We start from the raw sequence: 56,665 nt of genomic DNA on the forward strand, positions 1-56,665 counted from the left end.
CGCAGGTTCAAATCCTGTCCCCGCAACCAAATGGTCCCGTGGTGTAGTGGTTAACATGCCTGCCTGTCACGCAGGAGATCGCCGGTTCGACCCCGGTCGGGACCGCCATTTATGTTGGCTCGGTAGCTCAGTCGGTAGAGCAGAGGACTGAAAATCCTCGTGTCGGCGGTTCGATTCCGTCCCGAGCCACCATTTTTTTTATGCCGACTTAGCTCAATTGGTAGAGCAACTGACTTGTAATCAGTAGGTTGGGGGTTCAAGTCCTCTAGTCGGCATCCCTTAGGGGCATAGTTTAAAGGTAGAACTGAGGTCTCCAAAACCTCCAGTGTGGGTTCGATTCCTACTGCCCCTGTAAGTATATGGGCCTATAGCTCAGCTGGTTAGAGCGCACGCCTGATAAGCGTGAGGTCGATGGTTCGAGTCCATTTAGGCCCACCATATATATTATTCCGCAGTAGCTCAGTGGTAGAGCTATCGGCTGTTAACCGATCGGTCGTAGGTTCGAGTCCTACCTGCGGAGCCATGGCCCGTTGGTCAAGTGGTTAAGACACCGCCCTTTCACGGCGGTAACACGGGTTCGAATCCCGTACGGGTCATAAAAAAAAGAGTCAGCAATATGCTGACTCTTTTTTATTTTGTGGAATCCTCCTTTATCAACTGATTTTCCTGAAATAAATAAAGGGATTTAGGAAAAGCTATGGTATGTATAAAAAGGAGGAAACAAAAATGACACGAGTGAGAGACTTTATGAGTACTCATGTTGTACATTGTACACCGCTAGACAATGTATATGAGGCTGCTGTAAAGATGAAAGAAGAATCGATTGGATTGATTCCAGTTGTTGAAAATGAGCAAGTTGTTGGGCTTGTTACGGACCGAGATTTAGTTGTTCGTGGGATTGCTGAGAAACATCCTGGATCTAATAAAATTACAAATGTAATGACAACAAACATTGTTTCAGTTTCTCCAGATGATACTATTGAAAAAGCTACAGAGTTAATGGCACAGTATCAAATTAGACGATTACCAGTAGTTGAGAGTGGTCAACTTGTTGGGATGCTAGCACTAGGTGATTTAGCTATAAGAGAATCGGCAGATGATCAAGCTGGATTTGCTTTAAGTGAAATCTCGGAGCATACGGAATGAAGAGAGACTTTCATTAGTGAGATAAGTTATGTATAAAAATCAGATGCATTATTCTAGTATATGGATTAAACTAATATGTTAGCGTGATGTATCTGAGACATTATATAATATAAGTATACAGTTAGTAATTTCGACAGTTTTTTAAAATTTGTCATTCCTAATTTTAAATAAGAGAAAAAATGATATACTGATAGATATAAGTATTATGAAAGATTTTGAATATAACAATATTCATTGTTAATGATGTAATAATGAATTAATATTTCCTATGTAGACAAAAGGGAAGGGGAATTATATGAGGGCTGTACAGCGCGATCCAAATTGGAATTTGGTTACAGATACATATATAGAACCAAATAATTTCGCTGAATTATTTTCTTTGCTTGTACCTTGTCATCCAAAAGGTGAAGGGAAAGAACGAACTATATTAGCGTGGAAAGAAAAAGAATTTTATAAAGAAGAAAATTTAGCGGCATTTATCGTATATGGAATGAATAAAGTAAAGAATTTACCGCAGTTTCATAAAGATGAAATTCCAACTCTAGTACGTATTCTTCGCTTATGCCAAGAGATTGGTTGGTATGAAGAAGCAAATACTTTTATGATAACTCAAGGACTAGCTGAGTTTGTTCACACTTCATTGGAATATGAAACGTGGGATCTTTTGACGCAAGCGGTCGCTTTAAACTATTTAATTATTAAATATCGTATTGGTGAATTGACTGATGAGGATGTAGAAATTTGGGATCGAGTCAAATTTAATGAGAAATGTATAACAGATTGTAAGCATCTATTATCTCATAAAGAAGTATTGGAATTTACATTCTTTTATATGTGTAAAAGAGCTAAATTACTATCAAAAGAGCAATTAAATAGTGATATGATGAGTCTAGCGATGTATTGTAATACGTTTGTGTATGACTTATACACACATGACTTATTACGAAAATATCGTAAGTGCACAGACTTCCTATCATATTATGGACCTAGTCAAGCGGTGTTAGCTTGTCAAAGAGCTGTACTTTCTCAAATTTCAGATCGATTAGATCCATTGAAAACTACTCATGTAGATGATTATTTATATGTAATGAAAGAAATGATGGAGCATATGACGATAGGAATAATGGATCGATATGATCATTTTATCGGGAAGTTATTATCATATGTGCCATTTTTCGAAATGATTCAAGTTCCACAACATGCATATTATTGTGAAGAATTACTGTATATTTGTAAGGGCATTGCATATAAAGAAGAAATATTACGCAATTATATATTTATACAATTACATGATTGTTTGCCATCATTCTTTAAACTATTTCTTAAAAATAAGCGTTATGCAACGATTCATGACATTTTGTTCTATTGGTGTGATGATGAACAAAGGATGAGCTTAGAGAAAAAGTATAACCTTAGCTTTATTTATGAAAAATATGCTTGTGGATAAAGAGCATTTTCTATATAAAAAATTTATATAAATTAAAAAGGATCTCAAGTTTATGTGAGATCCTTTTTTTATTAATAAAGCAAGGAGAACGCAATTAAGACGAGCAACAACATTCCATAAAGGAGAAATTGTGCCGTATTGCTTCCTTGTATACCAAAAAAAGTATTTGTTTTTTTATATAAATTTAATATATATTTTAGCGGATTATCTTTGAAAGATTGGTACACAGTGTCTCCTCTTTCTAAGCTTCTTGTTCGTGTCTTTTATTATTAGGGACATTGATGTATCTAGCTATGAATAATAAAATAGCCATAAAGAATACAGGAAATACGGTAGATAAATAAAAACCATTACTAATAATATTGGTTATTAGGGCACTTAATAGAAAGATGGCATTATAAATATGGGCAATTTTTTGTTTTAGTTGCACTTGAAAAGATTCCATCATAATTTCTAAAGCGACAAAAGCAATGATAATAGATAAAAATACAGTGTTTGTATTGTAAATGATTAAACAACAGATTAAACCTAAAAAGGCTAAGTATTCAATTAAGAGAGGTATATTGATATTGCGTGGCATACAATTTACCTAACTAAATATGGCAGTGGGTTTACTGCATTTGTTTTTTCAAAATTCCATTCTCCATTGTGTAATTCAAAATGAAGATGTTGCCCGTATGAATGACCTGTGTTTCCCATATGACCTACTAATTGTCCAGCTTGTACTTGATCACCAGCTTGTACAGTGCGATCTTTCATGTGTGCATAGACTGTTGTATATAATTTCCCGTTTATTTGATGGGCGATGAACACAACATTGCCATAGCTAGCTGAATAATATGATTTCACCACTTTACCTGCAGCCGCCGCCTGGATAGAGACATTACCTTGAGCTGCAATATCTATACCATAATGCATTTGTTCCCAGCGAATATCAAAGGTTGAGCTAATTCTTCCTTGAGTAGGAAATTTGAAAACAGCTGGAATGGAAGTAGGTTGAGCTGTTTGAGCTTGTGATTGTGTTTGATTTTGCATCACATAATGTTTGGCCACGTATCCGTATCCTGTGCCAAAACGAATTTTATACCAAGTTCCCACAGTTTCCACTACTTGTATTTGTGTACCATTTTGTAATGAACCTAGTAGTGCACTACTTGTACTAGCGTTGCTACGTACATTAAGTTTAGGTGTTGCAACTGTGTATTTCGTATTATTTTGAACTGTGATGCCTTTTACTAAAGGCTGTGAACCATTAGACACGAACGCTTTTTGTACGTAACCTGTTTTTCCATTATGTAAAATTTTATACCACTCGCCTTGTTCTTCTTGAATGGTAACGAATTTCCCATTTGGTAATACATCTAAAATTGAAGATTCTAAATTAGGTTCAGAACGAACGTTTAATGCATTGGCATTAACGATATATTGATTATTAGATTGAAGTTTGTTTTTTAGTAGAATAGCATCTTTTTGCACGTAACCAACTTTATTATTAACAGATACTTTATACCAGCCATTAGTTGTTTCAAGTATGTTTACTTTCGTATTAAAGCGAATTGTATCAATTGATGAGCTATTTGCGTTATCTTTTGTATGTAAGGCTACTTGATCGACTTTGACATATCCAGTTTTCACATTAGATAATTGTTCAGCGTTGGCTGTTTGTACATTTGTTTCTCCCATAGAAGGAAGTAAAGAGGCAATTGCGATAGTAGTTGCTGTTAAAGCAGTAGCTTTCATATTCATATAATAGAGACCTCCTCTAGTTGTATAGTTGTAATTTTATTATAGTATAAAGATATAATATAGTGGGTGTATTCACATAAATGTAATATGAAATCAATATAAAAATAAATTTTTTAAGGATAATGATTCCTTTTTATCCAATTAATTAGGATAATAATTTCTAAGATAGAATATAAGTATTATATAGTTTCGTTATTTTATTGACAATTAGGAAAATTAAAATAGTTGATGATGTCTTATTACGATGTTATACTGACAGTGTTAATTTCATAGTTTGCTAGGAGAGCTGGTGTTGCCAGCTGAGAGTAGGCCGTAAGCCTTTGATCCTTTTCATTACCTGATCTAGATTATGCTAGCGTAGGGAAGCAATTCGGACACTAATAATGAGTCCCCGTTTCTTTGCGTATAGAAACGGGGCTTTTTTATTTGAAAATTTCATATTGAAACCACTAGGGGTGCTTGTTGTGCTGAGAGAGGAATAATCCTTAACCCTTATAACACCTGATCTAGGTAATACTAGCGAAGGGAAGTGGAGCAACGAATAAATTATAATTTTATTTGCTGTAACCACTTCTTATTTAGAAGTGGTTTTTTATTTACATACACATACCGGAAGGGGATAGGGAAATGAAATTTTGCGATAGATTATTAGAAACTGTACAACCAGTTTGGGAGATGAGTCATAATCATCCGTTTGTAGTAGGTATGGGGGATGGCACGTTAGAAAAAGATAAGTTTCAGTATTACATTATTCAAGATTATTTATATTTGTTAGATTATGCAAAGCTATATGCGATTGGTGTTGTAAAGGCAACGAATCCACAAGTAATGGGGAAATTCGCTGAACAAATTGATGGAATATTAAATGGAGAAATGACGATCCATAAACAGTATGCAAAAAGACTTGGAATTTCTATAGAGGAGATAGAGTCAGCAAAACCATCTGCTAAAAATTTAGCTTATACAAATTACATGATGTCTGTATCTCAAAATGGCACACTTGCGGAATTAATAGCGGCACTTCTTCCATGTATGTGGAGCTATTGGGAAATTGGAAAGCGTTTAAATGATATTCCTGGAGCAAGAAATCATGAGTTCTTTGGTGAGTGGATTCAAGGATATAGTTCTGAAGAATACGGTAATCTTTGTATTTGGTTAATAGATTTATTAAATGAAATGGCAGTTGGAAAGTCTGAAAAAGAGCTAGATCGATTAGAGGAGGTTTTCCTATATTCCAGTCGATTTGAATATTTATTCTGGGATATGTCCTATCGTAAGGAGATGTGGGGATTTGAGGAGCAAGAACATACTACAGTTTCATAATGTTTCTTTTCATTATGATGAGAAACCAATCATCAATGAATTAAATGCTTCTATACAAGATAAAGAGTTTGTAAGTATTATCGGACCAAGTGGATGCGGGAAAAGTACTTTATTTCGCCTTATTACAGGTTTAGAAGAAGCGAGTACTGGACAGATAGAGCTGACGGAAACAAAGAGCCATCCTGTAGGGTATATGCCCCAAAAAGATATGCTCCTGCCATGGAGAACAATTATTGAGAATGCTGCTCTGCCGCTAGAGTGCCAAGGTGTACAGAAGAAAGAAGCACAAATAAAGGCAAAGGAACTGTTACATAAATTTGGCTTGCAAGGGTATGAGGCAAAATATCCGAAAGATTTATCTGGAGGTATGAGGCAACGCGTATCTTTCATTCGAACTTTATTAACAGGTGGGGAGATACTGTTGTTAGATGAACCGTTTAGCGCGTTGGACGCTTTAACGAAGGCATCTTTGCAAGAATGGCTGTTTGAACAATGGAAAGAGTGGGAAAAAACAATTTTATTTATCACTCACGATGTGGAAGAAGCGTTGTTTCTTTCTAATCGAATTTTAGTAGTAGAGCAGCAACCGATAACTACTTTAACCGAGAGGGTTGTACCACTTGATCGTAATCGAACGAGAAAAGATTTATATAAGCCTGAAGTGCTAGCGCTTAAAGATGAGCTTCTTAGTATGTTACAAAGGCAGGTATTCGTATGATGAAACGATTGAAGGAGCTATTACCTGCCCTTACACTTTCTAGCATTTTACTTGCCTTTTGGGAAGTAGGCGCAAGAATCGTAGATGAAATGTACATTTTACCGTCACCGTCTGCAATTGTAATGAAGATATGGAAACTAAAAGATATATTATTCACGGTTCATTTGCCGGCAACATTATACGTCGTTTTAATAGGGGTAGCTATTTCTATCGTACTTGGAGTAGGACTAGCGATGTTAATGAATGCGAGTAATTGGATGGAGAGAGCATTTTATCCATTATTAGTTGCTTCACAAACGATTCCGATTACAGCGCTTGCTCCGCTTTTCGTTTTATGGTTTGGATATACGATTTGGAGTAAGGTTGTTGTTACGGTTTTAATTACGTTTTTCCCAATTGCGGTCAATACGTATGATGGACTACGCAGCACAAAAAAAGAATGGGAAGAGCTTTTAGTTACGTACGGGGCAACGAAAAAAGATGTTTTTCTTAAATTAAAGTTACCATCTGCTCTTCCTTATTTTTTCTCAGCTTTAAAAATTGCAGTTCCACTTAGTGTAATTGGGGCAGCAATTGGTGAATGGCTCGGTGCACAAGCTGGGCTAGGGTATTTCAGTAAAAGAATGATGACGCAGTTAGACGGAGCAGGTGTATTTGCACCCATTGTATTGTTATCATTATTAGCTATTTTCTTCGTCATACTTATTTCGGTATTAGAAAAGAAATTCATTAGTTGGAGGAAGCATTCATGAAATTTTTAAAACGCATCTTTGTGTTTACATTACTAGTTGTAATGATTGCTGGATGTTCTAGTAATTCAGCATCAGATAAGAGTAAAAAAGAAAAAGAAATAACGGTCATGCTTGATTGGTACCCAAATGCGGTACATAGCTTTATTTATGCGGCAATTGAAAAAGGCTACTTTAAAGAAGAAGGAGTAAAGGTGAATATTAAATTCCCTTCCAATCCGACTGACCCATTAACTTTAGCAGCTGCGGGAAAAGTAACAGTGGGCTTATATTATCAGCCTGATGTTGTCATGGCAAAAGCAAATGAACAAATTCCAGTGAAATCAATTGGGGCTGTCGTACGTTCACCATTAAATCATGTTGTATCGCTGAAGTCAGCAGGCATTCAATCGCCAAAAGATTTAGAGGGGAAAACAGTTGGGTATTCTGGAACACCTTTAAGTGAGATGTATTTAAAAACGATGGTAAAAGAAGCTGGTGGTAATCCAGATACAGTGAAAGTAGTCGATGTTGGCTTTGATTTAGTACCGGCACTCATTACGAAAAAAGTAGATGCGGTAACAGGGGCATACATTAACCATGAAGTACCTGTTATGCGTCATGAAGGTCATGAACCAGCATACTTTAATCCAGCAGATTACGGTGTACCGAATTATCATGAGCTTGTATTTGTAACAGGTGATAAAACGTTGAAAAAAGATAAAGAAGCGTTACAAGCCTTCTTACGTGGTACGAAAAAAGGCTATGATTTTATGAAGAAAAATCCAGATGAAGCATTAAATATTTTATTAAATCATCAAGAAAAAGAAAACTTCCCACTTGTACCAGAAGTTGAAAAAGAAAGTATGAAAATTTTATTAGAGAAGATGGAAACGAAAGATGAGCCATTTTTATCGGATTCAAAAGAATCATGGGAGAAACAAAATAAATGGCTGAAGGATAAAGGAATGACGAAAGAAATCGTTCCGGCCGATGAATTATTCGAAAACATTTTAAAGTAGGCGAATGAATATGAAAAATGAGCTTCATGTAATCTCAAATGGTCAAATGTCATTCGAAGAGTTAGTGAATGTAGCGATGCAAATTGAAAGTGAGATTGATTATTTGCATATTCGTGAGCGTGAGAAAAGTACGAAGGAATTGTATGAAGGTGTGGAAAGCCTTTTGAAGAAAGGTTTTCCGGCATCAAAAATAGTGATAAATGATCGAATTGATATTGCTATTTTATTAAATATTCCACGCGTACAGCTAGGATATCGAAGCGCAAATGTAAGGTCAGTGAAAGCGAAGTTTTCTTATTTGCATGTCGGTTATTCTGTACATTCTTTAGAAGAGGCGATCGACGCATTTAAGAATGGAGCGGATTCACTCGTCTATGGTCATGTATTTCCGACAGATTGTAAAAAAGGTGTGCCAGCGAGAGGGCTTGAAGAGGTTTCAGACATTGCAAAGTGTTTATCCATACCGATTACAGCAATTGGCGGAATTACCACAGAAAACACCGGGGATGTTCTTACTAACGGCGCCAGTGGTATTGCTGTTATGTCTGGAATTATAAGTAGTAGTAACCCGTGTAGCAAAGCGAAATCTTATAAGGAATCAATAAGAAAGTGGGCGGAAAAACATGTGTAAGAAGTATGATGTAGCGATAATTGGCGGTGGTGTAATTGGTAGTTCAGTTGCACATTTTCTAGCAGAAAGAGGACATAAAGTAGCGATTATAGAGAAGCAAAGAATTGCATTTGAAGCCTCGAAAGCAGCCGCTGGTTTACTTGGGGTTCAGGCAGAATGGGATGCATATGACCCGCTATTTGAACTTGCAAGAGAAAGCCGTGCTATATTTCCACAACTTGCAGAAGTTTTACGTGAAAAAACAGGCATCGATATTGGGTATGAAGAGAAAGGCATTTATCGCATTGCTCAAAATGAAGAGGAGAAGGAAAGAATTCTTCACATTATGGATTGGCAGCAGAAAACGGGTGAAGATTCTTATTTTCTAACGGGAGATCGTTTACGAGAGAAAGAACCATTTCTTTCTGAGTCAATTATAGGTGCTGTATATTATCCGAAAGATGGTCATGTTATTGCACCAGAGCTTACAAAAGCATTCGCACATTCTGCATCATTTTCGGGTGCTGATATATATGAACAGACAGAAGTTTTTGATATTCGTATTGAAAATAATAAAGTGACTGGGATTGTGACGAACGAAGGGATTATCACATGCGAAAAAGTTGTTATTGCGGGTGGTTCATGGAGCACGAAGTTACTGCGTCATTTTCACCACGAATGGGGTACATATCCAGTTAAAGGAGAAGTAGTAGCGGTAAGAAGTAGAAAACAACTTTTAAAGGCGCCTATTTTCCAAGAAAGATTTTACATTGCACCAAAGCGCGGCGGACGTTACGTAATTGGAGCAACGATGAAGCCTCATACGTTTAATAAAACTGTGCAACCGGAAAGTATTACTTCTATATTAGAGCGCGCGTATACGATATTACCAGCTTTAAAAGAAGCAGAGTGGGAAAGCACATGGGCAGGGTTAAGACCACAATCGAATCACGAAGCTCCTTATATGGGAGAGCATGAAGAAATAAAAGGTTTATATGCTTGTACTGGGCATTATCGAAACGGTATTTTATTAAGTCCTGTTTCTGGTCAGTATATGGCGGATTTAATAGAAGGAAAGCAGGAGAATCACTTGCTAGATTCATTGCTTTCTAAAACAGTTTAGAAAGGGGCTGGAAGTTTGAATTTGAAAATTAATGGTAATCAAATTGAAGTGCCAGAGAGTGTAAAAACAGTAGCTGAGCTACTTACACATTTAGAGTTAGAAAACAGAATTGTTGTAGTAGAGCGTAATAAAGATATTTTACAAAAAGATGATCATACAGATACATCTGTTTTTGATGGAGACCAAATTGAGATTGTAACTTTCGTAGGAGGCGGTTGATTATGTTAAACATTGGACCATTTTCATTTCATTCTAGACTTTTATTAGGAACAGGAAAATTCCCTGATTTTGATGTGCAGCAAAAGGCAATTGATGTATCTGAGGCGGAGGTTTTAACGTTCGCAGTACGTCGTATGGATATATTTGATGCAAAGCAGCCTAATTTATTAGAGAAACTTGATGTGAAAAAATATAAGTTATTACCGAATACAGCTGGAGCAAAAAATGCCGAAGAAGCGGTTCGTATTGCAAAATTAGCAAAAGCTTCGGGGCTTTGCGACATGATCAAAGTAGAAGTTATTGGTGATGATAGAACGTTATTACCTGATCCAGTAGAAACGTTAAAGGCATCTGAAATGCTACTAGAAGAAGGATTTATCGTTCTTCCGTATACATCTGATGATGTTGTATTAGCACGTAAATTACAAGAACTAGGTGTGCATGCAATTATGCCAGGAGCATCACCAATCGGTTCAGGGCTTGGTATTGTAAATCCGTTAAATTTAAGCTTCATTATTGAACAAGCGACGGTGCCAGTTATCGTTGATGCTGGTATCGGTAGCCCGGCTGATGCGGCATTTGCGATGGAATTAGGGGCGGATGGTGTGTTATTAAATACGGCTGTGTCGGGAGCAAAAGATCCTATTAAAATGGCACAGGCAATGAAATTAAGTATTGAGGCAGGACGTTTAGGATTTGAAGCAGGTCGTATTGCACGTAAACGTTGTGCAACAGCAAGTAGTCCTTTAGAAGGAATGAGCGTAGTTGAATAATCGATATTCTCGCCAAGAATTATTTTCTCCAATTGGAGAAGAAGGGCAACGAAAGATAACAGAAAAGCATGTGCTCATTATCGGTGCGGGTGCATTAGGTAGTGCAAATGCAGAGATGTTTGTAAGAGCTGGTGTTGGCACAGTAACGATTGTTGACCGGGATTATGTCGATTGGAGTAATTTACAAAGGCAGCAATTGTATGCAGAGAGTGATGTGGAAAATAATCTTCCGAAGGCTGTAGCGGCAAAAAAACGCCTAGAAGAGATCAATCGTGAAGTAAGAGTAGAAGCTCTCGTTCAAGATGTAACAGCTGAGGAATTAGAAGAACTTGTTACAAACGTTCATGTAATTATTGATGCAACTGATAATTTTGAAACACGTTTTATTGTAAATGATATAGCGCAAAAGTATTCTATTCCATGGATTTACGGAGCATGTGTAGGGAGTTACGGTCTTTCTTACACAATTCTTCCCAGTAAAACGCCATGTTTATCTTGTTTATTACAATCGATTCCGCTTGGCGGAGCGACATGCGATACAGCGGGTATTATATCTCCTGCTGTATCTCTCGTCGTTTCTCATCAAGTTACGGAAGCTCTTAAATTGTTAGTGGAAGATTACGAATCGCTTAGAGATGGACTTGTGTCGTTTGATGTATGGAAGAATGAATATTCATGTATGAATGTGCAAAAGCTTCGTAAGCATAATTGTCCTTCGTGTGGAGAGAATGCGATATACCCGTATTTAAATAAAGAAAACACATCGAAAACAGCAGTTTTATGTGGGAGAAATACAGTTCAAATTAGACCACCTCATAAAGAAGAAATGGATTTTGAACGATACAAAGAGCTGCTGAATGATCGTGTGAATGATTTAAATGTAAATCCATATTTATTATCATTTTCTGTGGAAGAAAAGAGATTAGTTGCTTTCAAAGATGGACGTGTACTTGTACATGGAACGAAAGATATAAGCGAAGCAAAAACGATTTATCATCGCTATTTTGGATAGAAAAGGATGAGTGGGATGAAAGTAAATAAAGCTTTAACAATTGCAGGATCTGATAGCGGCGGCGGTGCCGGTATTCAAGCAGATTTAAAAACATTCCAAGAGCTTGGGGTGTACGGGATGACAGCTATTACGGCAATTACTGCTCAAAACACGCTTGGCGTTCAAGGGGTATATCCAGTTCCGTTAGAAGGTATTACGGAACAGTTGAATTCAATTGGTACGGATTTAACACCAGATGCTGTGAAACTAGGAATGTTATTTAGCAGCGAAATTATTCAAAGTGTAGCAGAACATATTAAGAAGTTTGGCTGGAATAATATTGTACTAGACCCTGTTATGATTGCTAAGGGCGGCGCATCATTATTACAACAAGAAGCAGTACAAGCATTAAAAGAATATTTATTACCAGTAGCAACGGTTGTAACACCGAATGTTCCTGAAGCAGAAGTGTTAACTGGGATGGAGATTTATAATGTTGAAGATAGTAAGGAAGCTGCGAAAGTACTGCATGAATTAGGTGCAAAATACGTGCTTATGAAGGGTGGACATGCAGAATATCAAGGTAGTGAAGTAATTGACTTACTCTTTGATGGGGAAACGTTTATCGAATTTAGAAGTGAACGAATTCCATCAAAGCAAACGCACGGAAGCGGGTGCACATTTGCTTCAGCTGTTACAGCAGGACTTGCGAAAGGATACTCGATTGAAGGGGCAGTTCAAGAAGCAAAACGATTTATTAGTATAGCAATTGAAGAGCCATTGAATATTGGGAGTGGTCATGGCCCGACGAATCATTTTGCGTATAAGATGAATAATACACGTGTATAAAGACATGAAAAGCCAGTTTGTTAACTGGCTTTTTTTCTGTTTACTTTTTCAAAATAGAGGAGTAATATATCAGCCAGAATACATTTTTTGTAATACGCTGAGTCCAAATATAAGGAGCGGAGGAACCAATTTGTGCAGTGTCACTAGGGGTGAATCTTTCAATTTTGAAAGTAGGGCTACTCTCAAAGTCCGAATCCGACAGCTAACTTCGTAAGCGTCTTGAGAGAGGACGGTGCCATGATGGATACATCACTTCATCGATCTGATTAGTATAGGGGAATATCAATCTATGTTTGATTTCTTTTATACTAAGGAGGATGAGGTACATGGAACTAACACTTATTTGTGTTGGAGAAGAAAGCAAGGTAAATAGTTTAAGAGATTTAGTAGCATTTCAACATGAGTTAATTATTTTTACAGCAAATGAAGAGATAGCGGCTGAAGTTAGGGATTGTGGATTTGATTGGACGTATAGTTGTAGCAAGGAGCAGGATTTTACTAGTATTTGTGAGTGTATTAAGAAGGTAATCTTACTAGGGGATGAGCTCCAAATCGTTAGCTTCTTCACAGAACACATTCGCATTTCTTTTCAAGCACCTATTACTGTTGTTACGAGGAATAAACGATATCCAGCGAGGCTCTATGAAATAATGGGAGCTACATTTGTCGTGTTTACGAATTGTGATAATATTTCTTTCTTATTTTTTGAATAGGGCGGGGGAAAAGAAAATGAAAGTGTTGTTATTAGGAGATATAGCGAATCGTTGGGCGGTATCGGTAGAGCGAGTTCAAGAATTGGTGGTGCTCGATCCTATTTTTCCAAGGCCCTATATCATATTGCCATCGAAAGATGCTTTATATTTAAAAACAGATGTTATCGAATATGAGCAGCTACATGCAGAATTGTCACAAGTTTATATTCGCGGGAGAAATTTACGTGCTTTTTTACGAGGGGAATAAATAGTGATTGAAAAAAGAGCGAATGCGAAGTGCAACAAGCTATGCACTTCATGTCATTCGCTCTTTTTATTTCGTATTTAAAAGATCATTGCTATGAAAAAGAAAGAAAAGACGAGAAAACAGATGAAAGAATATTAATAATACTCAATGTAAGCGTTTAAATAGATGGATATTTTCTTATTTTCAGTAATTTGCCTCTTTACAAGTTAAATATAGAGGAGTATATTTACTCTCATAAATCATTCATAAAATTTCCAAAAAAACCTAAAATCGCTGAGTTCCAGAAATGGAGCGGGGGAACCAATTTTGTGCATCGTCACTTGGGGTGAATCTTTCAGTTTTGAAAGTAGGGCTACTCTTTAGGCCCGAATCCGACAGCTAACCTCGTAAGCGTTTAGAGAGGAGGTTTACTTTGTGTTGTTCATTTCGAACACTAAGTAGAGCTTAGTGTTCTTTTTTTGATTAATTGATGGTAAATTTTTACAGAAAGAGAGGGGTAGCTATGTTAGATGTTGTAATGATCGGGATTTTTGTTGTATTAGTCGCATCGATGGCAAGTCTTGCAAGTTGGTCAGATAAAGTTGTGAAAGAAGGGAAGCAATCATGACGATTGCCTTATCGGTTATTGTTGCAGCAATTACGGTGTACTTAGTGTATGCATTATTAAATCCGGAAAAGTTTTAATTAGGGGGAGTCATTCATTATGATCTGGGTCGCAGTTGTTATTACAATACTGTTGTTTATTCTTGTGGCAAAGCCAACGGGAATTTATTTAGAGAAAGCCTTTCAAGGGAGTAAAAAGCTAGATAAAGTATTCGGGCCTTTTGAAAAACTTATTTTTAAAATTACGGGTGTAAAAGAATACAATCAAACGTGGAAACAGTACGCACTATCATTAGTTTTATTAAATGGATTTATGATTGTTGTCGTATATTTCATTTTCAGGCTACAAGGAGTATTGCCATTAAATCCAGCACACATTGAAGGAATGGAGCCTACACTCGCTTTTAATACAGCGATTAGTTTTATGGCTGATACAAACTTACAGCATTATAGCGGTGAAAATGGTTTATCTTATTTATCACAATTAATCGGAATTACATTTTTAATGTTTGCAGCACCGGCAACGACGTTAGCACTTGTAATGGCGTTTATAAGAGGGCTCGCTGGAAAAGAACTTGGTAACTTCTTCGTTGATTTTACGAGAGCTTTAACGAGAGTATTTCTTCCTATTGCATTTATTGCGGCACTAATCTTTGTCGCACTTGGTGTACCACAAACGTTAGACGGTGCCGTTACGGCACAAACGATTGATGGGGCAAAGCAAAGTATATTACGCGGGCCTGTTGCATCATTCGTTTCCATTAAGGAACTTGGAAATAATGGCGGTGGATTTTTCGGAGCAAACTCTACACATCCTTTCGAAAATCCAGGACAAATGAGTAATATTTTGCAAATGATGCTTATGATGTTATTGCCAACAGCACTTCCGTTTACGTACGGACGAATGGTAGGAAATAAAAAACAAGGTCGCATCCTTTTCGTTTCACTATTCATGGTGTTTTTACTAGGGTTTATAACGATTACGACATCTGAATTACATGGGAATCCAGCGTTAAATGGAATGGGTATCGAGCATGTACAAGGAAGTACAGAAGGAAAAGAGGTACGATTTGGAACGGTATTTTCTTCACTATACGCAACGGTAACGACAGCTGCTGAAACAGGAGCCGTTAATACGATGCATGATACGTTAACACCAATTGGCGGGTTAGTACCACTCGTAAATATGATGTTAAATACAGTATACGGCGGTGTTGGAGCTGGCTTTGTGAACATTATTATGTATGCGATTATCGCAGTCTTTATATCTGGATTGATGGTTGGACGGACACCGGAGTTTTTAGGTAAGAAAATTGAAGGTAAGGAAATGAAATTAATTGCGGTAACAATACTATTTCACCCACTGCTTATTTTAGGATTTTCAGCATTAGCTCTTTCAACAAGTTTAGGAACGGATGCTATTTCTCATTCCGGTTTCCACGGTTTGACGCAAGTGGTATATGAATATACATCGTCAGCTGCGAATAACGGATCTGGATTTGAAGGATTAGCGGATAATACACCGTTTTGGAATATTACAACTGGTTTAGTTATGTTTTTAGGCCGCTATTTTAGTTTAATTACGATGCTAGCTGTTGCAGCTTCATTGAAAGAGAAGACAGTTGTGCCAGAAACAGTCGGAACGTTCCGTACGGATAATAGTTTATTTGGCGGCATTTTCATCGGAACAATTGTAATTGTCGGTGCATTAACATTCTTCCCAATGTTAGTACTTGGCCCAATTGCAGAATTTCTTACATTGAAGTAATGGAGGGTAAATGATGAGACCGGTAGTAGTAAAAGAAAAAAGAGTAAATGAGTCACAAATACATGCTGTAGAAGATGAAGTTAGACAAGCGAAAACGATGGATCGTGATATCGTGAAACATGCGATGAAACAATCTTTTGCGAAATTGAATCCGAAAGTCATGATAAAGAATCCGATTATGTTTGTTGTAGAAATTGGATTTATCATTACGTTCATTTTATCTTTTCTTCCAAGTCATTCTAGTAGTGTACCAGGATGGTTTAATATAACAGTTTCTCTCATTCTCTTATTCACAGTTTTATTTGCTAACTTTGCAGAAGCGTTAGCGGAAGGACGTGGGAAAGCGCAAGCCGATTCTTTAAAACAATCGAAGAAAGATGTGTTTGCAAATGTTGTAAAAGAAAATGGAGACATTGTTCAAGTTTCAGCAACTGATCTGAGAAAAGGTGACGTTGTTATTGTAAAACAAGGAGAAATGATTCCAAGTGATGGAGAAGTCATAAAAGGGTTAGCGTCTGTTGATGAATCTGCGATTACAGGGGAATCAGCTCCTGTTATAAAAGAAGCGGGCGGTGATTTTTGTTCCGTAACAGGTGGAACGATGGTCGTCAGTGATGAGATTACAATTGTCATTACGAGTAATCCTGGTGAATCATTTATTGATAAAATGATTTCGTTAGTAGAAGGAGCTGCTCGTCAAAAAACGCCGAATGAGATTGCTTTAAATACAGTATTAACGAGTTTAACGCTTATTTTCTTAATCGTTGTTGTGACGTTACCGATTTTTACGAACTATTTAGGATTTCAAATTGATACAGCTGTACTTGTTGCATTGTTAGTTTGTTTAATTCCAACGACAATCGGTGGATTATTATCAGCGATTGGTATTGCTGGGATGGACCGGGTGACAAAGTTTAACGTTTTAGCAATGTCAGGGAAAGCAGTAGAAGCTGCGGGTGATATTAATACAATTATTTTAGATAAAACAGGTACGATTACTTTCGGGAACCGGATGGCACATACACTGCTTCCTGTAGGGAATGAAACGATTGAGCAGGTAGGAAAATGGGCTGCGATTAGTTCAGTTTTAGATGAAACACCAGAAGGCCGATCTGTTATCGAATATGTAAAAACGAAATCTCTATCATATGATAGAGCACTTGCAGAGCAAGGTGAATTTGTTCCATTTAAAGCAGAAACGAGAATGAGTGGTGTCGATTTACAAGACGGAACGAAAGTGAGAAAAGGTGCTGTCGGTGCCGTTATTGAGTGGGTTAGGTCACAAGGTGGAACGATTCCGAAAGATGTAAATCAAAAAGCGGATTTCATTTCAAAAGAGGGCGGAACACCCCTTGTCGTTGCAGTGGATAGTCGTATTTACGGTTTAATTTATTTAAAGGATACAGTAAAACCAGGTATGCGTGAACGTTTTGAACAATTGCGCCAAATGGGGATTAAAACGGTTATGTGTACAGGAGATAACCCGCTAACAGCAGCAACGATTGCAAAAGAAGCAGGGGTAGACGAATTCGTTGCTGAGTGTAAACCAGAAGATAAAATTGCAGTTATTAAAGCAGAACAAGATAAAGGGAAACTTGTAGCGATGACGGGTGATGGTACAAATGATGCTCCGGCATTAGCGCAGGCCGATGTTGGATTAGCGATGAATAGTGGGACGACAGCTGCGAAAGAAGCAGCAAATATGATTGATTTAGATTCGAACCCGACAAAAATTATTGAGGTTGTAGGAATCGGTAAGCAATTGTTAATGACGCGTGGTGCGTTAACGACGTTTAGTATTGCGAATGATATCGCGAAATATTTCGCCATCATTCCAGCGATGTTTACACTTGCGATTCCGCAAATGGAAGCATTGAACATTATGAGATTAACATCACCACTGTCAGCGATTTTATCAGCATTAATATTTAATGCAGTTATTATTCCATTACTCATTCCATTGGCGATGAAAGGTATCGCATATAAACCGATGAGTTCGAATGCACTACTTGGCCGAAACCTACTTATTTATGGGCTTGGCGGGGTTATTGTACCGTTCATTGGAATTAAAGTAATTGATATAATTGTCGGCTTGTTTATATAGGGAAGAGGGGAAAAAGATGGCGAAGAAACAAAGTATACTATCACCAATCATCCGTATTACGTTTACATTTTTAGTGTTGTGCGGCCTTATATACCCGCTTATTGTTACTGGTATTGCACAAGCAGTAATGAAGGATAATGCGGATGGAAGTCTAATATATAATGATAAAAATGAAGTGATTGGTTCTAAATTAATTGGTCAAAATTTCACAGATCCACGTTATTTTCAGGGACGTGTTTCTAGTATTGAATATAAAGCAGAAGCATCTGGGTCTAATAACTATGCACCGTCTAATCCAGATTTGGTGAAACGAGTAGAGAAAAGTATTGAAGAGTGGAAGAAACAAAACCGGGCTGTTCCAGTTACAGAAGTGCCGATTGATTTAGTGACGAATTCAGGTTCAGGGCTAGATCCTGACATTAGTCCGAAGGCGGCTTTCGTACAGGTAGAGCGCATTTCAAAATTAACGAGAATCCCGAAAGAAATGCTAGATCAGTTGATTAAAGATCAAACAGAAGGTGCAGCACTTGGTTTATTTGGAGAAGATCGCGTGAACGTTTTAAAGTTAAATTTGGAATTACAGAAACTACTGAAATAGTAACAACGCTACCTCAATCTAACGGATTGAGGTAGCGTTGTTTCGAAAGAAAGGTTGTGAGTGTTTTGTATGCGGATGACTATAAACCCACTTTTCAAAGGCGAACACCAGAAGAGTATTTAGAATATATTCGTCAGCAAAACCGTGGGAAGTTAAAGCTATATGTAGGAGCGGCTCCAGGAGTAGGGAAAAGTTATAAAATGCTCTTTGATGCTAGAGAGATGAAAAAGGATGGTACGGATATTGTAATTGGTTTAATTGAAACGCACGGAAGAAAAGAGACAGAAGAAGCAATTGCTGATTTAGAAAAAGTTCCTTTAAAAGAAATAGAGTATAAAGGGAAAGTATTTTATGAACTAGACGTGGAAGGAATTATAAAACGTGCACCGCAAATCGTTGTTGTGGATGAACTCGCGCATAGTAATATTCCTGGATCTAAAAATAAGAAACGTTATATGGATGTACAGGAATTGCTAGATGCCGGTATATCCGTTTTATCAGCTTTTAATATTCAACATTTAGAAAGCGTTCATGATATTGTAGCTCAAATTACAAATGTCAAAGTGCGAGAACGTATTCCAGATTTTATTTTACAAAAAGCAAATGAAATTCAGCTCGTTGATGCAACGCCGGAAGTATTAAGGAAGAGATTAATAGACGGGAAAATATATAAAGAAGAAAAAATAGAGCAAAGCTTACAAAATTTCTTCACGCTTAATAATTTAGGGGCACTAAGAGAATTATCTCTTCGGGAAGTTGCCGATGATATGGACGAGAAAATTAGCCAAACCGTTAGGGAACCGATTGGCGTGAAAGAAAAAATTCTCGTTTGTGTACAATACAGCTCAACGGCGGAGAAATTAATAAGACGAGGATGGCGCATGGCTGATCGGTTAAACGCTGAATTGTATGTATTAAATGTTGAAAGGGAAAAGATAGATTCCCTTTCAGCGGGGAAAAAGCAAACAATTGAAGAGTGGAAGTTGCTAACGAATCAATTTGATGCGAGTTTTGTTTTAGAAGAGGCAAAAGGAAGAAAGCCAGCGGATGTTATTATTGAAGTCGCGAAAAGACTACAAGTAACACAAATTTTACTAGGGCAATCGGCAAGAACACGTTGGGAAGAAATACGAAAAGGTTCAATTGTAAATGAGATTATGAGGCAAACAAGGTATATTGATATTCATATCGTTGCGGATCAAAGAGCTTAAAATAGAGACCATTTGTAGGTCTCTATTTTGTTTTTTGCACAACATGAAAACGTAGCATTTTCATCGCATATAAGATTATGAGTAGAAACATAATTGCACCTAGGAAGAAAATCCAAAAGTAACTTTGATTAAATAAAAGCAATCCACCTACAAGTGGCCCTGTACCCATACCGAGATAGCGAATAAAGTTGTACATACCGATAGCAGTTGCGCGTTCTTGTACGAATTCTTCCGTTAATAAAGTAGTGTGAGTTGGCATAGAAATCCCCATACTAAAACCGTACAAAGATGTAACGATAATGATGAATGGGATATTGATGTTATATGTGAAAGAGAATAAAGTGACACATATAATATTGAAGAAACTAGTAATGAATAAAGCTTGTTTTGTTGTGAGGCGCTTTTGCAAAAGCTTGAAGCAATAACTTCCTAACATAATAGAAAGGGACATCGGTACAAATATAAGACCAATTTTACTTGCAGTTAAGTGAAATGAATTTGTTAAAATGCTTGGTAAAAAAACGAGGAAACAAAAGTAAATACAAAATTGAATAAAGCCAATAAGAGTAATGGAAAATCCAGTTTTGTTTTTTAAGATAAACCAGTAATCTTTTTTTGAGTGCGGTTGCTTAATTACAGTTGGTTTTGTTTCTGGAAGTAGTGAAATGTTTATAATTAATAAGAGAATGGCAAGTATAGATAAAAAGAGAAATACGGATACGTGGCCATTTATACTACCGAGATAACCACCAATGAGAGGGCCAATCGCAGGTGCGAGAGCAAGTAACATTTGATAAAGGCTCATTGCTTCTCCTCGTTCTTTTCCTTCAAATAAATCGCCAATAATCGTTGCTGCAACTATAGGTATAGCAGCTATTCCTATAGCTTGAACAGCTCTAAAAAATAGAAATAAATAAACGTTCGGCGAAAAAGCACATCCGATTGAACCGATTGTACTAATGATTAAACTAGGAATAAGGACAGATTTTCTTCCTTTTGTATCAATTAAAGGCCCATATATGAGCTGCATAATCGCAAGAACAAATGTGAAAAGGGAGACTGTTAAATTTACAAGATAAAGAGAAGTGTGAAAAGAACCTTGAATCATGGGCAAGATAGGTGTGTAAATATTTTGAGCAAAGGAACCGAGTAAGGCACTAATACAGACAACATATAAAATGAAATGTAGTTTAGATTTTTTCATTATGTTAACCTCCTTATTTTTAGTTTCCTTGGAAACTAAATTTATTTTAACATGATTTTCTCACTTGTAAATATGAAAAAATCATTTTAAAATGGTATATAGTTAAATTGTTTCTTTGGAAACTTAGGGGGCGAACGGATTGGAACGTACAATGAAACAAATGGAAATACTTTCGGACATTCGTACACTTTTGCATAAAAAAGAAGAACATTTGAAAGGGCAAAATGAGAAGTTTCTTCGTGAGACGGGTATAAGTGGTATGTCTTTATCTGAATTACATGTTATCGAGTGTATCGGGAAAAATGGCTTGATGAATGTAACTACTATTACGACAGAAATGGGAATGACGAAGGGCGCAATCTCTAAAATTTGTACAAAGTTGTTTCAAAAGAAATTCGTTGAGAAGATGCAAATGTTAGATAATCAAAAAGAAATTTTCTTCCGCTTAACGGAAAGCGGAAATGAAATATATAAAGCTCATGATAAATTGCATAAACAAGCTGAAGAAAAGTGGCTGCTACTGTTAGATGGATATACGAAAGAAGAGCAAGATTTTATTCAAAGATTTATAAAGGATGTCTCCAAACATTTGGAAATATAATTGGAAGAAAAAACTCCTTTATTTCAAGCCTTTTGAATATAATTTCTAAAAGAACTCATATATAATAGAAACAGATACTTAACATAGTGAATAATTAAAGAGTCAATATATAAAGAGGAGAGAATAACATGCTTGAAAATACGGGATTAGTATTAGAAGGCGGCGGTATGCGTGGTGTATATACAGGCGGGATATTGGAATATTTTATGGAACAAGATTTATATTTTCCATATGTAATCGGTGTATCAGCTGGTGCTTGTCATGCAGCGTCGTATCTTTCCAGACAAAGAAATAGAAATAAAACAGTAAATATTGATTATGCATCACATCCGCAATATTTATCGTATAAAAACTTATGGAGAAAACGCCAGTTATTCGATATGGAGTTCATTTTTCATGAAATTCCAGAAAAGCATGTGCCGTTTGATTTTGAAACATACTTTAATAGTCCAGAGCGTTTCCTTGTAGGAACAACAGATTGTGAAACAGGACAGTCGGTTTATTTTGAAAAAGAAGGAACAAATGATGATGCACTAAATTTATTACAAGCATCTAGTTCATTACCTTTCATTGCACCTGTAGTAAATTACCGTGGTAAGCAGTTATTAGATGGAGGAATTTCTGATCCGATTCCAGTTCGTAAAGCACAAGAAGATGGATTTAAAAAATCAGTCGTTATTTTAACGAGAAATCATGGTTATGCTAAGAAAAAATCAAAGTTTGGATGGATTGCAGGAAAAGCTTATAAAAAATATCCGAACCTTGTTAACACGATGTTGAATCGTTATGAAGTGTATAATGAAACACTTCACTACATTGAAAAAGAAGAGCAAGCTGGGAACTTATTTGTTATTCGTCCAGAAGTACAACTTCAAGTAGATCGTATGGAAAAAGATACGGCAAAACTACAAAATTTATATGAGCAAGGCTATGAAGATGTAAAAAGACAGTTTGCAGATTTACAGTCGTTTTTACAAAAATAATGATTAGGCTGTGGAGAAGAGTTTCTCCGCAGCCTTTTTATATTGCTACTTATACGTTACTTTTTAAAAATGTATTAATGTTTAAGTGTTTAAAGAGTTTGTAAAACATCGGGTTTCTTATTGAGGAGAATTTATTTGAAGGATATTATGATGATGTAGCGCTACTAAACTATTAAATTTATGAGGTGATTGTTAATGAAAGGAAAAGTTTTTTCAATTACGACTTTAGTAATATTAGCAACATCAATCTCAACAAGTGCATTCTATCCAACTCTAAGCGGTCACAAAAGCGGTAACCTACTATCTTACAGAGCTCAAACTACTACGAATCAAAATGCATCTCGTTGTTCAGTAGCAATTTCTTTTATTAAATCAAATGGAAATAATTCATATATTGAAAGCGCTTCGGACAAATTAGGATCCCATGAATCTGGAAGATCATTAAACGCAACTGTGAGTAATGGTGCATATAACGCCTTTGGTGCAAAAGGACTATACTCTGAGCATTATGCTAATGAGAATAATGACTATCAAGAAGATACACACAAAGGTACTTTTGATAGTAATGGTAACTTACGATTACAGTGGTAAAAAGCATTAAACAGTTGTCTTTATAAATATTTGGATAAGGAGAAGGGGATGTTTATCATCTCCTTCTTATCTAAAAGGAGCAGAGACATGTATTTAGCTTTTAAAAATATAAAAAACAACAAACTGTTTTCAGTCATTCTTCTTATGGCATTTTTTATTTCTTTTCTTTCTATATCAGTAGCCGCGCTTTTAACAGAATCTAAACGGAACTTTATATCTGCTTTTCAAATTGGTTTTCCAGAGAAGAATCAAATTTTAACTGTTCCGATAGCGAATGCAACTGAATTGGAAGAGATAATTCCTTTCATACAAGATACTTTTGTTAAAAGTGATATTTACGTAGAGCATTTAAAAGCATTAAATAGTTCAGGGGCAACAAAGATCATAGCTGTGAACCTAAAAGATGATTATTATTGGAAGCCATATATTTCTGAAGGACAATATTTTTATCGTGAAAATGTAAACGATATGGTGGTTGGCGATCAAACGAATGTAGAGGAGTTATATGAATTTGATGATACATATAAAAAAATAGGAACTATATCTAGAAAAGACAGTGACGTCGGTGTAGCGGGCATATATGTTCCACTTCAAAACTTACCTACTATATCTAAAAAGGGTATTATCGCGAGTAAACAATTACAATTAACAGTTGTTAATCCTACAGCATCTATTCATAACGAAATAAAAAAGTTTATGGATAGGAGTAAAGAACTGCTTTCGGGAGATGTTCAAATACTGAATGAACGAGATCTTCAGGAACTACATGTGACACATATAGATCCAGCAAATAAGTATTATTATAAATTCATTCTTGTTGCAATTGTTTCTGGCATTTCTGCGGTTTTATTTTGGATTTATAAAAAAGAAAGGGAGATTTCATTAAAAAAAGCAGTAGGTGCTTCTAATATATCTATTTACTGCGAACTATATATTCAAATTTTGTTTATTTCTCTAGCAGCGATGTTCTTAGTTTTTATTACGTTAGAAATATTTTCGGGAACAATTCATACTTATTTTCAGACATACTTAGTAAAACCGTTAACACTATATGTATTGATATGTAATGTTGTTTTTATAATTTTTCTTACAATTTTTGTTACTGTAATTCCAATCAAGCACATTATAAATATATATCCCGGAAAACATTTAAGAACGTAGGAGGTCTTCATGTTTTTTATATTTGATTCTATACGGTCTGTGAAAAAACGGTTTTTACCAAGTTTGATTATAGTAATCTCTTTAATTGTTGCATTTTCTTCAGCTATAGAATTTATTAGTAATCTGTCGGGATATCAAAAAATGATGACAGTAGCAAATAATTTATCGACTCATAAAAATTTCTATGAACTTTATGCGACGCAAGATATAACATTATTTAGCGAAGAAAAAGCGAAAGATGATTATCAACAATTCATTCAAGGGTTATCTAATATGATACCAATAACAAATACAACAAATTATTTGTTCCGTAACTATTCACTTAGTTTAAAAAAAGAAAATGGAACGATAAAGACTCTTATTGTTGATAAAGATATTAATAAATACTTTCATATACGAATTTCACAAGGAAGATATTTTGAAGAATTGGAATTTCATAAATCAGTATTTGATAGTAGACCTGTTATATTAGGGGCTAATTATAAAGGAAAGGTATCTATTGGTGATATCATACCATCTGGAAAAATGAAGTTAAAAGTAATTGGCTTTTTAGAAAAAAATTCAGCATTTACATATCCCCGGAGCGGTGAAATATTGGATAATCGTATTACATTATTAGATGACATGGCGATTTTACCAATTGGAACAGAAGAAATAGAGTTCTATAGTGTAGAACTTTTATACAATGGGTTAATTATAGAAACAAATGAGAAGATAAATATAAATGAATTTCAAAAGAAAGTATTAAAGGTAACAGAAGGTAAGGGGTATTCGTATTATGTTACAAATCCGGATAAATTGTTAGAAAATGAAAAGCAGGGCATTGATAATATGTCATATCCCTTATTATTAAGCGGTACAGTCTTATCTTTTTCATTTCTATCTATTTTATTAACATCAATGGCTACGCTTTATATGGAACGTAAAAATATTTCTATTAAATCAGCATTAGGAGCAAGTACTTTTCAACTATGTCTTCCGTTTGTTATTGAGTATATGTTGTTATTCATTTTATCTATATGTATAGGAATTATGTATTTCCAATGGGAGAATAGCGGAGTAATTGAAATTCAGAAAGGGCTAGAAAATAGTGTAGTATCTTTCTTTGGAACGTTAAAAGTCTCTATAGAATCATTGATTGTTATAGGTGCTCTATCAATTGTAATGATCCTCGTTATATATGCAATCATTTATTTCAATGTACTAAAAATAAAAAATACATATATGAAAGAGGTGTTATAGATGATTTAGCTCGCAAATGTGGCTAAGGGATACGGAAAGAGTAATTTTAGTGCTTTAAAAGATATTAACCTTACAATAGAAAAAGGCGAAATGATAGCCATTATGGGGCCATCTGGCTCAGGGAAATCAACCTTGCTTAACATTATTGGCTTAATTGATAGCCCCTCTACTGGAAAGTATTTTTTAGATGGCATGGATACGAGTACATTAAAGGCAAACTATCATAAGTATAGAAATAAGGAAGTTGGATTTGTGTTTCAGAACTTTTCGCTATTAGATGATTATACAATTATTGAAAATGTAATGCTCCCGCTTATATATAGAAAAATTTCTCATAAGAAACGTATACAAATATCAACAGAAATGCTGGAAATGGTAGGGGTTGAGAGGCATATTAACAAATATCCTTACGAGTTATCAGGTGGAGAACAGCAAAGAACAGCGATAGCAAGGGCTTTAGCACAAGACACAAAAATTATACTTGCTGATGAACCGACTGGTGCTCTCGATCAAGAAAACGGAGAAAAAATTATGAGTATTTTAAAAGAAATTAATAACCAAGGAAAAACGGTACTAGTTGTTACACATGATCAAAAGGTAGCTGCATACTGCCAGCGGACAATACGTTTGCTTGATGGGTATATGGTATAATATGGATAAAAGTGTGTGAAGAGGTGATACATATGGAAAATGTATATAAAGGGCTTAGACATACTGGATTTACTATGATGTTTATTTTGGGTGGCGTATTTTTACTGCGCTGGTTCATTCATGATGAAATACTATTAGATCAGCTTATTGGTTTTAGTGTAGGGATGACAATGGTTATTTCATCAGTTTTCATTCAAAAGTATAGTAAAGAAATACAGGTAAATGAAAACTATTAATAATTTTTAACTTCTTTTATCTTTAGGAATAGTGGAGGCTTTCTTATGATTTTCTTATTTGCAGTATATTTTGTGATCATTATGACATTAATAATTACGTTTCTTCTTTCAAAAAAATCATATAAGAAGCCTGTTATTAAATATATACCAACGTTAATATTGTTTATTTTGGCTGTCATTTCTTCTGTTATGTTTGTATTGAATAATGGAATGGGAGAGCTGATAATAGCGGTATTTTTAGGGATTGCAGCGATAGTGAATGGTCTTTTACTTCTTGCATTGAAAGTAGTTCGTTTGATTGTTGCAAAGGGAAAGTAGCGCATCGAATTTCGATGCGCTACTTTTTATGTATAAAAAAATCCCTCTTTATGAGGGATTTTAATGTGGTAAGAAAACTAATTGATAAGCGAACAAGATTCCGAATAAATACACAAGCGGGTGAACAGCACGGAATTGTCCTTTTGCCATTTTCATAAGTGGGTATGAAATAAATCCAAGTGCGATACCCGTTGAGATACTTGATGTAAGTGGCATGCTTAAGATTACTAAGAATGCTGGGAATGCTTCATCAAATGCGTCCCAATCGATGTGGCGAACTGAACCCATCATAAGACTACCAACGATAATTAATGATGGTGCGGTAATAGCTGATACACCAGAAACGGCACTTACTAATGGTCCGAAGAATGCTGCTAGTGCGAATAGAACAGCTACTGTAACAGTTGTTAAACCAGTACGACCACCAGCTGCAACACCAGCAGATGATTCGATGTAAGCTGTTGATGGTGTTGTTCCGAACATAGAACCAATTGTTGCTGAGAATGAGTCAGATAGAAGAGCTCGTCCAGCTTTTGGAAGCTTCCCATCTTTCATAAATCCACCTTGCTGAGCTACGCCAAGTAATGTACCTGTTGTATCGAATAATGTAACAAGGAAGAATGAAAATACAACGCCGTATAATCCGTAGTTAATTACATCAGATACAGCAGTAATTGGATTTGAAACGATGATTCCTTCTGTTAATCCAGGCATTGATGTAACGCCGTTTGAGAATGTTAATTGTCCTGTGAAGTAAGCAATAATACCAGTTAATAGCATTCCGATAAATAGTGCGCCATTTACATTTAAAGACATAAGAACAATTGTAATTCCAAGTCCAGCTAATGCTAGTAGTACTGGAGCAGAGTGAAGATCACCAAGTCCAACTAAGTTTGCATCATTTTTTGTAACGATACCTGTTAAACGTAAACCGATAAAGGCAATAAAAAGACCGATACCAGCAGTCAGTGCGTGTTTTAAGTTTTCAGGAATTACTTCCATTAATTTTGTACGGAAAGATGTAAATGATAACAAAATTAAAATCATACCTGCTACGAATACAGCAGAGAATGCAATTGCGAAAGTCATGCCTTCATGAGCTTTTACAACAGAGTAAGAGAAGTAAGCATTTAATCCCATACCTGGTGCAATTGCGATTGGTAAGTTTGTAAAGATCGCCATAAATAATGTTCCGACAACAGCAGCAATAATTGTTGCTGTAAATGCTTGTTCAAATGGAACTCCCGCATCCCCAAGGATGACAGGGTTTACGACAATGATATATGCCATTGTTAAGAAGGTAATAATACCTGCCATAATTTCAGTTTTAATAGAAGTTTTATGTTTTGAAAGGTTAAACATATAAACATCCTTTCTGTTTACGAATAATTTTCACAACAGTTATATATAATATTCGTTTTTTAACTATTTTGCAATAGTTTTGCATAAAAAGTTTATAACAATTCATATTTTGTGTCTTAAATTCGAATATTAATCGTAAACCGATGTGTGAATTTCAGTTTTTATTGTGCGCATTATAAGGAAAAGGAGTTGAAAGAAGCTATGCCACAGCAAAAAAACTTTGTAACAATGCCAGCGCAACATCAAAATAAACAACCTGGTATTGAATCGTTAATGAATCCTCTACCGCAGTTTGAAGATCCAAATTATAAAGGAAGTGAAAAGTTAAAAGGAAAAAATATATTAATTACAGGAGGAGACAGTGGAATTGGACGAGCTGTTTCCATCGCTTTTGCAAAAGAGGGGGCAAATATCGCGATTGCGTATTTAGATGAGGAAGAAGATGCCAATGAGACGAAGCAACGTGTAGAACAAGAAGGTGTAAAGTGTGTGCTGTTACCAGGTGATCTCAGTAATGAACAACATTGTAAAGGTATTGTAGAAGAGACCGTTCGGCAGCTAGGCAGTTTACATGTTTTAGTAAATAATGTTGCGCAGCAATATCCGCAGCAAGGATTAGAGTATATTACAGCAGAACAGCTAGAAAAGACGTTTCGTATTAATATTTTTTCTTATTTTCACGTTACGAAAGCAGCACTTTCTCATTTAAAGCAAGGGGATGTCATTATAAATACGGCATCTATCGTTGCATATGAAGGAAATGAAACGTTAATTGATTATTCTGCAACGAAAGGAGCAATCGTAGCTTTTACAAGATCACTTTCTCAATCATTAGTGCAAAAAGGGATTCGTGTAAATGGTGTTGCGCCTGGACCAATTTGGACACCACTTATCCCATCGAGTTTTGATGAGAAGAAAGTTTCTCAGTTCGGGAGCAATGTTCCGATGCAAAGACCTGGTCAACCATATGAATTAGCGCCAGCATACGTATACTTAGCGTCTGGGGATTCATCCTATGTTACCGGGCAAATGATACATGTAAATGGAGGCGTTATTGTAAATGGATAGTTTTCATTGATAAGAGCAAAGTAAAGTTAATTCCACTTATTATAGTGAGCGCTAGGGGAGGGATATAGATGAAAAAATTATGTTTCGTCATACTATTATTTTTCATCCTACCGGTTAGTGCTTTTGCTGATACAGATCATCTAATATTAGTGAATCTTACGACAAACCAATTATCTTTTTTTGAAAATGGAAATTATACAAAGACATTCCCCGTAACAACTGGAAGAGACCGTACACCTACGCCTGAAGGTAATTTTTGTATTATAACTAAATTTAAAAATAAAGAATACCATCGGAAAAAAATAGCTGGAGGTGCACCGAATAATCCTCTCGGTACGCGTTGGTTAGGTCTGGATAAAAAGGAGTATGCAATTCATGGAACAAATCGGGAATGGACGATTGGAAGCCGGGAATCGAATGGCTGTATTCGCATGCATGACAGGGATATACAGTGGTTATATGACCGAGTCCAATTACAAACAAAAGTAATCATTTCTCGTTTTCATACGAGTCCTGAATATGAAGCGAATAAGCTTGGTTACCGCGTTGTAAGCTGGAATGGTCGTAAAGTAGAAAAAGACCAAATTGGCATACTTACGTTAGTAGACCGCGCCGATATATATTGGCAAGAACCAAATGGGCAGTTGACAAAAGTGAAAACGGTATTGCCAAATGAAAGATATACAGTGTATTCAAAACGAAAAGATGGAATATATTATATAGGAAACAATTTGTATATTATGGATGAAACAGGAGAAAAAATTCGTTATGAGCAAATTCCTCCTTCGACTTTAAGTAATATATATAAACGGAAATATAATATTCCGTAATGGCTACCGTATTATAGGACGGTAGCTTATTTCTACTTCGAGTTTAACTGCAACTATTGTATTTTGCTGAATATAATACAGTACAGATAGGGGGCGGTTACATTATGAAAAGTGAGTTTGCTTTTAAAATTTTCTTAGTAACGACCTGTTTATTTATCGTGTATTTGTATGCGTTTCTCGTCTTTTCTTTTTATGTTCCATATGTTGATTTAATATTGTTCTTCGGATTTATTTGGGCATTTGTGAAAGCAAGAGAAGGAGAGAAGAGTATATATCGGCGCATTACTTTATGTGGGACAGTTATTCTCGTTATTTTGTACTTTTTTATGATGCATGATTTTTGGAGGGGAATGTAAAAAAAGCATACGGTTAATCGTATGCTTTTTTTGTTTAATATTTTGGCTTAAATGTATGACAACAAGTTTCTACACTCGTTGTTACAGAACTTTCTAGCGTCTCGTTTGTTAAAACCGCGCCTGTATACGAATCATTTGCATTTGATCCAGATTCTTGTGCATCTGGTTGAACAACGATTGCACTTGCTTGACAAAAGTTACCTTGTCCCCAAAATGAACAATTGGAAACAGAGCATTTTACTTCTGGCATAAAACCCCCTCCTTATACATTAGTTTGGGATTTTACGCCCATTTCATGTGTAGAAGGAGTTTCCTTTTCTCGTTATTTTTTCGTTTGTTCGAGCCATTCTTGTAATTTGTCTTTCGGTTGTTCACCGCTAATACGACTTACTTCTTTGCCATCTTTAAAGTGAATGATTGTTGGAGTTCCTTTAATTTTATAGTCATCCCAAGGAGCATCTATTTTTTCAATATCCATAACTTTCATATCAACGTTCAAGTCTTTAGCCATTGGTACTACGACAGGAGATAGCTTTTGACAATGAACGCAAGATGTTTGATAAAAGTATACTGTTTCTTCTTTTTTCTCTTTTAAATTCTTTTGAAGATCTGAAAGAGAGATTTTATTTGTATAGTAGTCAGGGCCATTTGTTTTACTATCAGTAGCATTATCAATTTTTTGGCTAGTAGCATTTTTTTCTTCCATTTGTGTGACAGCGAAAATGGCTGCAAACAGGGCGATAATAATACCACCAAATATAAGCATTTTTTTCATTGTTTCATCTCCTTATTTGTTTTTTATTACAATAAAACTACATACAGCGATTGTAATAAAGCCGATAAGTGCTAAAAACGGGATTGTAATAAAACCAAACCAGTTTATAAATTCTCCGGTGCAGGGTACACGGCCGCAAGCTGCTCCAGCAGCTGAAAATGCTGGGACTTTTTGAATTGCATAGTGATATAAAGAAATACAAGCACCAATACTTGCAATTGGTAAAGAATAACTTGCGATGCGATAATCTTTTTTTGCTACAGCGATACCAAGCCATAAAACGAATGGATACATAAAAATACGTTGATACCAACAAAGTACACAAGGCTCAAATTTCATGATTTCGGAAAAATAAAGACTTCCTAGTGTAGCGATAAAAGAAGCTCCCCATGCGGTAAGTAAAGCATATTCTTGCTTTTTTTCTCGTCCCATATTTTATACCTCTCTTATAATAGTTACATACTAAATTATAGTATGAAGTGGTACAGAAAAGAAAGAAAAAATATGTTTATCAATAAAAGTTTTATAAGGGGAAACTTTTATTGATATAAACATTTTAAAAAAGCGCTATTCTCATAAAGAGAATAGCGCTATATTTTACATTTGAATTTGCTCTACTTCATCTATATGTGACTTTTGGGATGCATGGTCAATATATTGAAATAGGAGCTGCAATTGTTTATCAACTTCTGGTAGTTCTTTACTGTATTGATAAGCGTGTAAAAAATGTTCAATACGCTTAGAAAATAATTGATCGTTCGTTTGAACCATAAGAACGAGTAATTTATCCCAATTACAGCAATACGTGTAATAGAGAGCTTTATCATAGTCGTTATATGTTTGCACTGTGTACCCTCCTTACTGAGGAGTTATATATAGTGTGTGAAAAGCAAGGAGAAATACACTTGAAAGAATTTGTTAAGAAAAAAAGTGAATGAAAAGAAAAAACGAGGTATTTCCTCGTTTTTAAGCTTTTGGCATTGGCGTAGGTGTTGGCTTGCCGTAACCCTCTTTGTATTTATTGTCGATATAGTTGCGAATTTCCAGCGTTGATTTTCCTTTTTGTTTCATCGAAGCAGATTCAACCGCGATTTCTAGGCAATTGACACAAGTCGTCGCGTGGGAATCCCAAACAACTTCACCATTCTTTTTAATTTCACGAATAAAGCAATTTTTATTATTTTTATGTCCTACACTTTCACCGCAACCGCAGTAACATGGAATCCAATCTAATAGCTCTGCATTTTGTCCAGCGACAGTGTAGATATCTTTCATTTGTGGATCAAGCTTGTCTAGGAAGGTAGGGAGTGTGTCGACTCCTTTTGTTTTTTCTTGAATGTCAGCTTGCTGAGTATGCGATGCGTGGTCATGCTCTTCTTTTGATTCAGATGATTTTTTTTCGTTTGTACTAGTAGCTCCGCAACCAGTAAGAATTAAACTCAGTACTGCAAGTAAAGAAAATATATATTTCTTCATACGCTTGTCCCCTTTACAAATGTATTACTCAAATTGTATCAGAGATTATGGTGTACCGGTTGAAGATTTTTTCGACTGATTTTTGAAGCGCCATCGTAGTGAATGGAATAGAAATAGAATTGGTATATAAGCGTATACAATATATAAACCAGCTTGAGATAGCACCGTATTTAATGTATTGATACTTTCACGGTTTGTGAAAAATAGGGACGAAATAAATATGGCTGCGATAAAAAATGGAAGTGTAATTTTAAACGGTATGTGAAACGATCTTTTCGTAATGCAACAAGAAGACCAAATGGTTAAACAAAGATTAGGTAAAATGATAAGATACCATATGAAAATAATGATGTACTCAAACCTTTGGATGAAAGGGACCTTTATGATTTTTAGCATCGTTAGTGTTGGCCAAATTGTGTGATGTAGTTGTCCTTGGCTATAGTACATAAGAGAAACAATCGCTAATATTACGTATAGAAGCGTCGTAAAAGCAATACCACCATGTGCCCATTTATTTACCGATTTTTCTTTTCTAATAAATGGATAAAAAATAAGAATCGCTTCAAACCCGAGAAACTCTAATGCAGATGCTTTCGCTGCAGTTAAAATGTCTAAAGGTGAATGAGTGAGAATTGGGAAAATGTTACGGACATGTGCATATTTCATTGGGTAAACTAAGAAAAATAGGACGAAAATCGGTATGACAACACCCCAAAAACATATTCCTGTTACAGAGCGAAAGCCACCTCTAATTACGTAATAAGCTACAAGTAAAAATAATAAAGTTAATTTCCATGGCTTAATTGTAGGGAAGACCCAAACTTGAATAACTTCAATATATGTACGAAGAACAGTAAGACAAAATAATAGAAGATATGCGGCAAAGCATACGGAAAAAAATGTTCCAATCCATTTACCGAAACATGTCGTATGAATATTCATCAAATCATTATCTTTTTCTAACATTTTAAGCATGCAAAATAATACGATATGAGTTGCAATGCCCGCAACGATAAGGGAGATCCAAGAATCATACCCAGCATATTGCGCAATAATCCTTTGGTATCCTAGCACACCTACCCCAATTTGAAGGGAGTGTAATAGAAGGAATGTGAAATAAGGGGAAACAGTATGTGTTTTATCTTGTCCAGTCATGATAGCACCTCACTATTCTCCGATACCAGATTGTACGATATTAATTTTTACCTTAACAGCAACGTCTACGTTTGGGTACATATCTTGAATTTGTTTCATGTTCCATTTTCTTGAGTGACTACGAATTTCTTCTCGTATACCGATAGGGTCGATTCCTTTTTCTTGGAATTGTTTTATTAATTCGTTTAAATGTTTCTCAAGTGTTTTTTCTACATGTTTTTTTACGTAAGTTACACTTTCACTCTTTGATAAATCAAGCCAGTCAGGGGCATTTTTTATAAGTCCATTTAATTTCAGGCGAATGTGAACTTTCGGAATGTCACCAGTGTCGGAAAGGGAACAAACACTATTTCCAGATAAGTTTTGAGTGGCAATTAACCCTTTATGGTTACCTTGACGTATCGGGACTTCGTAACGGCCATTTTTAGTTGGATTAATGAGTAATTTAAATAAGAAAGAGCCTGCTTTATCTGTATACATAGCTACTTTATCCTTTTTTAAAAAAGCGAGTCCTTTAATGGAAGCAGACTTATCTTCTGTCACTTGAATGTAAGGAAGAAATGGATCACAGCCAGATGAATAAAAATCATATAGAAAAATATTTAAAGCCATCCGAGGAATTGTCTCTGTTTCTATATTTTGCTCCAGTAAATCAGATAGATATAGTGATCCATTTGATTTGATATGTTTGAGCAAATCCTCCGTTGAACCATCTACAAGTGCTAGTTGTACGTCTCGACCAACGTTTGGATCACGTTGTAGGTTGTTAATAATGTCACCAATGCCGCGTTCACCAAATGATTTTCCAAACAGGGCAACACGCATTTGTCCCACGGCAATCGTGTGTGGTGACTTTGCATTTAGAAGTGAAGATATTGTTTCAATCGTGCCGGCAGTAGTTGACTGCGTTTCTGGTTTTGACTGGACCCCTTTTGTGTAATCGGGATAAAGGATCGTCCCGCGAAATTTTTTATCTTTCGTTATGTCAAATCCGCCTACATGAATAATTCGCTGTGTGTCTACTATATTCGGCTGTGTACATCCAGTCTGGAAAATTAAAACGATAATAGCAAAGCATAATAAAATATTTTTCATTTTTCCCCACCGTCGTGCTTTTCTTTCGCTTTGTTTGGATCATAGCGCCATTTCTTTTTCGGCCTTAGATAAGAAGCCCGTCCTGCAGTTTGACTAAATGGAAGGCGAAGGAGTCCTTCAGCTGTACCTAATCCGCGGAATGGATATAAGGGTAATAAATAAGGCGATCCAAGTGATTTTAAGCGAATTAAATGAGCTAATATAAATACAAATCCGACGATGAGTCCGACACCGCCAAACGCTCCAGCTAAAATAATGAGCGGGAAGCGCAGCAATCGGATAGTAGAAGACATTTTTACTGTCGGTGTTGTAAAAGAAGCGAGTGCAGACAATGCAACCGCAATTAATAAAATGGTACTCGTTAAAGCAGCTTCAACAGATGCTTGCCCAATTACAATCCCTCCAACAATACCAATCGTTTGCCCAACTTTAGTCGGTAAACGAGCTCCAGCCTCGCGCAACAATTCAATTGTAATTTCTAAAAAAAGAGCTTCTAACATTGGGGGAAATGGAACGTTAGCTCTTGAATAAATAATCGGACCAAGTAAATCCGCAGGAATCATTTGATAGTGATACGTTAAGACAGCTGTATAAATAGCTGATGAAAATAGAGAGAATGCTGCTCCGAAAAAACGAACTAATCTAAGAAAGGAGCCTGCTATCCATGGTAAATAATAATCTTCTGGAGAGACGAAGAAATCGAGTAATGTCGCTGGTCCAGCTAATGCGTACGGTGAACCGTCTGTTAAAATGACAACTCCTCCATTCAGTAATGAATAAACGGAGCGATCTAAACGCTCTGTAGGTAGCAAAACAGGGAAGGGAGAGTTACTATTATCACTAATAAACTGTTCAATCATAGTTGCATCAAATGGAAAATCAAAGTCAATATCTCGCAGGCGTTGTACTGCAGTATTCACATGCTGTTCATTTGTAATATCCGCCATATAAGCGACTACAATCTTTGTTTTCGAGATAGAGCCAACGGAAAGCTCCTTGAAAATTAATTGCTCTGTTACAATGCTTCGGCGAAGTAAATGTATATTCGTATCAATATTCTCAACGAATCCAATTTTGGGACCGATGACACTATATTCATTTTCTGTATCGTTATATAATCGTGTACCTAAAGCTAAACTTTCAGCACGAATAAGCGCATATTCGGTTGTTTGAGAATCAATTTTCAGCTGTAAAAGTACATAGCCACCTAATAGTTTTTCACGGATATCCTCAATTGAAGGATTGGTGATAATTTCCTCAAGTGTGACGATATTAGCTATGTCATTTATATTTTGAATGCGATCTAACTCTTTTTTGATAGGTGTTAAAATGAATCGATTAATAATAAGTGATTCAACTGTAGATTTATAATAAAACAAACATAATGTCCCATCTTCTATGACGTTATAAGAAGAAAAGTCGCTTGATTCTTTCATAGTATGGATAAATTCTGGAATAGAACAGACAGTTTGTTTTTTCTTTTTTGATGTTACACGAAACATTTGCGCACCCCCCGACATATATCATTTGCTTATGTTAGTTTTTGGGAAAGACGGGAATTTATACTTGAAAATTGAAAGTTCATAAAGAAAAGGAAGAGTATTGAAAATCTCTTCCTTTTTGGCATGTTAATTTGTTTTCTTTTCTTTAATAGACTTCACTAATTTAATCATTTCAGCTCGTATATCTTCTTTTTTTACATTCAGTTTTTCTGCAATTTGTTTAATGTCCATTCCGTCTTTTTTCATTTTTAGTACATCATCAAGAGGAGTATTACTTTTTTGAGAGATGATTGTTAATACCGTGAGCTGACGTAATCCGATATTATATTCTTTCATTTTTTGTTTTAGGCCGTCTGGTGTAGATTTTTGTATATTTGCTAATTCTTGCAGTAGTGCTTTTTTCGTTTCTTTATTCATATGATGCTTTTTCAATTTACTTGGATCTACACCGAAATGCTTTGCTGTTTTCTCCCAAGATTTATTTTGTTTATAGTAAGCTAAAACGTCTTTTATCTCTTTTTTACTCATGCTTGCAATATGAGCAGCTTTCCAAATTTCATGTTTGTTATAGCCGATTTTTTCGAGCGACTGCATTTCTTCTTCTGAAATGAGTTTATGATGATGGAATGCTACTTCTTTTGGTGTGGCAGCGAAAGTAGGGAAGACGGTTGCCCCGAATAATAATGCTGCCATAGTCATACTTACTACGATTTTTTTGTACATATAAATTCCTCCTAGATGGATAATGTGGAAAACTGTATACATATCATTTCCATAAAATGTGAAATACTTGTGAACAAATGAAGTTTTTTTATTCACAGTATAAAATGTCGTTTTTGGAAGTTTTCCAACATAAAACATTGATTAATAGTAAAAAACTAAGGTATAATCGAAATTGAAAATCAATATCAATAACAAACGTATACATATAGATAAAAATAAGGGAGAGAAAAATATGACTACATATACTTCCATCGCAAATGTGATTAAAGAAAGACGTTCTGTTCGTACATTTACAGATAAAGCAGTAGATAAAGAGTTATTAATTGAACTATTAAACGACGCAACATGGGCACCGAATCATAAACACCGTGAACCATGGAATTGTAAATTATACATTGGAGAAGGCCGTCAAAAATTAGTAGACGCAGTATTAAACTCTTTCACAGAAGAAGAAAGAGCGAAACGCGGTAAAATTTTATCCGATCGTTTCTTAAACACGCCGGCACAAATCGTTGTATATATAAATGAAGACCCACGTCAAATTCAACGTGACGAAGATTACGCTGCAACATGTGCATTTATGCAAAACTTCCAACTGCTTGCTTGGGAACGTGGATTAGGTTGTGTTTGGAAATCAGGCGGATTAAACTACAATCCATTATTTATAGAAGGACTTGGTTTAACAAGAGGTCAACGCATCATTGGAATTCTTCACCTTGGTTATTTCGATAAAGCACCAGAAGGAAAAGCTCGTACACCGATTACGGAGAAAATGGAGATTATTGAAGGTTAATAGATGAGACATTCTCGTTTTTATGAGGATGTCTTTTTATTATGCAATCAATCCTCATGAAAGCTTGTTCCTCATCATACACTTTCTTAAGGGAAAGTGTAAGGAGGGAAAATAATGAGAGCAAGTGACGATAAAGCACTGCAATATGCGATTGCGGAAATTACGGAAATTGCGACTGGATTTGGGCTTGATTTCTATCCGATGCGTTATGAAATATGTCCAGCTGAAATTATTTATACATTTGGTGCATATGGGATGCCGACGCGGTTTTCACATTGGAGTTTTGGAAAACAGTTTTTCAGAATGAAATTACAATACGATTTAGGTCTTAGTAAAATATACGAACTCGTTATTAACTCTGATCCATGTTATGCCTTTTTATTAGATACGAACTCGTTAATTCAAAATAAATTAATTGTAGCGCACGTTTTAGCACACTGTGATTTCTTTAAAAATAATATTCGCTTCTCTAATACGAAACGAGATATGGTGGAGAGTATGGCGGCAACAGCTGATCGCGTGAAAGCATATGAGCATAAGTATGGAAAGGCAGAAGTAGAAACATTTTTGGATGCCGTACTTGCCATTCAAGAACATATCGATCCGTCGCTTATGCGTCCGAAACTTGCGTGGAGTATTGATGACTTGGAAGAAGAAGTAGAAAAGAAAAAGGCATCGCAATACGATGATCTATGGAATTTAGATGATCGCAATAAAAAGAGGGAACGTTCCAATGTACGTAAAAAGAAGAAAATTCCACCGCAACCAGAGAAAGATTTACTTCTCTTTATTGAAGAATATAGCCGTGAGCTAGAAGATTGGCAGCGAGATATATTAACGATGATGCGTGAGGAAATGCTATATTTCTGGCCGCAGCTTGAAACGAAGATTATGAATGAAGGCTGGGCATCATACTGGCATCAACGTATACTTCGCGAAATGGACTTAACATCTGATGAAGCAATCGAATTTGCGAAATTAAATGCAGGTGTCGTTCAGCCATCAAAAACGAGCATTAACCCATACTACCTTGGTATTAAAATGTTTGAAGATATTGAAGAACGTTACAACAATCCGACAGAAGAAATGAAACGACGCGGTGTAAAACCGGGATCTGGTCGTGACAAAATCTTTGAAGTACGCGAAATTGAATGGGATGTATCGTTCTTAAGAAACTACTTAAACAAAGATCTTGTAATGAGAGAAGATATGTACTTATTCCAGCGCCAAGGAAAAGAATATAAAGTAATAGATAAAGAATGGGAACATGTACGTGATCAGCTCGTAAATATGCGTACAAATGGCGGCTTCCCGTACTTAGTAGTAGAAGACGGGGACTACTTAAAGAACGGAGAATTGTACATTAAACATAGTTACGAAGGAATTGAGCTCGATTTAAAATACTTAGAAAAAGTATTGCCATACATTCATCAATTATGGGGAAGAACAGTGCATATGGAGTCCATTGTGGAGAGTAAGGGCGTTGTATTTTCTTATGATGGGAAGATGGTGCATCGGAAGTATGTGTGATGAAAAGAACGGACATAGCATTCTATGTCCGTTCTTTTTTTATTTGGAGTTTTTATTTACCAAACAGGTCGTATATTTGATGATAATTTCTCTGTGTTTTCTTTAGTAACGAATGTTGTTAAGTCTTCTTTGAGCATTTGCATTCGTTCAGCGCCTATGTTTTCAATCCATCGCTGCTCTATTTCAGTCATTATTTCTTCTTTCGCTTTCATTACAGCTAAACCACGTTCGGTTAAAATAATGATTTTACCTCTTTTATCAGTAGGATGCTTTTTGCGTGTCACATAACCACTGTTTTCAAGAGAATCTATCATTTTGCTTACAGCTTGCTTAGAAACTCCTAAATACTCAGCTAATTCTATACCTGTTGCTCCATTAGGAAGGATACGTTTGAACATAAAACCGTGTGCTGGTCTAATATCTTCAAAGCCCAATTCACTTAATCTGTCATGCAGTTCAGTAATTAATGTACTGAAAGATAACGATAAAAGTGAAGTAAGGTCTAGTTCGTTAAATGTTTGATGATTCATGTATATAACCTCCGTAATTGTGGTCAATTAAGTTGACTACATGTGAAACCTATTGTACTATACAAGATATAGTCAATCAAATTGACTATATCTTGTATAGTACAAATAATGATTTATATAAATAAAATCGACGGAGGTTTCATATGGTTAATATCGTAAAAATTAGAGCTAACGTATTTATTCCAATGTCTTGGACAGAACCGAAGAAGGATATGGAAACAGGAAAAATAATTCAATTCGAAGGTGATTCACGCGAATTTACACCACATGCGGTAAATACTATGCGCTCTAGAGTTGAGCAAGAGGTAGTAGTTGATTTTTATAAAGAAGAAGTGTTTTCATATGCGAACACGGGTATTACGACAGAGAGGGTTACGCATCCAGATGGTTCTGTGAATAAAAGAATAGGAAAAGCGAGTACTGAACATATTGTGTGTAAGAATATCGTATGGAATCTTGATGGTGTGCAATTTAAAATGAGTGCGAGCGCAAGTAATCCGTTAAATATATATGCACCTCCTGTAGATTATTTATTACATGTATGTGTGAAAAAGGATGGTAGTGTTGATATTCAAGGAGAGCATGATGGATTCCCTTGTTTTGAATTTTATAGGCAAGTAGATTTCGGTTCATTTGAAAAAATATATACACATGATTTTAGAGAAACTGGTGATACGGCTGAAGCACTAGGCGGGGAAATGGATTATAGTTTTGTAAAAAGTTTATAAGAAATAAGATAATAATGCAGTGTAGTTGAGAAATGCAAAGGTCAATAAAATCAGTGACTTTTGCATTTTTACTATACGTTAGAAAGGTTCAAAAAAACATAACACTTTACAATATACCCTTTAGGGTATATGATATTATACAAAGTTACAAAGTAATGTATAATGTAGTTATAAATACGGAGGTGGTCTACAGTGGAATACAATCAAGATATGAAAAATAGATTGAAACGTATTGAAGGTCAAGTTCGTGGTGTACTTCGTATGATGGAAGAAGGAAAAGATTGCCGAGAGGTTATTACACAGTTAACGGCATCTCGTTCTGCACTTGATCGTACAATTGGACTTGTTGTGGGAACAAATTTAGAGCAATGTTTACGTGAACAGTTTGAAAGTGGTAACGGTTCAAATGAAGAGTTAATTAAAGAAGCTGTTCAATTACTTGTAAAAAGCCGATAATCTGTCAAACATAAGTGTTGACAGATTTTCAAAAACATTTTAATATACCCCTACAGGTATAAGTATATAAATTGTGGAGGAATCGACTATGAGTATAAAAGTGGATATGAGTTTAGATTGTAAAGGATTGGCTTGTCCGATGCCGATTGTGAAGACGAAGAAGGCGATGGAAGGTTTGACATCAGGGCAAGTGATTGAAGTTCAGGCAACAGATAAAGGGTCTACTGTAGATATACAAAGTTGGGCGAGTAAAGTAGGTCATCAATATATCGGGACGAAACACGAAGGCAATCTATTGATACATTACGTTAGAAAAGCACACGAGCATGAAGTGAATGAAGTAGTGAAATATCCTCATACAATTACAAATGCGGAATTGCAAAATATATTATTAAACGGTGAAGAATGTATTGTAGTAGATGTTCGCGAAGCAGCGGAATTCGCTTTTGGTCATATTCCAGCGGCTATTTCAGTTCCATTAGGCGAACTGGGCAGTGCAGCATTAGATCAGACGAAGCAAATTTATGTTGTTTGCCGAACTGGTAACCGTAGTGATGTAGCTTGCCAAATGTTGAAAGAGCGAGGATATTTAAATGTGAAAAATGTCATTCCAGGTATGTTAGAGTGGCAAGGAAATGTGGAAAAGTAAAATTTTTTAAACGAAAATATACCTATGGGGGTAATTAGATGAATGTTAACCCGTTACATGCAAAAGAGGTTGCAGAGAAAGTTTTATTTGGAGAGTTGTTTATTTTAGATGTTCGTAATGAGACGGATTATGAAGATTGGAAAATTGAAGGGAGACAAATTTCTTCTATAAATAAACCGTATTTTGATTTGTTAGATGGTGTAGATCATATTGTAAGTGAATTACCTAAAGATAAAGATGTTTTAGTAGTATGTGCAAAAGAAGGGTCTTCTATATTTGTGGCAGAGCAATTAACAGAGGCCGGATTAGAAAATATTTATTATTTAGCTGGCGGTATGAAAGCTTGGAGTGAATATGTGAAGCCGTTAAAAGTAGGAGATGTACAGGGCGGAGGAAGTATATATCAATTTAACCGTCTTGGAAAAGGCTGTTTATCTTATATGGTCGTTTCAAAAGGTGAGGCAGCAGTTATTGATGCGGTAAGAACAGTTGAAGCATATGAAGAGTTTGCGAAAGAGCATGGCGTTACGATTACGAATGTAATGGATACACATTTACATGCAGACCATATTTCTGGAGGCCGTAAGTTAGCTGAAAGAGTAGGTGGCACGTATTGGTTACCGCCAAAAGATGCGGAGGAAGTTGTTTTCTCATATAAACCGCTCGTTGAAGGATCTGTTATTACGGTGGGGGGGACTAAAATTGAAATTGACGCATTATACTCACCGGGGCATACGATTGGAAGTACATCATTTATTGTAGATGATTCCTATTTATTATCAGGTGATATTTTATTTGTAGATTCAATCGGGCGTCCAGATCTTGCTGGAAAGGCTGAAGATTGGGTGAGTGATTTACGAGAAACTTTATATGATCGATATAAAGTACTATCTCAACAATTAATCGTGTTACCAGCTCATTATTCAAAAATAAGTGAAATGGATGAGAATGGTGTTGTGAGCGCAAAGTTAAACGATTTATTTGCGTATAATGCAGGACTAAACATTGAGGATGAGGGAGAGTTTCGTAAAGTTGTAACGGAGAATTTACCACCTCAGCCGAATGCTTACGAAGAAATTCGTCAAACGAATATGGGTAAAATCCATCCGAGTGTGGATGAAGAGCGTGAAATGGAGATTGGTCCAAACCGTTGTGCAGTTCATGAATAATAAAAAAATAAAAAATGGAGGAATAGATGATGAATGTAAAACAAGTATTAGATGCGAAAGGTTTAGCATGTCCGATGCCGATTGTAAGAACGAAGAAAGCGATGGATACTTTACAAACTGGAGAAGTGTTAGAAGTACATGTAACAGATAAAGGGTCAGTTAAGGATATTCCAGCGTGGGCAAATAAAGGTGGTCATGACATCATAAAGCATGAAGAAGCAGCTGATGTGCTAAAGTTTTGGATTAAGAAGGCGTAGCATGTTTATAAATGTAGAGAGGTTGGTTATATGAATACAATATTAAGTACGCTTTTCATTGTACTGGCTGCAGCGCTTGTTATTTCACGTTTTTTACCGGTGAAAGGTGTTCAAAATATAAGTGGAAAAGAATTAAAGAGTATAGCAGGAAAAGAAGGAAAACAATTTATCGATGTTCGCACAGTAGGTGAATATAGAGGAAATCATATGAAAGGATTTCAAAATATCCCGCTAAATGAGTTAGCGAGTAAGGCAAATCAGTTAGATAAAAATAAGGAAGTAATCGTTATTTGTCAGAGCGGGATGAGAAGTAAGCAAGCAGCAAAAGAATTAAAGAAATTAGGGTTTCAGCACGTTATCAATGTTTCAGGCGGGATGAATGGCTTGTGAGGAGGAAATTTAAAATGAAAGAAATGACAGCAAAAGAATTAGAAGAAAAATTGTTACGTAAAGAAGTAGTAAATATCGTAGATGTACGTGAAGTAGAAGAAGTCGCCGAGGGGAAAATCCCAGAAGCGTGTAATATTCCACTAGGATTATTAGAGTTTCGAATGCATGAGTTGGATAAAAAGAAAGAATATATTATTGTTTGTCGCTCTGGCGGAAGAAGTGGAAGAGCAGTTCAGTTTTTAGAGAGCTACGGTTTCCGAGCAATCAATATGGTAGGTGGTATGTTAGCGTGGGAAGGTAAAGTCGTATAGTTACAGAGATAAATGATTTGAGCCTTTTTACAAATAATAATATACCCCTATAGGTAATTGGAGGGAGAACAACATGGAACAACAGAAGAAAACAACAATTGTTTTATTTAGCGGAGATTATGATAAAGCGATGGCTGCTTATATTATTGCAAATGGTGCAGCGGCGTACGATCAAGAGGTGACTATTTTTCATACTTTTTGGGGATTAAATGCTTTAAGGAAAGATGAACATGTGAAGGTAAAGAAAACGTTCATAGAAAAAGTATTTGGAAAAATGATGCCGCGTGGTGCGGATAAGATGGGATTATCAAAAATGAATTTTGCCGGTATGGGACCGAAGATGATTAAAGGTATTATGAAAAAACATAATGCGATGCCTTTACCAGATTTAATGGATTTGGCGAAAGAACAGGGGATTAAACTTGTAGCTTGTCAAATGACGGTAGATTTATTAGGGTTAAAAGAGGAAGAGATTATGGAAGGGGTAGAGTTTGCAGGAGTAGGAGCTTATTTAGCAGATGCTTCAGATGGGAATGTAAACTTATTCATTTAAATCACCTTCTTTTTAGAAGGCGGGGGATATAAGGTGAGTTTAGTCGTATTACTTTTTATAATTGGGTTTATAGGATCGTTTATATCAGGAATGGTTGGAATTGGCGGTGCGATTATTAATTATCCGATGATCCTATACATTCCGGTATTGCTAGGATTTACTGGCTATACGTCACATGAAGTGAGTGGTATTACAGCGGTGCAAGTATTCTTTGCAACTTTTGCAGGGGCATGGGCCTATCGGAAAAGTAATGATATGGATAAAACGCTAGTTATGTATATGGGAACTAGTATATTAGTAGGAAGTTTCATAGGGAGTTTTGGTGCTAACGTATTAGAGGAACACACGGTCAATGTTGTTTATGCCGCGTTAGCAACAATGGCTGCTATTATGATGTTCGTACCGAAGCGAAATAATGGTGATAAAGTGAAATACAATAAATGGTTAGCAAGTTTACTAGCGTTTATTGTAGGCGGAGCATCAGGTATTATTGGTGCTGGCGGTTCTTTCTTATTAGTTCCGATTATGTTAGTTATTTTAAAATTGCCGATACGTACAACAATAGCAACATCTATCGCTATTACGTTTATTTCCTCAAGCGGGATTACGACTGGAAAAGTGATAACTGGACAAGTGGTCGTAATTCCAGCTCTCATTATTGCGATTGCAAGTATCTTTGCTGCGCCGCTTGGAGCGCGAGTTGGGAAGAGGATCAATCAAAAAGCACTTCAATATATGTTATCGATTTTGATTGTAGGCACTGCTGTTAAGATGTGGATTGATATGATATCGAAATAAAAGGATGGTGCTGCTTGCAGCCCATCCTTTTATTTATCCCGCTATTTGAAGGTAGTAATCGCCTGATTGGTGCAGGCTGATCTATGCCCAAATAACTTTCATTAAGTTTTTATATTCGTCATTTGCTAATTTATATAGCATTCTCGTATGTTCAAAGACAAGTGCTGGATTAAAGTTTGGTTCTGAGAACGCAAGTGATGCTGAAATATCAATTGCATTTTGCTTGTTTAATGTGAATTTTGCAAATCGATAAGATGTGTTTAATTCATTGATAACGTGCAAAATATCATTTGTTGATGTTGCATCAGGTACGTGAGCAACATTGAAGCAGTATATATCCACAGTAGGATGTTCGTTTTGGAAAGCAGCGATTAGTTGAATTTTTGCGCCGGCTTCTGTTTCTAATCCTACTGAAAAATGAACAGAACCATCATTTTCATCTATATTTTCTTCCATGTATATATCGTTGGATTTTAAGTAGTCTTTAAAATCTGAGATGTTATGTTTTACTGCAGCTTTCATATGTATGAGCCCCCTGATAATTGGAATAGATTGCTATTATTTATTATAATTTAAAAATATTAAAAAAGATAGTTAGAAAGTTCTGATTTTTGGTATTGAAGAAATAAAAAAGAAGCAGCTCTCTACCTCCATAGAGAACTGCTTCTTTTTATTCATTGTCGTTAGACGATGTTTCTGTATCTTCACTGCTATTTTTATTTTTCACTTCATTGTTACTTGATTCGCGTTCACTTGAGTTTTCTGACTTAGATTCTTTTGTTTTCTCTGTGCTTGTTTTCTTCGAATCAGAGTCTGTTTTTGTATATGCAGGTAATCCAAGGTGAGCACGAAGATCGTTTGTAACTTTTGCTAATTCTTTTTTGTCTGGATTGTAGTAATATGTTCGGCCGCCGCCAGCAGATTTGCTACATGTATCGTCACCTTTTGCCATATAGCAGTCTTCACCTTGAATTTGTAATTTTTCAATTTCTGAATCCGATCCATACTTATAGAATGAAAGCATATCATCGAATGTTAAGTTTGTAACGAATTGTCCGTTAATATCATCAATGATGTTACCAACTTTTGTTACAGATCCAACGCTTGTTAGTTTCTTTAAAATTGCTTCAATAACGAGTTGTTGACGTTGTCCACGCATTGCATCACTATCGATGTGGCGCGTTCTAGCAAGAGCAAGAGCTTCTTCACTATTTAGCTTTTGAACACCTTTTTTCAGATGAATTGCATCAGCAGTATCATTACTATCTTGTTCAGTAAATTCAACTGGTACATCGACTTCAATCCCGCCTAAATCATCGACAATTTTCATAAATGATTTGAAGTTAAACTTTACAAAGTAATCAACAGGAACATTCATTAATTTTTCAACTGCATCAATACTTGCTTGTGGTCCACCATCTTTTCCGTTTTTAGTAGAACCGTATGCATGAGCGTGTGTAATTTTATCTTTTTTCTTTTCCACTGGAATATAAGTATATGTATCTCGTGGAATGCTTAATAGTTTTACAGTTTTGCTATCTTTATTAAACGTTGCAAGTAATAGTGCATCCGTTCTTATAGCTTCACCATATTCTTTCCCGCGGACATCGCTTTCATCAACACCCATGACTAAGACAGAGACGTTATTTGCGATAGGTTTTACAGCTTTATCACGTAAATCAGATTTATCACCGCGCGCTAAATCGTGTGCGGCATTTCGAACAGCAGAAGATGCTTTATTTACTAAAAACCAAGTATAACCGCCACCTATTATTAAAAAGAATAGAATAACGCTTATAATAATTTTTGTTTTTTTCTTACCTTTTTTCGGTTTACTGCGTGTATTTTCTTGCAAAGATGGGTTTTGCTCCATTTCTTGTACTCCTTCATTTGGATTGAAATACGACACTCATATCCACTTATTATAATGAAATTTGACGAAAAAAAACATTACAAAACATTTACATTTCGTAAAAATTCAATATATTTATAAAAAGTCAGATTTTTTATATTTTATTTTTGAGATGTAGAATAAGTATAAGTTGTTTTGGTAGAAATGAAAATATGTATTGTGAGAAAGTAATAGAGAAGTAAGATTTGTTGAAATATAGCCAAGAAGAAATGTGTAGGTTTACTTATTTCTTCTATATAATAAAGAAGAAATTTACAGATAAAGGAGAGAGCATAATGAATCATACATCATTCCGAGCAATTGTTGTAAACGAAATAGAAAGTAAGCAGTTTGTAAGAAACGTTGTAGAGAGAGAAGTAAGTAGTTTACCTGAGGGAGACGTATTAATACAGGTTCATTATTCTTCATTAAATTATAAAGATGCTCTTTCAGCCACAGGTAATAAAGGTGTTACGAGAACATATCCTCATACGCCAGGCATTGATGCAGCAGGAGTGGTTGTGAGTAGTGAAGATGCTACCATTAAAGCAGGAGATCAAGTCATTGTAACGGGATATGATTTAGGGATGAATACTTCTGGTGGTTTCGGAGAATATATTCGCGTGCCAGCATCTTGGATTATTCCTTTACCAGAGGGAATGTCAGTAAAGGAAAGCATGATGTACGGGACAGCAGGTTTTACAGCTGCTTTATCAGTATATAAGCTTATTGGAGCAGGCATCACGCCTAATATGGGAGATGTGTTAGTAACGGGTGCCACAGGCGGTGTAGGGAGCGTAGCTGTTAGTATTTTAAGTAAGTTAGGATTTAATGTAGTAGGAGCGACAGGGAAAATGGAAGAGGAAGAGATGCTACTACATCTAGGAGCGAAAAAAGTGATTCATCGCGCGGAATTGAATGATGAATCAGGAAGACCAATGTTAAAAGGGATATACGCTGGGGTTATCGATACTGTAGGCGGACATATGCTAGAAACCGCTTTAAAAATGGTAAAGTATGGTGGTTGCGTAACGACATGCGGTAATGTGGCAGGCCAGGAATTACAAACAACGGTATATCCGTTTATTTTGCGAGGTATAAGCCTGTTAGGGATAGATTCTGTGCAATGCCCAGTGGATGTGAGAAGAGATGTGTGGACGCTCTTAGCAAGTGAATGGGAAAATAAAGAGTTACTATCTTATACAGAAGAATGCACATTAGAAGAGTTAGATGAGAAGTTTACACTTATATTGCAAGGAAAGTTAAAAGGAAGAACGGTTGTAAATATGAAATGAAAAAAGAGACGCTTAAGTTAGCGTCCCTTTTTTATTATAATGATTGTTTTAAATTGATTTTACCTTGTTCACCTAAAACACCATCAGCGATATTCACAGCGTGATCACCGATACGCTCTAAGTTACTTACCATATCAACAAAGATGATACTTGCATCACCTGAACAGCTACGTTCGTTCAGACGTAGTACGTGACGTTTACGAAGAACACGTTCCATTTGGTCGATTTTACGTTCTTTCGCAATTACAGTTTGAGCTAGTTCAGTATCGAAGTTTGTTAAAGCTTCGACTGCGTCTTGTAATGTTGAAATCGTTAATTCAAGCATTTCATTTAGTTCAGCTAGTGCTTCATCTGATAGTGAAACACGGTTCGAAATTTGGAAATCTACAAGTTCTACAAGGTTTTCTACATGATCACCGACACGTTCAATATCTCCGACTACACCTGCTAAAACAGAATGCTTCTCAGAGTCTGTTGGTGAAAGTGGCTTTTCCGATAGTAAAACTAAATACTCGGTAATTTTTTTATCTAAATTGTTAATAGCTCCTTCTAATTGAGTAGCCATGTTTTCATGCTTTTTGTCTTGTGTATTTAAATATTGATTCGCTTCTTTTAAGCCGTGTAATGAAAATTCAGCCATACGCACAACCTCTTTTTGAGCTTCAGTTAAAGCGATAGCTGGAGATTGCTCAATAAAGATTGGATTTAAATGTTGCGGTTTGAAGTTAATAGATGAATCTTCACCACGAATAATTTTCGTTACAATCCATGCTAATACTGCAATGAATGGGAACTGAATAATTGTATTCGTTACGTTAAATGTTCCGTGTGCAAATGCAATTGTCATTTCTGGATTTAAGTTTAATGACGTTTGGAAATATTGGATTAAACTTGTAAATGGTACTAATAAAATTGTAAAGATAATGGTACCGATAATATTAAAGATAACGTGAACTAATGCTGCACGTCTTGCGGCAATAGAAGTACCGATTGCTGCTAATACTGCTGTAATTGTTGTACCGATGTTATCACCGAACAATACAGGAAGAGAAGCTTGTAAATCAATAGCGCCCTGACCGAATAGTTCTTGTAAAATACCGATTGTGGCGCTTGAGCTTTGTACAATTAAAGTGAACACTGTACCGACAATAATTCCTAAAATTGGATTGTCACTCATGCTAACCATTAACTCTTGGAATGACTCTAAAGAACGAAGAGGTTTCATACCTGCGCTCATTAATTCTAAACCGAAGAATAACATACCAAAACCGAATACAACTTGACCTACAGAATGTACTTTTTTATTTTTAAAGAAGAATAGTAAAATTGCTCCAACTGCCATAACTGGGAGAGCGTATTCTCCGATTTTAATTCCGATAATAAAGGCAGTAACTGTCGTTCCGATGTTCGCACCCATAATAACACCGATTGCTTGTCTTAATGTCATAAATCCGGCACTTACAAGTCCGACTGTTAAAGCGGTTGTTCCTGAACTTGATTGGATTAATACAGTAACTAACATACCTGCTAGTACACCCATAAGTGGGTTTGTTGTAAAGCGATCTAAAATATCGCGAAGACGATCTCCAGCTGCTTGTTGCAGTCCATCGCCCATGTATTTAATCCCGAATAAGAAAATACCTAATCCACCAATGAACTGGAAGATCATATCTTGAACATTATATTCCACGCATTCCACTCCTTAAATTTCATGTACGATGTAATTATTAACTAAACCTTGAGACACTGTAAACGGTTTATCAGTAAAATTTACACTAAATTTACAAAGGGATGAAAAGTTTACAATTCTTTAAAGAAACAGCTGGATTTAATTGGTTTTTATCTTTTGCAAATCGTATTTTTGTAAAGAAATCACACTTTTTAGAATAGTATTGTTCGGTTGAATATGAAGGAAAGTGTCTGCGAATTCATCGTATATTTTTTGATGAAAGTTAAAAAAATATGTAGGAAAATGCATGTAGTTTTATAACAGCAAAAATACGATAAAAAAAGCCACTGAAATTATCCAGCAGCTTTTTCTGTATTTTTATTTCCATGCTTTTGTTTCCTTACACTTGTGATGTAAATGAACAGGAAAGCAATAAGGAGTAGAGAGGAATAGCGATATACAGTTGCATAGTTTGTAAAATGTGCAATGAATCCAAATATAATTGCGCCAGCGCCAATTCCGAGGTCAAATGCTGAGAAGAATGTAGCTGTTGCAACTCCTCGTCGGTGCGGTGCTACTCGGTCAATCATCCATGCTTGTAGTGCAGGTTGAATCGCTCCAAATCCACTTCCGTAGCATGCTGCTGCAATAATTAAACTCGGAATGGTAGTTGTATACGACAATAAAATAATACCTACAAACGTAATAATAACTCCTGGAATGATAACGAATGTATGACCTTTCGCATCGTATAACTTTCCAGAAAACGGACGAGTGACAGCGATCGCAAGTGCATTAAATAAGAAGAAGAGGCTTATATCAGCAATGCCGACTTCCGTAGCAAATAATGTAATAAAGCTCCCGATTCCTCCGTACATTAATGTAATACATAATATTAATAATGAAGGAAGTAAAGCTTTGCGCTCAATAAATCCATCGAGAAAGGTACCAGATGCTTGCTGTGGTGGTTGTGGCGATTTTTTGATTTGAAGTAGTTTCGTTAATATTAATGAAACTACTGTACAGGAAAGTGCACATAAAAAAAGAATTGTGAAGTTATATGTTTGCATAAGCCAAAGTCCGATAAGTGGACCGAGCGCCATCGCAATCGTTCCAGAAAGACCGAAATATCCCATTCCTTCACCGCGGCGAGCTTGCGGAATTAAATCTGAAACGACAGTTCCATATGTAGTCGTTGTAATACCAAAACCAGCTCCGTGTAAAATTCGAACGGCAAGCAATAGGAAGATAGTTGAAGCGAAAAGATAACTGCCCATAGCGAGTAAACAAATAGCAGTACCAATCATTAAAATGATTTTTTTGCTGAACTTTTGCAAGGCATTACCAGTTAGCGGTCTAACAAAAAGTGCTGCAACGGTAAACATACCGACAACAAATCCGATATTGGAACTTGTGCCGCCAATTTCTTTCACATAAACAGGTAAAGTAGGAATTAACATTTGAAACCCTAAAAACATACATAAGTTTGCTAGAATTAGCGCAACAAACTCTTTTGTCCATAACGGTTCTCGTTTTACGAGTATTGCCTCTCCCATATATTCATCCCCTATATAAATTTTTCCCGCTATTAACGGGCAGTAAAACTCCCACCTCAAAATCCGGCTGGAGCAAAGAAGTTAGGCTGGAGTCGGGCTGCCCGTAAATGCCCGATTGGTTCAACTAATCATCAGTGGGGGATGAACACCCCCCATTGATTAAAGTTTCACTTTATCTCTGTTCTTTCGAGTATATGTATTGGTCAATGTAACAGTCAAGGAAGGTGCCTTGAAAACGTATAACAATTTTTGAGGTGAAAAACTGACAAATTTGTGTAAAAGCTACACAACTATGAAAAAAAGATGTAAAGTATAGATGTATAGACTGGTAGTTGTTATGAATGATAGAAATTGTTTTTTCTTTAAAGAAAGCGGATTCAAAAGTAGTGAATGAGAAGGGGATATATACTTTTTCACTACATATATTTGAAAAGGTTTACAAAACAATGAAGAAAGAGGCGTGTACATATGAGACGATTAGGTATTTCTATTTATCCAGAACATTCAACAGTAGAGGAAGATAAGGAATATTTAACATTAGCAAGTAAATACGGATTTAATCGTGTATTCACATGCTTATTGTCTGTAGATGGAGAAAAAGAGAAAATTATAGAAGAGTTTAAAGAAACGATCTCTCATGCAAATGCATTAGGATTCCAAGTATTAGTTGATATTAGTCCGTCTGTCTTTACACAATTAGGTATTTCATATAATGATTTATCGTTCTTCCATGAGCTAGGAGCGTACGGTATTCGGTTAGATGTCGGTTTCTCTGGTTTAGAAGAATCGATTATGACTTACAATCCATACGGCTTAAAAATTGAAATTAATATGAGTAACGGTACGAAATATGTAGATAACATTATGAGTCATAGACCAAACCGTGAAAATTTAATTGGTTGCCATAATTTTTATCCACATCGTTATTCAGGATTATCATACGATCATTTCATTAAATGCTCGAAACAATTTAAAGATTACGGTATGAGAACAGCTGCTTTTATTTCATCATTTGATGCAACATACGGACCTTGGCCAGTAACAGAAGGGTTATGTACGTTAGAGCAGCATCGTGAATTACCGATGACAACACAAGCGAAGCATTTATTTGCGACAGAATTAATTGATGATGTCATTATTGCGAATGCTTATGCATCAGAAGAAGAATTACAAGCACTAGGTGCATTAAATAAAGAGAAACAAACATTTGATATAGGGTTATATGATACAACAACAGAATTAGAAAAAATTATTGTATTAGAGGAACCGCATTTTTATCGCGGAGATGTATCTGAATATATGATTCGCTCGACACAAAGTCGTGTGAAATATAAGAAAGAAGAGTTCAAACCGCATAATACACGCGAAATTAAACGCGGTGATCTTTTAATTGATAACGAACAGTATGGTCAATATAAAGGTGAATTGCAAATTGCTTTAAAAGATATGGTGAATACAGGAAAAACAAATGTAGTTGGCCGAATTGTGGAAGAAGAAATTTTCTTATTAGATTATTTACAAGCATGGGATAAATTCGGATTTACTTTAAAGAAATAGATTAAATAAAAAAGGAAAAAACTACTGACTTCAGCAGCTTTTTCCTTTTTATATATAAATTGCGAGAGGAAGAGCTATGACAAAGGTGCATCAGCGATTAGTTTCTATTTTAGAGGAGTTTTTAGAAGAGAAATCGATGTTAAATCGAGCTTTTTTAGCGAGCCGTTTACATGTATCAACGAAGACGATTCAAAAAGATATAAAATTATTAAATGATATATTGGAAGAAAACGGAGCGAAAATTGAATCGCAAAGAGGGACTGGATACGAACTAGAAATTATACAAACGAAGAAGTTTGAAGAGTTTTGTGTGGGTCTATTTCAAAAACAGACAGAAAAAATCCCAACTTCTTATGAAGAAAGGATAGCGTACATTCTGCAACGTATTTTAACGACAGAGGGATATGTGAAGCTTTCACAGTTAGCAGAGGAGATTTATGTGAGTAAATCGACTGTGAATTTAATTATGAAAGATGTTACAGATATATGTGGTCGTTATAAATTACAAATTGAAAAGAGACCGTATTATGGTATACGTATTGTGGGAGAAGAGTTCAATATTCGTTCTTGTTTATCACAATATGGTTTACCACGTTATGACCATACTCCGTTTCATGAGCAATTTGATCAGAGTGATACATATGTATCGTTACCTCATATACCGCTTATCCGTTCGGTTATATTAAAGTATATCGAGGGAGGAACGATATATTTATCAGATATAGAAATTGATAATTTAGTCATTCATATTGCAATCGCATTAAAGCGTTGTGAAGATCAACATTATATAAAAGGGCTAAATAAAGAGCAAGCTGAACTTATTATAAAGAAAGAATATACAATTGCGAAAGAGATTTTAGGGGATTTAGAGAAAGCGTTACAACTTTCATTTCCGGAAGAAGAAGTTTTATATGTAACAATGCATTTATTAAGTACTGCTGTTACAGCGAAGGATCGTTATGAAAATGTGGAAGAACTATTAGGGAAAGATTTATATGCATTCATGCAACATATTCTTTTTAAAGTAGCGGAAGAACGGAATCTTATTTTTTATTATGATGAAGAATTATTATTTGGTTTTGGTGTTCATTTAAAAACGTTATTAAACCGTTTGAAGTATAAGTTAAATACGAGAAATCCTCTATTGGCAGAAGTGAAAAAGAATTATCCGTATGCTTTTGAAATTGCGGTTCTTGTTGGAGATATAATTGGTGAATATACGGGAGAATCGATTCCGGAAAGTGAAATTGGTTATATTGCGATTCACTTCGGCGGAGCGATGAGCCGTTTACAGGAAGAGAATCAAAAGAAAAGATGTTTATTAGTTTGTGCGACCGGTCAAGGAAGCGCCCAGCTATTGAAATATAAAATTCTATCACAGTTCCGAGATAAATTAGAGATTGTGGGAATTACAGGCTATTATCAATTGAAAGTGGAAGACCTTTATAAAGATAAAATAGATTGTATTATTAGTACGATTCATATACCGAGTGGTTTGCCCGTTCCAGTTATAAAAGTAAACTCAATATTTGATGATAAAGAGATTAAGTCAATCGGTCAGCAGTTGTTTACACATGTGAATACTAGTGTGCAGCAGTATATAAAGGAAGATTTAATCTTTTTACATCATAGCGCTTCTACGAAGGAAGAGGTTATCCAGTTTTTATGTGAGAAAGCTGCGGAGAAAAACTATGTACCAGAACACTTTTATGATTCTGTTATGGAAAGAGAGAATACATCTCCGACAGCGGTTGGGAATTTAGTAGCGATACCTCACCCGATGCAGTTATTAAGTGAGAAAACATTTTTGATGTTTTGTACATTGGATAAGCCCGTTGACTGGGGAGATAAAAAAGTACAAGTTATTATTTTATTTAGTGTAAAGCGCAATAATAATGAAGATTTACAACGGCTGTATGATTTTTTATATGATATTATGTCTAGTCAAAATACGATAGAGAAATTAGCTCAGGCTAAAGTGATTGAAGATTTTCAAGAGATATTATTATCGTTATAAGAAAAGTATGTAAAAACTTCCGTTACACAACGGAAGTTTTTTATGTTTAATTGTATGCGTTTTCATAATAAGATAACAATATAGAAAAAAGATAGGTTGGGGGAATTTCAAATGACTGATATGCAAACTCCATTTGCGTTAATTTTACATGGTGGCAACGCGAGAAGCGCGTCGCTTGAAGCAATCGCTTTTGCAAGACAAGGAGATTTTGAGAATGCAAGTGAAAAGATGACACTTGCTAGTGAAGAAATTTCAGCAGCTCATCGCATTCAAACAAACTTAATTCAAGAAGAAGCAAGAGGAAATCATGCAGAAATCAGTTTACTGTTAGTGCATGCACAAGATCATTTAATGAATGCAATTACAGTGAAAGAACTTGCTGAAGAATTTATCACTCTTCATAAACGAGTAGAAGAGAAAGTGACAGTATAAGATGTACATTTTATTATGTTGTGCAGCGGGCATGTCAACGAGTATGGTTGTAAGAAAAATGCAAGAAGAGGCAAAGAAACAAGGGAAGGATTATAAAATTAAAGCGGTTGATTCAGAACTTGTGAAACTGGAAATAAAAAATGCTGATGTAGTTTTAATCGGACCACAGGTGAAGTATTTGTTTCCAGCTGTACAGTTTCTTGCGAACTCATACGATATACCGGTTGCAATTATAGAACAACGAGATTATGGCATGTGTGACGGTTTAAAAGTATTGAAACAAGCAGAACAATTAGTTTTAGCATAATTATATTTTTTTAAATATAAACATTATAATGTTATAACTTTATTTCATTCTTTCGTAGTAAAGAGAAAGAGGAGGGGTATTGATGAATAGTTTTATGAGTTTTATGGAACAAAAGATTATGCCAACAACGCAAAAGATTGCAGGACAACGACATTTATTAGCAATTCGAAACGGAGTTATTTCTACATTGCCGTTAACGATTGTCGGATCATTTTTCGTTATCTTTTTAAATTTACCAATTGATGCATATATGGAGTGGATTGCACCGTTTCGCCATATTTTAGATATTCCATTCCGATTTACAGTAGGTTTAATGGCGTTATACGCAGCATTTGGGGTAGGAGCTTCACTCGCGAATTTTTATCAGCTCAATCAGTTAAGTGCAGGATTGTTATCTGTACTCGCCTTTTTACTAGCATCAGTTGAACCAATTCAAATTACGAAAGCTGTACCAGGTGTTATTGATGCAGGTAGATACATTTCAGTAGGAACATTAAGTGCAACGTCTT

The 56,665-nt window shown here is 35.7% G+C and carries 66 protein-coding genes, 7 tRNA genes and 4 riboswitches (1 of these 77 cut by a window edge); of the genes, 55 read left to right on the top strand and 18 right to left on the bottom strand.

From position 1 onward, the window contains the following. Nucleotides 1–32 precede the first annotated feature (32 nt). The 9 genes from MR113_RS12105 to MR113_RS12145 all read left to right on the top strand — a co-directional run bounded on the left by MR113_RS12105 (nt 33) and on the right by MR113_RS12145 (nt 2,593). Nucleotides 33–108 (top strand) — tRNA-Asp (locus MR113_RS12105). An 8-nt stretch (nt 109–116) separates the two neighbouring features. Beyond that, nucleotides 117–192 (top strand) — tRNA-Phe (locus MR113_RS12110). 10 nt (nt 193–202) lie between these two features. Continuing rightward, nucleotides 203–275: transfer RNA gene (locus MR113_RS12115), tRNA-Thr, on the top strand. Nucleotides 276–281: 6 nt separating this feature from the next. After that, nucleotides 282–352: transfer RNA gene (locus MR113_RS12120), tRNA-Trp, on the top strand. 9 nt (nt 353–361) lie between these two features. Then, nucleotides 362–438 (top strand) — tRNA-Ile (locus tag MR113_RS12125). 10 nt (nt 439–448) lie between these two features. Then, a tRNA-Asn gene (locus MR113_RS12130) sits at nt 449–523 on the top strand. A gap of 1 nt (nt 524) precedes the next feature. Further along, nucleotides 525–596: transfer RNA gene (locus tag MR113_RS12135), tRNA-Glu, on the top strand. A 130-nt stretch (nt 597–726) separates the two neighbouring features. Continuing rightward, complete coding sequence (locus MR113_RS12140) at nt 727–1,146, top strand: CBS domain-containing protein (RefSeq protein WP_242254458.1); 420 nt, start codon at nt 727–729, stop codon at nt 1,144–1,146. Between the two features lie 295 nt (nt 1,147–1,441). Next, nucleotides 1,442–2,593, top strand: a complete 1,152-nt coding sequence (locus tag MR113_RS12145; protein WP_242254461.1) for a DUF3965 domain-containing protein — start codon at nt 1,442–1,444, stop codon at nt 2,591–2,593. 241 nt (nt 2,594–2,834) lie between these two features. Here MR113_RS12145 and MR113_RS12150 read toward each other — a convergent pair whose 3' ends face one another. Both MR113_RS12150 and MR113_RS12155 read right to left on the bottom strand, forming a co-directional pair. Next, nucleotides 2,835–3,173 (bottom strand): hypothetical protein, encoded by a 339-nt coding sequence (locus MR113_RS12150; RefSeq protein ID WP_242254463.1) that lies wholly within the window; start codon nt 3,171–3,173, stop codon nt 2,835–2,837. A gap of 5 nt (nt 3,174–3,178) precedes the next feature. Further along, on the bottom strand, nt 3,179–4,339 hold the full coding sequence (locus MR113_RS12155) for an SH3 domain-containing protein (RefSeq protein WP_242254464.1): 1,161 nt from the start codon (nt 4,337–4,339) through the stop codon (nt 3,179–3,181). Between the two features lie 269 nt (nt 4,340–4,608). Then, a riboswitch (TPP riboswitch) is annotated at nt 4,609–4,720 on the top strand. A 60-nt stretch (nt 4,721–4,780) separates the two neighbouring features. Then, nucleotides 4,781–4,884: riboswitch (TPP riboswitch) on the top strand. 82 nt (nt 4,885–4,966) lie between these two features. On the opposite strand from MR113_RS12155, the gene tenA reads away from it, so the two are divergent. The 18 genes from tenA to kdpDN all read left to right on the top strand — a co-directional run bounded on the left by tenA (nt 4,967) and on the right by kdpDN (nt 19,939). Then, nucleotides 4,967–5,662 carry a thiaminase II gene (gene tenA / locus MR113_RS12160; RefSeq protein ID WP_242254466.1) on the top strand — a complete coding sequence of 232 codons (696 nt, stop codon included), beginning with the start codon at nt 4,967–4,969 and terminating at the stop codon, nt 5,660–5,662. Further along, nucleotides 5,631–6,380 carry an ABC transporter ATP-binding protein gene (locus MR113_RS12165; RefSeq protein WP_242254468.1) on the top strand — a complete coding sequence of 250 codons (750 nt, stop codon included), beginning with the start codon at nt 5,631–5,633 and terminating at the stop codon, nt 6,378–6,380. The genes tenA and MR113_RS12165 overlap by 32 nt, the downstream gene beginning before the upstream one ends. Continuing rightward, on the top strand, nt 6,380–7,132 hold the full coding sequence (locus tag MR113_RS12170; RefSeq protein ID WP_097818522.1) for an ABC transporter permease: 753 nt from the start codon (nt 6,380–6,382) through the stop codon (nt 7,130–7,132). Before MR113_RS12165 ends, MR113_RS12170 begins: the two co-directional genes overlap by 1 nt. Then, nucleotides 7,129–8,130 (top strand): ABC transporter substrate-binding protein, encoded by a 1,002-nt coding sequence (locus MR113_RS12175; protein WP_242254470.1) that lies wholly within the window; start codon nt 7,129–7,131, stop codon nt 8,128–8,130. Before MR113_RS12170 ends, MR113_RS12175 begins: the two co-directional genes overlap by 4 nt. Nucleotides 8,131–8,140: 10 nt before the next feature. After that, complete coding sequence (tenI, locus tag MR113_RS12180; RefSeq protein ID WP_242254472.1) at nt 8,141–8,761, top strand: thiazole tautomerase TenI; 621 nt, start codon at nt 8,141–8,143, stop codon at nt 8,759–8,761. Then, nucleotides 8,754–9,863, top strand: a complete 1,110-nt coding sequence (gene thiO / locus MR113_RS12185) for a glycine oxidase ThiO (RefSeq protein WP_242254474.1) — start codon at nt 8,754–8,756, stop codon at nt 9,861–9,863. The genes tenI and thiO overlap by 8 nt, the downstream gene beginning before the upstream one ends. Before the next feature lie 15 nt (nt 9,864–9,878). Then, nucleotides 9,879–10,082: a sulfur carrier protein ThiS gene (gene thiS, locus MR113_RS12190; RefSeq protein WP_001049508.1), complete on the top strand. Its 204-nt coding sequence runs from the start codon at nt 9,879–9,881 to the stop codon at nt 10,080–10,082. 2 nt (nt 10,083–10,084) lie between these two features. Next, nucleotides 10,085–10,855 (top strand): thiazole synthase, encoded by a 771-nt coding sequence (gene thiG / locus MR113_RS12195; protein ID WP_000931990.1) that lies wholly within the window; start codon nt 10,085–10,087, stop codon nt 10,853–10,855. Then, nucleotides 10,848–11,867: a thiazole biosynthesis adenylyltransferase ThiF gene (locus MR113_RS12200; RefSeq protein ID WP_242254475.1), complete on the top strand. Its 1,020-nt coding sequence runs from the start codon at nt 10,848–10,850 to the stop codon at nt 11,865–11,867. The genes thiG and MR113_RS12200 overlap by 8 nt, the downstream gene beginning before the upstream one ends. A gap of 6 nt (nt 11,868–11,873) precedes the next feature. Beyond that, the gene (gene thiD / locus MR113_RS12205; RefSeq protein WP_242254476.1) at nt 11,874–12,695 is read left to right on the top strand and encodes a bifunctional hydroxymethylpyrimidine kinase/phosphomethylpyrimidine kinase; all 822 of its coding nucleotides are present in this window, start codon (nt 11,874–11,876) and stop codon (nt 12,693–12,695) included. Between the two features lie 85 nt (nt 12,696–12,780). Continuing rightward, nucleotides 12,781–12,928, top strand: a riboswitch (cyclic di-AMP (ydaO/yuaA leader). 93 nt (nt 12,929–13,021) lie between these two features. Then, a complete protein-coding gene (locus tag MR113_RS12210) occupies nt 13,022–13,408 on the top strand; it encodes a hypothetical protein (RefSeq protein ID WP_242254477.1) in 387 nt (128 codons plus the stop codon). Nucleotides 13,409–13,424: 16 nt separating this feature from the next. Then, entirely contained in the window at nt 13,425–13,655 is a 231-nt protein-coding gene (locus MR113_RS12215; RefSeq protein WP_000866315.1) for a hypothetical protein, read from the top strand. Nucleotides 13,656–13,916: 261 nt separating this feature from the next. Then, a riboswitch (cyclic di-AMP (ydaO/yuaA leader) is annotated at nt 13,917–14,062 on the top strand. A 95-nt stretch (nt 14,063–14,157) separates the two neighbouring features. Next, nucleotides 14,158–14,262: a SipW-dependent-type signal peptide-containing protein gene (locus MR113_RS12220; RefSeq protein ID WP_000887889.1), complete on the top strand. Its 105-nt coding sequence runs from the start codon at nt 14,158–14,160 to the stop codon at nt 14,260–14,262. After that, nucleotides 14,259–14,339 carry a K(+)-transporting ATPase subunit F gene (kdpF, locus tag MR113_RS12225; RefSeq protein WP_000150656.1) on the top strand — a complete coding sequence of 27 codons (81 nt, stop codon included), beginning with the start codon at nt 14,259–14,261 and terminating at the stop codon, nt 14,337–14,339. Before MR113_RS12220 ends, kdpF begins: the two co-directional genes overlap by 4 nt. A 19-nt stretch (nt 14,340–14,358) precedes the next feature. After that, on the top strand, nt 14,359–16,026 hold the full coding sequence (gene kdpA, locus MR113_RS12230; protein WP_242254478.1) for a potassium-transporting ATPase subunit KdpA: 1,668 nt from the start codon (nt 14,359–14,361) through the stop codon (nt 16,024–16,026). A gap of 13 nt (nt 16,027–16,039) precedes the next feature. After that, nucleotides 16,040–18,130, top strand: a complete 2,091-nt coding sequence (gene kdpB / locus MR113_RS12235) for a potassium-transporting ATPase subunit KdpB (protein ID WP_242254480.1) — start codon at nt 16,040–16,042, stop codon at nt 18,128–18,130. Nucleotides 18,131–18,146: 16 nt separating this feature from the next. Then, a complete protein-coding gene (kdpC, locus tag MR113_RS12240; RefSeq protein WP_242254482.1) occupies nt 18,147–18,728 on the top strand; it encodes a K(+)-transporting ATPase subunit C in 582 nt (193 codons plus the stop codon). Between the two features lie 56 nt (nt 18,729–18,784). Further along, nucleotides 18,785–19,939, top strand: coding sequence for a KdpD-like non-kinase potassium sensor (gene kdpDN, locus MR113_RS12245; protein WP_242254484.1), 1,155 nt, complete (start codon nt 18,785–18,787; stop codon nt 19,937–19,939). Nucleotides 19,940–19,961: 22 nt separating this feature from the next. Here kdpDN and MR113_RS12250 read toward each other — a convergent pair whose 3' ends face one another. Next, on the bottom strand, nt 19,962–21,143 hold the full coding sequence (locus MR113_RS12250) for an MFS transporter (protein ID WP_242254486.1): 1,182 nt from the start codon (nt 21,141–21,143) through the stop codon (nt 19,962–19,964). 151 nt (nt 21,144–21,294) lie between these two features. Here MR113_RS12250 and MR113_RS12255 point away from each other — a divergent pair, with 151 nt between their 5' ends. The 8 genes from MR113_RS12255 to MR113_RS12290 all read left to right on the top strand — a co-directional run bounded on the left by MR113_RS12255 (nt 21,295) and on the right by MR113_RS12290 (nt 26,926). Continuing rightward, a complete protein-coding gene (locus MR113_RS12255) occupies nt 21,295–21,744 on the top strand; it encodes a MarR family transcriptional regulator (RefSeq protein ID WP_396022452.1) in 450 nt (149 codons plus the stop codon). 128 nt (nt 21,745–21,872) lie between these two features. Further along, nucleotides 21,873–22,727: a patatin-like phospholipase family protein gene (locus tag MR113_RS12260; protein WP_242254488.1), complete on the top strand. Its 855-nt coding sequence runs from the start codon at nt 21,873–21,875 to the stop codon at nt 22,725–22,727. A 195-nt stretch (nt 22,728–22,922) separates the two neighbouring features. Further along, a complete protein-coding gene (locus MR113_RS12265) occupies nt 22,923–23,318 on the top strand; it encodes a hypothetical protein (RefSeq protein WP_141434947.1) in 396 nt (131 codons plus the stop codon). An 87-nt stretch (nt 23,319–23,405) separates the two neighbouring features. Next, nucleotides 23,406–24,479 (top strand): ABC transporter permease, encoded by a 1,074-nt coding sequence (locus MR113_RS12270; protein WP_242254491.1) that lies wholly within the window; start codon nt 23,406–23,408, stop codon nt 24,477–24,479. A 9-nt stretch (nt 24,480–24,488) separates the two neighbouring features. Continuing rightward, nucleotides 24,489–25,721 (top strand): ABC transporter permease, encoded by a 1,233-nt coding sequence (locus MR113_RS12275; RefSeq protein WP_242254493.1) that lies wholly within the window; start codon nt 24,489–24,491, stop codon nt 25,719–25,721. A gap of 18 nt (nt 25,722–25,739) precedes the next feature. Then, on the top strand, nt 25,740–26,372 hold the full coding sequence (locus tag MR113_RS12280) for an ABC transporter ATP-binding protein (protein WP_242254495.1): 633 nt from the start codon (nt 25,740–25,742) through the stop codon (nt 26,370–26,372). A gap of 32 nt (nt 26,373–26,404) precedes the next feature. Next, on the top strand, nt 26,405–26,608 hold the full coding sequence (locus tag MR113_RS12285; protein ID WP_242242525.1) for a hypothetical protein: 204 nt from the start codon (nt 26,405–26,407) through the stop codon (nt 26,606–26,608). Between the two features lie 45 nt (nt 26,609–26,653). Next, nucleotides 26,654–26,926, top strand: a complete 273-nt coding sequence (locus MR113_RS12290) for a sugar ABC transporter ATPase (RefSeq protein ID WP_242254497.1) — start codon at nt 26,654–26,656, stop codon at nt 26,924–26,926. Between the two features lie 60 nt (nt 26,927–26,986). Here MR113_RS12290 and MR113_RS12295 read toward each other — a convergent pair whose 3' ends face one another. Continuing rightward, on the bottom strand, nt 26,987–28,288 hold the full coding sequence (locus MR113_RS12295) for an NCS2 family permease (RefSeq protein WP_242254498.1): 1,302 nt from the start codon (nt 28,286–28,288) through the stop codon (nt 26,987–26,989). A 201-nt stretch (nt 28,289–28,489) separates the two neighbouring features. Here MR113_RS12295 and MR113_RS12300 point away from each other — a divergent pair, with 201 nt between their 5' ends. The 3 genes from MR113_RS12300 to MR113_RS12310 all read left to right on the top strand — a co-directional run bounded on the left by MR113_RS12300 (nt 28,490) and on the right by MR113_RS12310 (nt 30,542). After that, nucleotides 28,490–29,356, top strand: coding sequence for an SDR family oxidoreductase (locus tag MR113_RS12300; protein WP_242254499.1), 867 nt, complete (start codon nt 28,490–28,492; stop codon nt 29,354–29,356). A 68-nt stretch (nt 29,357–29,424) separates the two neighbouring features. Then, entirely contained in the window at nt 29,425–30,186 is a 762-nt protein-coding gene (locus tag MR113_RS12305) for a L,D-transpeptidase (protein WP_242254500.1), read from the top strand. A 104-nt stretch (nt 30,187–30,290) separates the two neighbouring features. Further along, nucleotides 30,291–30,542, top strand: coding sequence for a hypothetical protein (locus MR113_RS12310; protein WP_242254501.1), 252 nt, complete (start codon nt 30,291–30,293; stop codon nt 30,540–30,542). Nucleotides 30,543–30,576: 34 nt separating this feature from the next. On the opposite strand, the gene MR113_RS12315 is transcribed toward MR113_RS12310, so the two are convergent. The 9 genes from MR113_RS12315 to MR113_RS12355 all read right to left on the bottom strand — a co-directional run bounded on the left by MR113_RS12315 (nt 30,577) and on the right by MR113_RS12355 (nt 37,268). Next, a complete protein-coding gene (locus tag MR113_RS12315; RefSeq protein WP_098273367.1) occupies nt 30,577–30,792 on the bottom strand; it encodes a DUF1540 domain-containing protein in 216 nt (71 codons plus the stop codon). A 72-nt stretch (nt 30,793–30,864) separates the two neighbouring features. Then, nucleotides 30,865–31,317 (bottom strand): thioredoxin family protein, encoded by a 453-nt coding sequence (locus MR113_RS12320; RefSeq protein WP_097818492.1) that lies wholly within the window; start codon nt 31,315–31,317, stop codon nt 30,865–30,867. 12 nt (nt 31,318–31,329) lie between these two features. Next, complete coding sequence (locus MR113_RS12325; RefSeq protein WP_000532264.1) at nt 31,330–31,749, bottom strand: disulfide formation protein C; 420 nt, start codon at nt 31,747–31,749, stop codon at nt 31,330–31,332. A gap of 165 nt (nt 31,750–31,914) precedes the next feature. Next, nucleotides 31,915–32,163 (bottom strand): YhdB family protein, encoded by a 249-nt coding sequence (locus tag MR113_RS12330; protein WP_048526289.1) that lies wholly within the window; start codon nt 32,161–32,163, stop codon nt 31,915–31,917. 120 nt (nt 32,164–32,283) lie between these two features. Further along, a complete protein-coding gene (locus MR113_RS12335; protein ID WP_242254502.1) occupies nt 32,284–32,793 on the bottom strand; it encodes a PCYCGC domain-containing protein in 510 nt (169 codons plus the stop codon). 45 nt (nt 32,794–32,838) lie between these two features. Continuing rightward, nucleotides 32,839–33,948: a GerAB/ArcD/ProY family transporter gene (locus MR113_RS12340; protein ID WP_242254503.1), complete on the bottom strand. Its 1,110-nt coding sequence runs from the start codon at nt 33,946–33,948 to the stop codon at nt 32,839–32,841. A gap of 12 nt (nt 33,949–33,960) precedes the next feature. After that, nucleotides 33,961–35,043 carry a spore germination protein GerYC gene (gerYC, locus tag MR113_RS12345; RefSeq protein WP_242254504.1) on the bottom strand — a complete coding sequence of 361 codons (1,083 nt, stop codon included), beginning with the start codon at nt 35,041–35,043 and terminating at the stop codon, nt 33,961–33,963. After that, nucleotides 35,040–36,545: a spore germination protein gene (locus tag MR113_RS12350; RefSeq protein ID WP_242254506.1), complete on the bottom strand. Its 1,506-nt coding sequence runs from the start codon at nt 36,543–36,545 to the stop codon at nt 35,040–35,042. The genes gerYC and MR113_RS12350 overlap by 4 nt, the downstream gene beginning before the upstream one ends. A gap of 126 nt (nt 36,546–36,671) precedes the next feature. Then, the gene (locus MR113_RS12355; RefSeq protein WP_242254508.1) at nt 36,672–37,268 is read right to left on the bottom strand and encodes a hypothetical protein; all 597 of its coding nucleotides are present in this window, start codon (nt 37,266–37,268) and stop codon (nt 36,672–36,674) included. 232 nt (nt 37,269–37,500) lie between these two features. Between MR113_RS12355 and MR113_RS12360 the strand changes: the two genes are divergently transcribed. Continuing rightward, nucleotides 37,501–38,061: a nitroreductase family protein gene (locus tag MR113_RS12360; protein ID WP_242254513.1), complete on the top strand. Its 561-nt coding sequence runs from the start codon at nt 37,501–37,503 to the stop codon at nt 38,059–38,061. Between the two features lie 114 nt (nt 38,062–38,175). Then, nucleotides 38,176–39,591, top strand: coding sequence for a stage V sporulation protein SpoVR (spoVR, locus tag MR113_RS12365; protein WP_242254515.1), 1,416 nt, complete (start codon nt 38,176–38,178; stop codon nt 39,589–39,591). A gap of 56 nt (nt 39,592–39,647) precedes the next feature. Here the strand turns inward: spoVR and MR113_RS12370 are convergent, their stop codons facing one another. Continuing rightward, nucleotides 39,648–40,121, bottom strand: a complete 474-nt coding sequence (locus MR113_RS12370; RefSeq protein WP_242254517.1) for a MarR family winged helix-turn-helix transcriptional regulator — start codon at nt 40,119–40,121, stop codon at nt 39,648–39,650. Between the two features lie 143 nt (nt 40,122–40,264). On the opposite strand from MR113_RS12370, the gene MR113_RS12375 reads away from it, so the two are divergent. The 9 genes from MR113_RS12375 (at nt 40,265) to MR113_RS12415 (ending at nt 45,432) form a co-directional block, all read left to right on the top strand. Beyond that, complete coding sequence (locus MR113_RS12375; RefSeq protein WP_242254518.1) at nt 40,265–40,849, top strand: DUF3238 domain-containing protein; 585 nt, start codon at nt 40,265–40,267, stop codon at nt 40,847–40,849. Between the two features lie 192 nt (nt 40,850–41,041). Continuing rightward, complete coding sequence (locus tag MR113_RS12380; protein ID WP_000456206.1) at nt 41,042–41,305, top strand: metal-sensitive transcriptional regulator; 264 nt, start codon at nt 41,042–41,044, stop codon at nt 41,303–41,305. A gap of 88 nt (nt 41,306–41,393) precedes the next feature. Next, entirely contained in the window at nt 41,394–41,954 is a 561-nt protein-coding gene (locus MR113_RS12385) for a sulfurtransferase TusA family protein (protein ID WP_242254519.1), read from the top strand. 38 nt (nt 41,955–41,992) lie between these two features. Next, the gene (locus MR113_RS12390) at nt 41,993–43,123 is read left to right on the top strand and encodes an MBL fold metallo-hydrolase (protein WP_242254520.1); all 1,131 of its coding nucleotides are present in this window, start codon (nt 41,993–41,995) and stop codon (nt 43,121–43,123) included. A 26-nt stretch (nt 43,124–43,149) separates the two neighbouring features. Continuing rightward, nucleotides 43,150–43,380 (top strand): sulfurtransferase TusA family protein, encoded by a 231-nt coding sequence (locus tag MR113_RS12395; protein WP_242254521.1) that lies wholly within the window; start codon nt 43,150–43,152, stop codon nt 43,378–43,380. Nucleotides 43,381–43,410: 30 nt separating this feature from the next. After that, nucleotides 43,411–43,770 (top strand): rhodanese-like domain-containing protein, encoded by a 360-nt coding sequence (locus tag MR113_RS12400; protein WP_242254522.1) that lies wholly within the window; start codon nt 43,411–43,413, stop codon nt 43,768–43,770. 14 nt (nt 43,771–43,784) lie between these two features. Beyond that, on the top strand, nt 43,785–44,081 hold the full coding sequence (locus MR113_RS12405) for a rhodanese-like domain-containing protein (protein WP_061680163.1): 297 nt from the start codon (nt 43,785–43,787) through the stop codon (nt 44,079–44,081). Nucleotides 44,082–44,154: 73 nt separating this feature from the next. Continuing rightward, the gene (locus tag MR113_RS12410) at nt 44,155–44,634 is read left to right on the top strand and encodes a DsrE/DsrF/DrsH-like family protein (RefSeq protein WP_000437730.1); all 480 of its coding nucleotides are present in this window, start codon (nt 44,155–44,157) and stop codon (nt 44,632–44,634) included. Between the two features lie 33 nt (nt 44,635–44,667). Next, nucleotides 44,668–45,432 (top strand): sulfite exporter TauE/SafE family protein, encoded by a 765-nt coding sequence (locus tag MR113_RS12415; protein WP_242254523.1) that lies wholly within the window; start codon nt 44,668–44,670, stop codon nt 45,430–45,432. An 81-nt stretch (nt 45,433–45,513) separates the two neighbouring features. Here MR113_RS12415 and MR113_RS12420 read toward each other — a convergent pair whose 3' ends face one another. Next, nucleotides 45,514–45,954, bottom strand: coding sequence for a hypothetical protein (locus tag MR113_RS12420; protein WP_000642361.1), 441 nt, complete (start codon nt 45,952–45,954; stop codon nt 45,514–45,516). A gap of 148 nt (nt 45,955–46,102) precedes the next feature. Then, nucleotides 46,103–47,305: an LCP family protein gene (locus tag MR113_RS12425; protein WP_242254524.1), complete on the bottom strand. Its 1,203-nt coding sequence runs from the start codon at nt 47,303–47,305 to the stop codon at nt 46,103–46,105. A gap of 314 nt (nt 47,306–47,619) precedes the next feature. On the opposite strand from MR113_RS12425, the gene MR113_RS12430 reads away from it, so the two are divergent. Then, a complete protein-coding gene (locus MR113_RS12430; RefSeq protein WP_242254525.1) occupies nt 47,620–48,618 on the top strand; it encodes a YhdH/YhfP family quinone oxidoreductase in 999 nt (332 codons plus the stop codon). 34 nt (nt 48,619–48,652) lie between these two features. On the opposite strand, the gene MR113_RS12435 is transcribed toward MR113_RS12430, so the two are convergent. After that, complete coding sequence (locus MR113_RS12435; protein ID WP_242254526.1) at nt 48,653–50,308, bottom strand: Na/Pi cotransporter family protein; 1,656 nt, start codon at nt 50,306–50,308, stop codon at nt 48,653–48,655. Nucleotides 50,309–50,640: 332 nt separating this feature from the next. Continuing rightward, a complete protein-coding gene (locus MR113_RS12440) occupies nt 50,641–51,843 on the bottom strand; it encodes an MFS transporter (RefSeq protein ID WP_242254527.1) in 1,203 nt (400 codons plus the stop codon). Between the two features lie 468 nt (nt 51,844–52,311). On the opposite strand from MR113_RS12440, the gene MR113_RS12445 reads away from it, so the two are divergent. From MR113_RS12445 to MR113_RS12465, 5 genes are all read left to right on the top strand, one after another. After that, on the top strand, nt 52,312–53,400 hold the full coding sequence (locus MR113_RS12445) for a DUF871 domain-containing protein (protein WP_242254529.1): 1,089 nt from the start codon (nt 52,312–52,314) through the stop codon (nt 53,398–53,400). 76 nt (nt 53,401–53,476) lie between these two features. Next, nucleotides 53,477–55,417 carry a BglG family transcription antiterminator gene (locus MR113_RS12450; RefSeq protein WP_242254530.1) on the top strand — a complete coding sequence of 647 codons (1,941 nt, stop codon included), beginning with the start codon at nt 53,477–53,479 and terminating at the stop codon, nt 55,415–55,417. 111 nt (nt 55,418–55,528) lie between these two features. Then, nucleotides 55,529–55,849 carry a PTS lactose/cellobiose transporter subunit IIA gene (locus tag MR113_RS12455; protein WP_088095256.1) on the top strand — a complete coding sequence of 107 codons (321 nt, stop codon included), beginning with the start codon at nt 55,529–55,531 and terminating at the stop codon, nt 55,847–55,849. Nucleotide 55,850: 1 nt separating this feature from the next. Further along, on the top strand, nt 55,851–56,156 hold the full coding sequence (locus MR113_RS12460; RefSeq protein ID WP_061680155.1) for a PTS sugar transporter subunit IIB: 306 nt from the start codon (nt 55,851–55,853) through the stop codon (nt 56,154–56,156). Between the two features lie 82 nt (nt 56,157–56,238). Beyond that, nucleotides 56,239–56,665 carry the start of a PTS sugar transporter subunit IIC gene (locus tag MR113_RS12465; RefSeq protein ID WP_242254532.1) on the top strand. The gene runs 884 nt beyond the window's last position, so 427 of the gene's 1,311 nt are visible here — the first part of the coding sequence; its start codon is at nt 56,239–56,241; its stop codon lies beyond the right edge, outside the window.

This window comes from Bacillus cereus group sp. BfR-BA-01379, from assembly GCF_022663605.1.
GTDB lineage: Bacteria > Bacillota > Bacilli > Bacillales > Bacillaceae_G > Bacillus_A > Bacillus_A mobilis.

Bases quoted from the DNA above. Each gene is read 5' to 3' on its own strand.
- MR113_RS12155 (WP_242254464.1), bottom strand. From the start codon at position 4,339: ATGAATATGAAAGCTACTGCTTTAACAGCAACTACTATCGCAATTGCC.
- kdpC (WP_242254482.1), top strand. From the start codon at position 18,147: ATGGCGAAGAAACAAAGTATACTATCACCAATCATCCGTATTACGTTT.
- MR113_RS12370 (WP_242254517.1), bottom strand. From the start codon at position 40,121: ATGAATCATCAAACATTTAACGAACTAGACCTTACTTCACTTTTATCG.
- MR113_RS12395 (WP_242254521.1), top strand. From the start codon at position 43,150: ATGATGAATGTAAAACAAGTATTAGATGCGAAAGGTTTAGCATGTCCG.
- MR113_RS12425 (WP_242254524.1), bottom strand. From the start codon at position 47,305: ATGGAGCAAAACCCATCTTTGCAAGAAAATACACGCAGTAAACCGAAA.
- MR113_RS12455 (WP_088095256.1), top strand. From the start codon at position 55,529: ATGACTGATATGCAAACTCCATTTGCGTTAATTTTACATGGTGGCAAC.
- MR113_RS12430 (WP_242254525.1), top strand. From the start codon at position 47,620: ATGAATCATACATCATTCCGAGCAATTGTTGTAAACGAAATAGAAAGT.
- MR113_RS12400 (WP_242254522.1), top strand. From the start codon at position 43,411: ATGAATACAATATTAAGTACGCTTTTCATTGTACTGGCTGCAGCGCTT.
- kdpA (WP_242254478.1), top strand. From the start codon at position 14,359: ATGATCTGGGTCGCAGTTGTTATTACAATACTGTTGTTTATTCTTGTG.
- MR113_RS12260 (WP_242254488.1), top strand. From the start codon at position 21,873: ATGCTTGAAAATACGGGATTAGTATTAGAAGGCGGCGGTATGCGTGGT.
- kdpF (WP_000150656.1), top strand. From the start codon at position 14,259: ATGACGATTGCCTTATCGGTTATTGTTGCAGCAATTACGGTGTACTTA.
- MR113_RS12275 (WP_242254493.1), top strand. From the start codon at position 24,489: ATGTTTTTTATATTTGATTCTATACGGTCTGTGAAAAAACGGTTTTTA.
- tenI (WP_242254472.1), top strand. From the start codon at position 8,141: ATGAAAAATGAGCTTCATGTAATCTCAAATGGTCAAATGTCATTCGAA.
- MR113_RS12315 (WP_098273367.1), bottom strand. From the start codon at position 30,792: ATGCCAGAAGTAAAATGCTCTGTTTCCAATTGTTCATTTTGGGGACAA.
- kdpB (WP_242254480.1), top strand. From the start codon at position 16,040: ATGAGACCGGTAGTAGTAAAAGAAAAAAGAGTAAATGAGTCACAAATA.
- thiD (WP_242254476.1), top strand. From the start codon at position 11,874: ATGAGTGGGATGAAAGTAAATAAAGCTTTAACAATTGCAGGATCTGAT.
- MR113_RS12460 (WP_061680155.1), top strand. From the start codon at position 55,851: ATGTACATTTTATTATGTTGTGCAGCGGGCATGTCAACGAGTATGGTT.
- MR113_RS12300 (WP_242254499.1), top strand. From the start codon at position 28,490: ATGCCACAGCAAAAAAACTTTGTAACAATGCCAGCGCAACATCAAAAT.
- MR113_RS12265 (WP_141434947.1), top strand. From the start codon at position 22,923: ATGAAAGGAAAAGTTTTTTCAATTACGACTTTAGTAATATTAGCAACA.
- MR113_RS12305 (WP_242254500.1), top strand. From the start codon at position 29,425: ATGAAAAAATTATGTTTCGTCATACTATTATTTTTCATCCTACCGGTT.
- MR113_RS12220 (WP_000887889.1), top strand. From the start codon at position 14,158: ATGTTAGATGTTGTAATGATCGGGATTTTTGTTGTATTAGTCGCATCG.
- MR113_RS12320 (WP_097818492.1), bottom strand. From the start codon at position 31,317: ATGAAAAAAATGCTTATATTTGGTGGTATTATTATCGCCCTGTTTGCA.
- MR113_RS12145 (WP_242254461.1), top strand. From the start codon at position 1,442: ATGAGGGCTGTACAGCGCGATCCAAATTGGAATTTGGTTACAGATACA.
- spoVR (WP_242254515.1), top strand. From the start codon at position 38,176: ATGAGAGCAAGTGACGATAAAGCACTGCAATATGCGATTGCGGAAATT.
- MR113_RS12255 (WP_396022452.1), top strand. From the start codon at position 21,295: ATGAAACAAATGGAAATACTTTCGGACATTCGTACACTTTTGCATAAA.
- MR113_RS12140 (WP_242254458.1), top strand. From the start codon at position 727: ATGACACGAGTGAGAGACTTTATGAGTACTCATGTTGTACATTGTACA.
- MR113_RS12325 (WP_000532264.1), bottom strand. From the start codon at position 31,749: ATGGGACGAGAAAAAAAGCAAGAATATGCTTTACTTACCGCATGGGGA.
- thiG (WP_000931990.1), top strand. From the start codon at position 10,085: ATGTTAAACATTGGACCATTTTCATTTCATTCTAGACTTTTATTAGGA.
- MR113_RS12340 (WP_242254503.1), bottom strand. From the start codon at position 33,948: ATGACTGGACAAGATAAAACACATACTGTTTCCCCTTATTTCACATTC.
- MR113_RS12350 (WP_242254506.1), bottom strand. From the start codon at position 36,545: ATGTTTCGTGTAACATCAAAAAAGAAAAAACAAACTGTCTGTTCTATT.
- MR113_RS12450 (WP_242254530.1), top strand. From the start codon at position 53,477: ATGACAAAGGTGCATCAGCGATTAGTTTCTATTTTAGAGGAGTTTTTA.
- MR113_RS12440 (WP_242254527.1), bottom strand. From the start codon at position 51,843: ATGGGAGAGGCAATACTCGTAAAACGAGAACCGTTATGGACAAAAGAG.
- thiO (WP_242254474.1), top strand. From the start codon at position 8,754: ATGTGTAAGAAGTATGATGTAGCGATAATTGGCGGTGGTGTAATTGGT.
- MR113_RS12410 (WP_000437730.1), top strand. From the start codon at position 44,155: ATGGAACAACAGAAGAAAACAACAATTGTTTTATTTAGCGGAGATTAT.
- MR113_RS12170 (WP_097818522.1), top strand. From the start codon at position 6,380: ATGAAACGATTGAAGGAGCTATTACCTGCCCTTACACTTTCTAGCATT.
- MR113_RS12355 (WP_242254508.1), bottom strand. From the start codon at position 37,268: ATGTACAAAAAAATCGTAGTAAGTATGACTATGGCAGCATTATTATTC.
- MR113_RS12405 (WP_061680163.1), top strand. From the start codon at position 43,785: ATGAAAGAAATGACAGCAAAAGAATTAGAAGAAAAATTGTTACGTAAA.
- MR113_RS12215 (WP_000866315.1), top strand. From the start codon at position 13,425: ATGAAAGTGTTGTTATTAGGAGATATAGCGAATCGTTGGGCGGTATCG.
- MR113_RS12360 (WP_242254513.1), top strand. From the start codon at position 37,501: ATGACTACATATACTTCCATCGCAAATGTGATTAAAGAAAGACGTTCT.
- MR113_RS12310 (WP_242254501.1), top strand. From the start codon at position 30,291: ATGAAAAGTGAGTTTGCTTTTAAAATTTTCTTAGTAACGACCTGTTTA.
- gerYC (WP_242254504.1), bottom strand. From the start codon at position 35,043: ATGAAAAATATTTTATTATGCTTTGCTATTATCGTTTTAATTTTCCAG.
- MR113_RS12385 (WP_242254519.1), top strand. From the start codon at position 41,394: ATGAGTATAAAAGTGGATATGAGTTTAGATTGTAAAGGATTGGCTTGT.
- MR113_RS12335 (WP_242254502.1), bottom strand. From the start codon at position 32,793: ATGAAGAAATATATATTTTCTTTACTTGCAGTACTGAGTTTAATTCTT.
- MR113_RS12390 (WP_242254520.1), top strand. From the start codon at position 41,993: ATGAATGTTAACCCGTTACATGCAAAAGAGGTTGCAGAGAAAGTTTTA.
- MR113_RS12270 (WP_242254491.1), top strand. From the start codon at position 23,406: ATGTATTTAGCTTTTAAAAATATAAAAAACAACAAACTGTTTTCAGTC.
- MR113_RS12445 (WP_242254529.1), top strand. From the start codon at position 52,312: ATGAGACGATTAGGTATTTCTATTTATCCAGAACATTCAACAGTAGAG.
- MR113_RS12420 (WP_000642361.1), bottom strand. From the start codon at position 45,954: ATGAAAGCTGCAGTAAAACATAACATCTCAGATTTTAAAGACTACTTA.
- tenA (WP_242254466.1), top strand. From the start codon at position 4,967: ATGAAATTTTGCGATAGATTATTAGAAACTGTACAACCAGTTTGGGAG.
- MR113_RS12150 (WP_242254463.1), bottom strand. From the start codon at position 3,173: ATGCCACGCAATATCAATATACCTCTCTTAATTGAATACTTAGCCTTT.
- MR113_RS12250 (WP_242254486.1), bottom strand. From the start codon at position 21,143: ATGAAAAAATCTAAACTACATTTCATTTTATATGTTGTCTGTATTAGT.
- MR113_RS12175 (WP_242254470.1), top strand. From the start codon at position 7,129: ATGAAATTTTTAAAACGCATCTTTGTGTTTACATTACTAGTTGTAATG.
- MR113_RS12210 (WP_242254477.1), top strand. From the start codon at position 13,022: ATGGAACTAACACTTATTTGTGTTGGAGAAGAAAGCAAGGTAAATAGT.
- MR113_RS12285 (WP_242242525.1), top strand. From the start codon at position 26,405: ATGGAAAATGTATATAAAGGGCTTAGACATACTGGATTTACTATGATG.
- MR113_RS12375 (WP_242254518.1), top strand. From the start codon at position 40,265: ATGGTTAATATCGTAAAAATTAGAGCTAACGTATTTATTCCAATGTCT.
- MR113_RS12295 (WP_242254498.1), bottom strand. From the start codon at position 28,288: ATGTTTAACCTTTCAAAACATAAAACTTCTATTAAAACTGAAATTATG.
- MR113_RS12290 (WP_242254497.1), top strand. From the start codon at position 26,654: ATGATTTTCTTATTTGCAGTATATTTTGTGATCATTATGACATTAATA.